Genomic DNA, 57,671 nt, shown 5'->3' on the forward strand with positions numbered 1-57,671 from the left:
CCTTGTACCTCATGTAGGCGGACCCGTAGCCGGTCCCGGAGCCCCCAACGTACTTATTAACGGAAAACCAGCCGCCCTTATGGGCGATGTTTGTGTATGTGCCGGACCCCCCGACACCATTGTGCAAGGTGAGCCCACCGTACTGATCAACGGCGTACCCGTGGCCACTATGGGCAGCATGACCGCACACGGCGGGAGTATTGTGGCAGGAGAACCCAACGTGCTTATAGGCTCCGGATCCACCTCCAAGCTACCACCATCATGCCCATAAAAAGGATACCCTTTCCAAAGATCCGAATTGTCGATCACGTTGGTGCAGCCCTTAAGGGCAAGAGCAGCGAGCTCAAACAAGCCAAACAAAATCAGCAGCAGCTTAAAGAAGAAGCCGCCCGCGAAGAGGCAGAGCAAAGCCCTTGCCTTTTTAATCTTAAGTGGGCCTACGAAGAAGCTGCCACCCGCGATTCGCAGCTGGAGGAAAAGTTGATGATGACCACCGAAGTAAAGGGCATTGACGACGGAGAGACCATTGTTTTTGCCGTGTATCAAAAGGCAGAGAAGGCCGATGAAGAGGACTTGTTCCTTGCCGAAGCAGAGGGTAAAGTCAGCGACCATAAGGCCAGTGCAGAGTGGGCCTTTAAGCAGGACGACATGTCCAAAAAGTCGGAAGAGGTCACCGGCTCCGAAGAAATGGATTTAGGAAACTATTATTTTACCGTACGTTATGAGTAGTACCGCCACCCTAAACGATACCGAACGGCCCGAGGTAACCGTCTATCGAAAAAGCATCGTAATACACCCACTGAGGTACACCCTGGTTCGAAAAAATCCTTTTCAGGGATTGGCCCATCGGTTTTTTCCCCTTCCAAAGGCTTATACAAATGTGGAGGGGCTCTCCTTTGACGGGCAACCCCGTATAACAGAAATCAACAGTACCAAAGAAGCTTTACAAAAGGAGGCACTGCCGGGTAGCTTTCACCAAGCCTCCACCACCCGGGTAGCAGCGTATTATCACAGGCCCTATACCAACTTAGTGAAAGAAACCGAAACCGATAAGCTGGAGGTGGAAGAATTGGAGGAACCCTCAACAGCAGGCAGGTACGAATACCAGTTTGCAGCTGCCCCCGTGCGCCCCGGATGGATTTATATGTTCAGCGAAGAGGACAAAGTGCTGCGCGAATACGAAGTAACCCAGGGCAATGGACAGGTGCAGTGCAAGCTGAAGCGCTACAACAAAGCAGGCGAAACCCAATTTCAGGAAACCGAAAGTCATCAAAAGGCTTATAAAGGCATTCCTGTGGATCCGGAAACCAAAAAACTCCGGATGGAGTTTTTTGAGATTCGATGGGATGAGACCTTACTGTCCGACCTACTCCAAGGGCGAAAGCAAGAATTGATAGAAGGCTTCCAGCTTTTTGATGTACAGAAGTGGGTGAAACAGGAAGGCACGCAAACCGGCGTATTCAGTCGCGACGACATCCCCAAACACTATCTGCCCAACACCACCGACACCCTGGGATTTAATGATCTTTATAAAGAAAGACTAGAACCCAAGGTTGACCCGCTCATCCATCCCTTTGTATGTATGCACGACCGCTTGGGAGCCGCCAACGATATTTGTCACGACCTGTACCAACTCGAAGCCCTGCACGAAGCCCTTATTCAAAACCCCAAAACCGGAGTGCCCGTTGGTGACCTGCTCAGCGCCTTGCTCAAAGATCCCTTAACAGGAGTTGAAACAGCCAAGACCCGGTACCAGGCTAAAAAGCAGGGAAAGCACAATTTTGAAACTTACGAGAAGCAGTATCTGTTGGCAGCAAGTACCTTCAGCGCCATTCAACTGGAACTGGAACGACTGCAATACACCCAGGCGGGCAGTGCCGAAGCCATCAATGAACTCAATAAACAAAAAGGAAAAGTAGATTGGGAGGCCATTCAACAGATTTTACAAATCAGGGCGCGTAAGCACATGCGGGTGAACATCAACAACACCCGCAGCAGTCTGTTAGAAATGCTTAAAAGTGATTACTATCAGCACCTGTTACTGGCAGAGTTTACCGACTATGCCGACAGGTTACATGCCTTTAAGGGTGAACTGATTACCCATGATACTTTGCTGGCACGCGAACCCCGGGCACGAGACGCCGATATCGTACTGTTTTATCAGAAGCGCCTCGACCTGACCCAGTATTTTGAACAAAAACTGGCTGCGGATTCTCCCTTTAGCAAGTTGATGGAGCGGCCCGTAAATGTGGGCGAAAAAATCCTGAGCACCGCCGAAGGCGCTCATCAAATACTGAGCATACTCGAGACCTACATCGGCTACTGCAAGGGCGAAAAGGAAATCAAAATCATCACCAAGTATCTGAACAGCATTCAGCTGAGCGATTTTGAGTTTAAAACCGCCCTGGCCACCCTCGACGATATTCTGGCCTATGCCGAGGAAATCAGCATGAAAGCCTTGGGTGAATCAAAAGTTTTGACCGACCGGAACATCATTTCCAGAACCATACTGGAGGTGCTCGATTCCGGAGAAAGCATCCCCTACATAAGAATTGCGCCACGAGCCACAGCCACCATCCGAAAAGTCGATGAATTGCTGCAAAAAGCCAAGCTCGAAGAAGTGGGTATGGGATTGGCCGTTTTCAACCTGGTGAGCAGCATCAGAGCCACCCAGGAAAATGATGGGCGCAGCGCAACCCATAAAGCCGTAGCCATTGGCGCAGCTCCTTCGCCGTCACCCACAGTCTGGCCAGCTACCTTTATGCCCGCAAAGAACTGTCGAAACGGCTTATTGGTCGTGCAGTAAGCAAAAAACTGGTGACACGGATCGGGTACGTAGGCGATTGCCTAACCATAGTAGAGTCCATTTTTAATATGCGCCAGGCTTTTTTAGAGAAAAACGAGATGCAAGCTTTTGCCTATATGGGCGCCGCAGCCGCCGCAGCCGCCAGTCTGGTCTTTACCGTAAAAGGCGTTTCAATTAGTCTGAGTGCCATCATGGCCAGCGGGGCTGGTGCAAGTGTCGCCGGAACCGTCCTCCTGGCTATATGGCCCATTTTGGTTTTAGCTGCGCTGACCATTTTCTTTGCCTGGCTGGCTGCATCAACAGCTTATTCGCCTCAGGTCCTTTTCTATGCCAATTACCTGTTTAACCTGGATGGCCTAAAAGACCTAAAGCTGAACTACGCCGAGCTGACTTGTGAGGCCCTTATGGCTGAAATTGAGTCCAGTAAAAACGAGATCATATCCAAGACCTTTGCTCATTTTCGCGATTTTGATGCGGCCATCCGGGAGTTCGAAAGTTTGTACCCCATGCTTGTCATCAATGCCAATTCTGAGGATCAGCAAAAGGGTGTTTTGGTTTATGATGGCAGGCGGGGAGCCGATAAGCAGTTTGAAAACAGGGTGAGGTACTTAGATTTTGAAGGACAGTTTCTGCAATTCTCGTCAAGCATAGCAGTGGAGTATGGCTTGCTTTCTGTACGGCCCGATAAGCAGCATGGTAATGGCGTGTGTGTCTTTTTTGTCGGCTACGAAGAGGTGAAGTTTTTTAAGGATAGTTTTCAATTTACTGTTGGTTATGATCTTAGGTCTGTTCCGGAGGAGCGATTTTATGACGAGGCCTGGTTTTTCATCCGCTTAATACTTAATGAAGGACAGGGCCAGTATTGGCCCAATAATGCGAGTAATCAGCAAGCAAGATACTACGTTGTAAAGGCCAGGTTAAAAGAAAGTGGGGAGGTGAAAGCCGACCTAAATGACTTGTATAAAACTTCTGTAGGCAAGGAATATATAGATTTATCTACTGATTTCTTAAATAGAGGGAATACCCTGGAGGCGTTTGAGGACTATCAAAAAAGGAAGACCTTAACCATTTGGAGTGTGGATGAGTTTATGGCTGAAACCGGCTTACAACCCGGGCGCATAAGCACCATCAAAAGGTCGAATGACGAAGTTAATCCGGAGACCGAACGGTTTCTTACCAATTTTTTAAAATCAAAATGAACATGATGGCAAAGAAACTTATTTGGACATGGATGATTATGGTTGTTTTAATGGCCTGTCAACAGCCAGGGAATAAAAAAGCTCAGGTCTATAGGGGAGAACGCCCAAAAGTGGAAGGCCACTTTACAGAAGTTGTACCCTTAAAGGGGGTGAATGGCTTGCCCGATACCAATGTGGTGGTGGTTGGCGATGGGCCTGAAAAGCAACAGCAGTACAAGGCCAGTTTGAAAAAGCTGGATGGCCTGATCTCTGAAATTGCCCAGGAAGTGGATGATTATGAAGACCAGCCCGTATATTGGGTGGAGATACTTGGTTCCGGTATAGTGAAAACGCTTTTAGAATTAAATGGGATTCCGTTTTCGTATGCATATACGAATCCTTTCACTGACTATCGTATTGATTTAATTAATCCATTAATAGAGAAAAGTGGTCCCCAGCAGTTAAAGATTAGAGTTTTTGATGAAAGAGGGTTAGAGTATAGTACAAACCTTTTTCTGCGCGTAGGCTATGCCCCGGATATTCGTCAGCGTGAAAGTCAGCCGCAGTATTTAACGGACTCTATTAAAGTGCCTGCCTATGCCCAGGATTGGCTCACGGTATATTGGGATACCACCATCACCTTTCAGGCCCAGGTGCCCTGGGATTACAGCGAGCGGCTGGCCAGGGCCACCGATTTGCGTACCTTGCCCAATTTGGAGGAGCAAGTATTGAAGAAGTACGAGCAGTTGCGCCAGAACTTTATTAATTGTGATGTTACCGAGATTGTGAAGCAGTCAGCAGGTAAGGTAATACGTGAGTACGAAACCAATTATATCGCTTCCGCAGAGCGCATGCTAAGCAATATCAAGCGAGATTTAACCATTTATGCGCCCAATCACCCTGATAAGGTCGTTTACCCGCTAGCGTATTATGAATTGGCGCTTTATAAGGATGGTAAATTGGTGCAATTGCGAGGGCGTGAAAACAAGAAAGGTGCCTTAAGGACTGTTGAATACAATACCAGCTTACAAGAAGATCCCTTTGATGTAAATCATAACTTTTTACTCTACCTCCCCGAAGGAGCCACTGAGCTGCAAGTGTATTAATCTTCATATTGAGCCTAATAAACCGAAATGTCCATCATCTCCGCCGACGACGATACAGTAACCATATCCCCCACTTAGATTCCGTAGCTTGCCAGGGGTATTATAAATCTTCAAATTTAGTTTGACCGAAGAAAATGGTTGTTTTGGTTGAAAATTTGAATCTTATTAATTCGTCAATTTTGCATTAGGTTAAGGTCATGATTGTTATACTGGAAGGTGAAGGAGATGGGTAACTTTTAGAAAAAAATGCTACATTTGAATCCAACTAATATTTAGCATGAGCAAACCAAGAAAAAACAAGACATTTCAAAAAAAAACTCGCACTAATCCAGAAGTTCTCAGGAGAAAATTAGAGAACTTAAATGATAAATTGGTTAAGATTGAGCGACAAAAGGATTTGATGTATTCAGCCTTTGAGAAACACGTGGAATATTTAACCAATTTCACCAGTCATGACGTGAAGAATGCTATTCAAAATATGGATAGTATCGTTTCTAGTTTAGATCATAATCACGTTTCTATTGAGGAAATTGACACAATTAAAACCTGCTTAAATAGTATTAGACAATCACTGAATAATTTTTCAAATTTAGTTCCCAATTCAGCCAAACGAGAGTTTCAATTAATGGAATTGTTTAAAGCAGCTGAGCTGATAAATAGGTCTGAATTACGAAAAAAGAAAATTGATTATCAAATAGAACTCGATAAAGAGGATAAAACAACCATCAATCAGCCTTTTCATAATATCCTACAGGTAATAAATAACTTAATGCTTAATTCTATAAAAGCACTTGAACAAGAATTCGATAATCCACAAATATTTATTCAATGCAATATCCATAAGGAGATTCTTGAAATTGTTGTTTGTGATAATGGATGTGGAATTGCAGAGATAAATAAAAACAAGATATTTGAAATGTATTTTACCACTACAAATGGTAGTGGAATTGGTTTATACCATGCAAAGTATTCTTTAGAAAAAATGAATGGAAGGATTTATTTGTTAGATTCTTTTCGTAATTTTAAAACTGCAATTAAAATAGAAATACCTATTAAAGATGATAAAGTCAGTATTAGTAATTGATGATGAACGCATACAAGCAGAGAGTCTTGCCAAGTCTATTAAGAAAGAAAAAGTCTATCTTGATTGTTATGTTGCAAGTGAGGAAAGCGAGATTTTATCTTCTATAGAGAATGTCTTCTTCAATGTTGCCATTGTTGATTTAAGAATGGATAATTATAAGATTGATGGATTCTTTATAATTAATAAAATACTTAAAGTCAATCCCTTTGCAAGAATAATCATTGTTTCCGCTTATACTCAGGAATATATAACTCAAATTAAGGATATTCTCTTGACTGGTAAGGTTATAGGTCTGATTGAGAAAAAAGAATATAACCAATTTTTGAACGAAATACTTCTTGCTATCTCCAAATATGAAGAAGTACAATCTGATAATCCATCAGAAACAGCAAAAGCTTTAACAAGTTTTTATGCCAATGCTAAAAACGAAAAGGACACTTATCAAAAGGGGATTGTTTTTGAACAATTCGCAGCTTTACTATTTAGCAATATGGGCTTTGTGAATATAAATAAAAGGATTCTTGATAAAAGCCAAAATGAGGTTGATTTAGTTTTAAGGAATGAATTAAATGATTTCTTTTTTTCAAAATTTTCTCCTTACATACTGGTAGAGTGCAAAAATAAGCAAAATGAATCCGTTGGAAAGAATGATTTTATACAGTTTTTCACGAAACTTAAAAATACCAATGGGCTTTCTAATCTCGGGTTTCTTATTACAACCGGTTATATTGCAAGAACAACGTATATTGAGGCAGTTAGAACCTCTTCTGACATTTGTAAAATAGTATTTCTTTCCAATCCTGAAATTGAAAGGTTGATAAACTCTCCTTTGCCTTTAAATGAGTTGAAGAAGATTATTGATGAGCAGGTAAAAGATAATTGACCGCTCCAGAAAACCTTAGCAAGTCACCAACCACCTTGGGCTGCCACTCCAAAGGTTTCCAAAGCGATACGGGCAAAAGGAGCAGTTTGCCTCATGCGAACCGGCAAACAAGTAATTTTTGCGTCCTACGTTATGCAAAGCTATACATAACGTCGGAAGAAAGGGGTATATGTTTTGTGGCAACCATGAGGTGGCCGAAAATGCGGCAGTTATGTATTCTCTATTGGGATGCTGTAAGACCAGCGATGTAAACAAATCTTAATAAAGTTGGTAATTATGTCTACAAAATCGAAAATTGAACAGATAAAAGAGGGATTTGGAAACCTTTCCAAAAGCCTTTCTCAAAAGGACAAGTTCGACAATGATGCTAGAGTATTGATGTTTCGTTTTTTAGAAATAGTCGATGAAGAGCGAAATCAGCGAAATTGGAGCAGGAAAGAATTAGCTGAAAGCATTGGTGTTAGTGCATCGTTTATGTCCCAATTGTATAATGGAGATAAGCTCATTAACTTCACCCAGCTGGCAAAATTGCAGGATGCTTTGGGATTGTCTTTTAATGTTGAAAAGGCTATCTATCCCATCCAACAGAGATATTTCTGAAGATGTTTTAAACAATCTTAAATTCTTTTCTTCAGTTAATATTGTTATTGGTTACTTAAGAAGTACGATTAACTCATTCACGGCTTCAGCCCCATTTGGACCATACTTGTTGCCACCTGTTGATATGCAGGATTTGTTTAAGAAGAAAGGTGAAATATGATAGCTCACTACAAAACCCCAAACTGCTCAACTTTTTGCGCCCACATCTCAGGCGTGTAAGAAACACCTAACTGATGGCTGGCAGCTGCCATTTTTTTGAGCTCCTCGTCCGGTAAGGTAATCATGCGCCTCAAAGACGATTTAAGCTCCGAAACAGCTTCGTTTTTGAAAGTGTAGCCATTTTTGCCGTCCGCCAGAAACTGCGTAGCCGCACCCACCGCATCCGATACCACCATGGGGAAACCAGCAGCAGCCATTTCGTGGACCACCACGCCCCAGGGCTCGAAGCGACTGGGGAGGACAAACACGCCCGTCTCGCGCAACACCTCCTTTAACCGTTCCGGCTGCAAAAAACCCAGGTGCTGAATGCTCGGGTGCTGCACCCGTTGCTCAAACAAATCGCCCGTGCCCACGCACCACAACTCCCAAGCGTGCTGCTCCTCCTGAACCAGTTCCAGCCAAGCCCGGAACAGCAAATCCAGACCCTTCGCCTTAATGTAGCGCCCCACATACACAAAACGCCGGGGATAGTCCCCGGCTTGCGTACGATAAACTGCCTCCGGAGCAAACAGCGGCACATCGGCCGAGTAGAAACCCGTTTGAATGCGCGCCGCTTTAAAGCCCAAATTTAAAGCATAAGTCCTTTGAGGACTGCCCGGTACCCAGGCGTGCGAAAAGCTGCGGTGCAAAACCCACGGCGCCAAAACGCGCATCAATTGCTGCTTGGGACCACCCAGCCAATGATTGTCCATACTCATTACTGTAGGCACCTTCCCTTTAAAGTGCCGGCATACCCTCAGATAAGCCTTATCCACCCAACCACTGGCCACCACCACATCAGGGTTCAAATCCCTGGCCAATTGCAACAACTCGGCAGACTTGTAATTGCTGCGCTCGTACACCCTGGCCGCATCCGGAAACGCAAATTCAAAAGGCGCCTCCTTATTCACCGGCCAGCGGACAATGTGCACCCGGTGACCCCTCTGGCAAAGTTCTCTGACCCCCGCCACAAAATAGCTGGCCAGCTCGGTGTATAAAAAGAGGATGGTCATTGCGTTACAGGGCTGGTATCCGCAGCCGGATACAGTTGAGGATAAAAATAAGGATTGGCCAGCATCGAGAGAATAATGACCAACACAATGGTAAAAGGATTTAAGGAAGCGGTTAACCACGATTCTACCGAAATAGAAAGCAACAAACCAAACATAACCGCCCATACCATTGGGGTGTATTTCGCTGCCTTAATAAAATTCACCAGCCACCCAAACGAAAATAGTATCAGTCCCACCAGTCCCGTATCCAGCCACATCGTCAACCAACTGTTGTGCACATTGCCCTGGTGCCCGTGCTTTTCAAAGTAATCCTGATATTGTGCCAACACCGTCTCGTTGTAGGTAAACCCTTTGCTGAACCAGTAATTTTCATGAATGTGTCGCCACGCCACCTCAGCCACCACCACGCGTCCCGACCCGGTTTCTAAAGTCTCCAGTCGAAAGTAGTCCTCCAAGTTAAGGTAGGTCACAATTTCCACAAAATTGGCCATTACCAGTTGGTAGGAAGCAAAGACCACCGCCATGGTAATAAAGCCCAATATGGCATCGCGCCTAAGCAGGAACCAGCCCAAAATGAACAGCAAGGAAGAAAAAATACCGCCCCGTGAACCCGCGAACACTGCAGATAAGCCAATCAGCACATAGACCAAAATCTTCTGCCAATTGGTAAACAGCTTTTTGTGAAAAGCAGATACAAAAGTAAAGAGCATTAAAAATACAAAGCTGTATATCCCCAAGCCATTGGGGTTGCCCAACATACCGGAAAATCGCTCGCCTTTAAAGATGACAAAGTCGGGCATTACAAAACGCAAGACCAGTCCCAAGGCCAAAATGGCGGCCCCCAACAAACACAAATGAAAAAGAAAGCGTTCCCGCTCATATTTCAGCAAGAGGAAAACTACCCCGGGGACTAATAACAGCAAAAGAACGTACGAAAGTGTCTTTTGAAAGCCATAAAACATGAGCGGGTTTTCCAATAAAGAATAGAAAGCCAGCACGAAAAAAGCAATGAAGGGCTTAATAAAAGAAAAACCTTCCTCTTTTTTTGGGAAGGTCATGTAGAAGAAAGTCAAAGCCAACATCAATATCGATTTCAGGCTTTGTGCAAAACCAAAAACAGCCTGTCGGCTGTCGCTTAAAGTCAAGATCAACCAAAAAGCCAGCAGCAGCCAAAGCCACTCTCCCTTACGTTGTAAAAGGTACATGTGCAAGGGTACTGCGAGATAAGCCAGAGGGCCTGTGAAAATGCCCAAAGCTACCCAGAAAAGAAGGATGAGATAGTTTTGCTTCTCGAGTAAGGCGGTACGCAGTAGTTGGATCATGAGCGGTTTTCGATGATCTTTTTGATTTCAGAAATGGTCAACTCTGCCACCTTATCCCATAAGAACTTTTCCTCCACTCTTTTTATCGATGCTTTTTTCATCTCGAGCAATTGTTCAGCCGGCAAAGCAATCATTCGTTCGATGGCTGCTTTAAGTTCTGGTTTATTTCCTGGTTGTATAAGAATGCCATTGCTAGCATCAACTTGTTCGCTTACAGCCCCCACATCCGTGGCAATAATGGCACATCCACTGGCCATTGCTTCCAATATTACGGTAGGCATCCCTTCGCTCCAGGAGGGGCAAATTAAAACATCGCAACCTCTAAGAATTTCCTTGATTCGATTTTCGTCGTTAATGGCTCCGTAATACTTGACTTTAGGCAAGCCCTTAATTTGCTTGTTTTCTGGTATCGGGCCGATAAAATGTAGTTGGAAATCTTCTTTTATGTTGCAAACAACTTGATTAAGCTCCTCTACTCCTTTGAGTCTTTCATATCTGCCTATAAAGACAAAATTTAAAATTGATAAATTTGGTTGTAATAATGCACTATCCTTTAGCCATATCTTCTCAATCCCAATCGGTATTTCTCTAATTTTCTTTGAAACGCCAATAGCTTGTAGAATTGAAGTTATTTTGCCCCCCAATGATATAACATATTCAGACTTTTTGATGTTTTGTAAAACAGCTTGTCTAAAAAAGTAATAAGAAAAGTGTGACTTAATGTTTGGGGCAAGCTGAAACATGTTATAGCCATGGAAGTTTATTATTGTCGGAATGCTTTTCCAATTAGGCTCTGTACCTCGGTTAAGGAGATGCCATCCAGAAAATCCTTGTATGTAAATTAAGTCAGGTTGAGTGTTGTTGTTTAAAATGTTATAAACATTTTTTGAATATAAATATGACTCAAAGAGGTAATGTCCCGGAAATTTTCTAACACTAGGGAGGGGGACTAGGTTTATTTTGATACAATCGTTCTCCAAATTTAGATTAGAAGTGTTTGCGACCTCTTGTATTGTAGTTACTTGAGGTATATATAGGTGTATTATTGCATTGTTTTGTGAAAGATACTTTGATAGAAAATAGCTGTGCTTCTGCATTCCTCCAAGTTGGAGAGGGTAAATTCCATCCGTTAGCAGAGCAATTATAAGCTTCTTATTCATTTAATAGCAGGCTTCTAATGTAATTTAAATTTTAACTGAAAAATCTTTTTGTATAAGTAGTTGAAGCCTTTAATGTTATAAAACCCCAGAGCATACATATTATTGTACCAATTCAGTAATTTCCTTGATGATTTGGTGAAGATAGGGCAAGACTCTGTAAATTCCGTGATAGATGCAATTATTTGATCGCACTCTTTCTTTTGAATTGATTTGTTTGATAATGAGTAGTTTACTTGTGTCAGGTAACTAAACAAAGTTCCTCTTAGATTTCGTTTAAGTGTTGGATTCCGTATTTGTTTGTCAAAACTACTTATGTATTGTTTTACCCCTTGATACATTGTTTGTAGTCCTTGAGCCTGACTTTGCTTCGTCCTTTCATGATCTATGCGATAGAAACACTTTGGACTGGTGTTGTTGACTATTTTATATGCCAGCCCTTTTTGTAGCATAGCCCGAGTATGGAACTCCACATCTTGTAAGCGCGGAAATGATTCATCGAAACCATGCAAGGTGTTTTTTACAAAGGAGGTGCGCCATAATGGTGACATTGTATGCCAAGGCAGGTCATGTCTTAAAAATTGTTTAAGATGGTCTCCTTTTTTTGTACGCCATACCATTGTGCTATCACCAATCGCTTTATAAAAAGTGCCAACGGGGAATACTGCAAAGTCCAAAGTGGGATTAGCCTGAATTAGGTTTATCCTTTCTCCAATGCAATCCTTTGTCATAAGGTCGTCGGAATCAAAGAAAAACAAATATGCCCCTCTTGCATTTTCAATCCCGATGTTGCGACAAGTTGATCCTCCTTTAGGGGAACGATTTCTTTGGAAAAGCTTCAATCTTGAATCATTACTGACCAATTTGTTAATAATTTCAACAGAATTATCTGTAGAACCATCGTCAACAATTATGGCTTCCCAATCTTTAAAATCTTGTTCTAAAACAGAACGAATTGATTCTGCTATGAACGTGGCTTTATTGAAATTGGGAATTATTATTGAAACGACTGGGGGGGGAATCATTTGACTTTTCTGTTTTTGTGCTTAGCGTAATTGTGCAGAAAATCGTTCAAGGGCTTGCTTAAATCTTTCAGTATAGTTAAATCCCAGTGCCTTAAATAGGAACAGGTAAGTTTGTGTTGAGTGTTCCTGTTTTGGTGATGGTTTATATCCATTAGGAAAGTATGCTTTATACAGGTATATGGCTGTGTCTAGTCCATTCGCCTCTTGATTCTGCTACAATTTGGGAAGTAATGGCCTTGGCAGGGGATTCGCGCAAATCGTCAATGTCTGGTTTAAAGGCCAGACCCATACAGGCAATGATGGGAGGTCGTTTATTGTCAATTTCAAATTGATGCGCAGCATCTAAAATTTTCTGTACGCTCCATTGGGCCTTAAAGTCGTTTATTTGTCTGGCCTGTCTAATAACATGAGCTTGTTCCGGGTAGTCGGCAACCAGAAACCATGGGTCGACAGCAATGCAGTGCCCGCCGACACCGCAGCCGGGTTGAAGAATATTAACTCTTGGATGTTTATTGGCCAAATCTATTAGCTCCCAAACATTGATGTGGGCCTTGTCGCAAATTATTGACAGCTCGTTGGCAAAAGCAATTTGCACATCTCTGGATGCATTTTCAACCAGCTTACACATTTCTGCAGTTCTGGCATTCGTTGGATGCAACTTGCCTTTCACAAAAAGGCTGTAGAATTCTATGGCTTTTGTCGTGCTCTGTTCGTCTATACCTCCAATAACCCGGTCGTTGTTAACCATCTCTTCCAAGGCATTACCCGGGAGAACCCGTTCCGGGCAGTAAGCAATGTTTATCCTATTCTTTAGATCAGGTCTTTCTGAAAAGATGATTTGAGCCATTTTTTCTGTAGTCAGAACCGGAGATGTGGATTCTATAATAACCAAATCATTTTTCTTAAGCATGGGGATGATGCTGCGTATGGCTGCTTCTACAAATGAGGTGTCGGGCTGCTTATCCTGTTTAAAAGGCGTAGGAACTACAACAAGGTAAACGTCTGCTGCTTGCAGTTCAGTTGATGCACTTAGATGACCTGAAGCAACTGCCGATTGCACGAGTTCTTTTAAGCCTGGTTCAACAATGTGCACTTCCCCTTTGGCAATGGTGTGGGTAACCTCTTGATTAACATCAAAGCCGTTTACTCTGATTTTTCGATTGGCAATAAGTGCTGCAGTTGGTAAGCCTATGTACCCAAGGCCTAAAATGGTGACCATAGAAGAAATTGATTTTTGAGTATAATTATCGAACTCCTTGCCAAGCATTTTTGCGACAAAATTATTGGCAGGATTTGTAGAGAAGTTCTTTTATTTTACTTATTCGTAGTTCAGGTTCACAAAGATTAAGAATGTGCTTTCTTCCCGCTTTTCCCATCTGTTCCGCAATTTCTGGATTTTCTATTAAATAGATAATTTTTTCAGCCATAGCTTCAAAATCAAATTCTTTAACAAGTAGGCCAGTTTCTCCATCAATTACGTTTTCTGGTATTCCATTATGAAAAGTCGAAACAACTGGTATTTCATGTAGCGCAGCCTCTGCTAAACTTATTGCAAACCCTTCTTGGTCACCCGATTTTGCTGTCACACTATGTTGAGCATAAATCCAATGTCGATTTAGAATTGGAAAAGATTTTTCACGGCTGAGCACTCCATGCAGGTGAACGTGATTTTGAAGATTCAATTTTTTTATTGTTTCTTTTACTTCCATTTCGAGCTCGCCACCTCCAATAATTGTTAGCCTCGCGTCAGGTATTCTTCCTTTGACAATACTAAAGGCATGGAGTAAAGCAATTGGGTGTTTCTTTTGAGTAAGTCTTCCAAGGAAAAGTATTGAAGGTGGGGTTTTTAATCTTTCTTTCCATGGGAGAGGCTTGATTTGATGAGTTCCGATTCCATATCTAATTACTGAGATTTTTTCTTTGGGACAACCCTCCATAATTAGAAGACGCTTAATATAATTACTTGCAGCAACCATAAATGATGCAGAAGCAAAAACCTTCTTTAACTCTAGTTTGTAGACTGGATCATTTAGAGCTGAAGTAATATCATAACCGTGAACATGGACAATAAATGGAATGTTTTTATGCTTTAGGAACCTATAAGTTAAAACTGCCGAGGTTCCATAATCGATATATGCAACATCAGGCTTTTTATCTGGAGGGATGGATAGATTGAGGGCTTGGTCAGCCATCCTTTGCTGATACCAATTTTTTAAAACATACCCCTTGCCTCCAATAATTTGTCCTAGCTTATATAGTTTGTAGGAAATTCTTAAACCCTTTTGTGCAAAGCCGGTTGAAACCACATTTAGGTTCTTAATTCCTTCAATACTGTGCTTCTTTTTGCCACCATATACAGTTAGGTCAATATCCTTTTCGTTATTAAGGCTCTTTATTAAGTCAAAAATAAAGGTTTCTGATGGACTAACATCTGTGTGGGTAAAGTATCCTAATTTCATAATTATAAGAGTATCCAGCTTTTACATTGAATGTAAGGTGGTTTATATTTGCTCGATCTAGCCCAAGATTTTGGTGCGATTGTTTTTGCCCCCTCCTGTTTGTTTGCTAACCAAGCTCCCCACCATGCGAATGTGGAATTTGAGATAATATGGTGTTTACAATTTGTCATTAGTCGAAGTTCATCATGTGGGTTTGGGACCTTTGGATCAATGAATATACATTCATTACTAATTTTCATATTTGCAAATATTGTTTTTGTGTACTCAATATCGTCTGAAAAAATAAAGAGAGTGGGATAATCAACTTGTTTATTTAATAATGAAATAGCGTTTAAATAATAGGATTCTGTAAGCGCGCCAATTTTTTGAGAATATTCTGGGTGGTTTACATAATCTGTTCTTCTGATATGAACAGAAGTAGAGTTTTCTGATTGTAATATCTTGGTCAAATATTCTTCATAGGATTCGGATAAGTCCTTTTTAAACTTAAAGTGTTCACGGATATCTGACTCAACATCTCTAAAGTAGATTTCACTTTGCCACCGACCAACAATGCAGGTGTTATTTCGAATTTTTAGTTGGTTGGGATCAAAATCATGATTGGGTTGAATGTATAGCTTTTTCTTTAAGACCTTTCTTAAAACCAAAAAGAATAGACGGCGTAAAACAAAACGGTTCTTAGCGCTACCATTATATAGTTCTATCTCAAAATTGGTTGCAAATTGCAAATCAATTTTAAAGGCATCAAGTTCAAAATTTCTACTTACTTGATTTGAGCCTTGATTATTGGCAGGTTTTAGAAGGGTAGTGTCAATTTTGAGTTTTGTGTTATTCCTTTTTGAGGTGGACAATCCAAATGCATATTGGAACATTTGATTTCCAAGTCCTCCCATAAGTCTTGTAATTATCATAATACAAGGGGGTTAAAATCTGAGTAGAATTCCAGTCGCTTGTGGTTCGATTTATCCTTGGTGATGAATATTTCCTCAATGTTTGAAATTGTGCCAATTAAATTGTTGCTTAGGCTCGCAATTTTTAGTGCATTTTGCGAAAGATCATCACTTATTTTCACAGAAAATGATTTTTTGTTAAAAAACAAAGCTTCAAACAAAACAGAGGAGTATGGACTAATTACATAGTCGCAGTTTTGTATAAGGGAGTAAATGTTGTTTTCGCTTATTTCAAAATATCCTATATTGGAATAAAGGATTGTTTTTGCTTCTTTTGAGTATTCCCAGCCTGGATGTGGCTTGTAGCAAATATGAATGTTGTGTGATTTAATAAGTGGGTGGTTCTTTTTTATCCAGCTTATTTGTGCCGCTTGTTTCTGTTTGTCAATCGCGATGGATACAAATAGGATAGTGGTTTTCAAGGTGTTTTGTGTAAGATTATTTTTAGGAAAATATTGAAAGAATCCGATTGTTTTTATCTGGTCTTCACGGAATTCCGCTCCGCTAGCAACAATTTCTCTCCAAAAATTGCTTACTGCATAGAATACGTCTGCAGTTAAAAGCTTTGTTCGCACCATATTTACAATTGGTGGGTATATTAAGCAGTAATGTGAATTAAAAATGAGTCCATTCTGAAATTCATAAATTGGAATCTGATTTTTCTTTAAAGTGAAAATTATTCCACTTTGATAAAAGGCTGATATTGTGTAATATTTTTTAATACTAATCCCTTTTATCATTTCTTTTGATGCTAAGTAATCACAATAGAACAAATACAATGAACTGTTTATCCAGTTTAATTCATTTTTGTTAAATTTGTTTTTTGCTTTTATGTTTCTATATGTGAATAACAGTTTAGTGAAGAGGAGGATGTCTTTAACGTTTAGTTTAGGCGTACTAAAGTAATCATCATATCTTAAACAATTTAAATTGGATTCCTTAAGGTTAAGAAAATCAGATTTGTTATTCGTTAGAAAAACAACATTTTCTTTTCCAATGTGATTAATGATATTTTCAAAATAAATTGAATAGTAAAAGTTGGTGTTTTGGTCTTTCATCACCCTTAAGTTGCCCCCAATTAATATTATGCTTTTGTCTATATTAAAATCGTTAGATTTCACTTTTTTAGCTGGCTTGACAATGCTTTTAACAATTAATTTTAATAAAGACGTAAAGTTAAGGTTGTTAAAAGTGTATTCATGATAGAACCCTTCTAGGGAGGTTGTTAATATGTTGTAGTTGCAAAAATTGAAACTTTCAGGTGAGATAACTTTATTAAAAAAGACTTGCTTTTTAGCTGACAAGGACATTTGAAAGGATATGTTAGTGAGATTTAAGTGAGCAGCTGTTGTATTGTAATGCTTTCACGGTCAATATAGTATTCTCGAGCGAGATTGATTGTCTAATGCTCTCCATAGGTTTCATTATTCGTCTCATATATTTTCTAAGGCGTGTAAGTATTTTTTATATAACTCAATAAAAATTGCATCAATTAAGGCTAGTATTGAAAAAAACACAAAATAATTTTCAAATTCATAACGCTTATCAACCAGGTTTTTTAATGTTGGTAGGTTTTGCTGATAAGAAATTGTGTTATGGGCTATACTGTTTCGCTGTCTATATAAATGATTTTCATATATGCCTTAAGGGAATAGCTGTTTTTGTCTGAAAACAAATTATTAGAGTCACAGGCAAAATGAACATTCGAGATGTTACTCCAAATTGCTTGGTAGTCGTTGAATTTTTTTTGTGCCAATGTTTTTAAGTTTGATTCAAAAAAAATAGCCACTATTGAGTTATTGAGTTCTTTTAGTAACTTGTTTCTCTCTTCTAAGCTGAGGACAGAGAAGGATGAATTGTGTTTCTTTATCTGGATTATTAGGTCCTTATAGATTTCTTTTTTTTCTGAATAATGTGAACATTCTCCTAGTTGCTTTTTTGTAAATCTATGGTATCTATATTCATAATCATTTGTTGCTAACTCCCAACAAATACATTTTAGTTTCTGCTCTTGGGCACCTGTCATTTTTAAAAATACCGACTGTAAAACATAGTCTAATACTGGAAAGGTTTCGATACCTGATCCTATACCAGAACTTACTGACGTTGCATCCAATAAAATGGATGTAATCGGATTTAAAATGAAGCTGTTATGGTTCAATTTATAAATGCCTGTTATATACTAATATAGATGACTCAATGCGAATTCTAAGATGGCCTAAATTATTTGGACTTTTTTTATGTGATTCATTAGCTTTCAGTTTAGCTATTTTACGTTCAAGTGTAGCTTTCAATTCTTTTGCTTTAGTTAGATCAATTGGCTTTTTTTTATATACTATGTTGTAAATAAGACCGAAGAGATAAATATCCAGATCTATGATTGAAGGATATTCCTTGTATAATCCTAATTGTGCTATTGTTTGTTCTAATTGTGAGTATTCTCTGTCAAAAGTTTTGTTGGGTATTAAATCTGAAAATTTCCCAAAGGTTTCGGAGTCAATGTCATTGATAGAATTGTAGATATATTCTTCATAGTATTTTTCCATTTTCGGTTTGTAACCTCTTGCGACCTTACTGAAATTTCCGCTTTTGTGATAATGAGCTAAAAGGGACAGGTATCTAACAAAATCCGCTTTTGCCTGAGTATTGATTGTTTTTATCACAATTCTCTCACAGAATTTGGGCGAAAAGAAGCCAACTAGATCTTGATCTAAGAAATATAATGATTCCCTGCTTTCTTGTGGTAATAACGGTTCACCTTGAATATTTATATTTCTAAAAACCGATGAATAGTATTTTTGTTGTTCTTTCTCTGATGTGACCTGCGGAACAAGATAGGAAAAACCTAGGTAAGTTGAATTCAGAAAACATTCATCAATCTGTAGGTCAATAACCTTGTAATTCCCTTCTATAATCCTATTAAGTATAGCTTCTTTGTTATTCCCCTTTTGTGTCAAATTAGAAAAATTCCATTCTAGAATATTATCCAGTAGTAAATTATCTTCCTCTTCTTCCATGTCATCCCTCTCATTAGCAAATAGATCTATTGTACTTTTGTATTTTTGCTTATCTGGATACAACCCTAGATGCGCTAGTAATATGCTCGTTAATCTTTGCTGCCCATCCAAAATGAGGTTTTGATTAGTCGACCCTAACTTAAAGGCTCCAATTGTTACTGGTGGCACAAATTGCTTGCCTTTTAAGGTTTCAATTAGGGTCTTAACCTTCTTTTCATTCCATACAAAAAAGCGTTGATAGTCAGGTAGCTTTAAATTCTTGTTGAGAATTAGAGTAATCCAGTGTTTTAGAGTGTATTCACCATAATATACCTTGTTATTCATGATTTCGGCTAGCTGTTAGTTGTTCGAGATCTATTTTTTTAAGTTCCTTCATACGTTTTCGTTTTGCATTTCTAACTATTGTGTGGATGTTAGATCTTTCGTGTAAAATACAATCCTGTTTATCAACTGGATGGGAGTTTGTTTGATTGATCAGACATTATGTATCTAGCGAAAATGGGGTTCCCTTTTGGATGGTCTTATTTACTTTTTTTCCAATGATGTCTGGTAAGTACTTAGGATGTAGGCCGAAGTTTGGTCGTATTGACTTAACAGCATCTTCTGTTATAACGTCTCCTTTTTTTAGGTTCTTAACTACAAAGATGGATCGAGCAAATTTCTTACTTTGCTTCGCTTTTTCGCTTAATCTATAAGTGACATTTCCTGTGGCCTGCTCTGCCACTCTAACAGCGGTTACCATTTCAGAAAACTCCTTTTCACTCAGTGAAAAGGATACATCTGGCCCTCCTATTGTTTTATCGAGGATGAAGTGTTTTTCAATAACTCTTGCACCCAGGGAGACCGCGACTATGGGTGCAATTGTGCCTAATGTGTGATCTGATATTCCGACTTCAACTCTAAACTTCTTTTTCATGTTTGGGATAGTCGTCAGATTAGCCTCTTCTATAGGAGCAGGATACGAAGATGTACATTTAAGCAAAACTATATTGTTATTGCCAGTCTCTCTACATGTTTTTACTGCAAGATCAATATCCTCAAACTCTGCAATGCCAGTGGAAATAATCATTGGCCGCCCTTTAGATGCAGTGTATTCTATTAGCGGGATATCCTGTATTTCAAAGGACGCAATTTTATATGCAGGTGGGTTAAATTGCTCCAAAAAATCGACTGAAGTTTTGTCAAAAGGTGTAGAAAAGCATATTAGGCCTTCTTCTCTTGCTACATCAAATAATCTTTGATGCCAATCCCAAGGCGTGTATGCCTCGTTGTATAAGTCATAAAGGGTGCGCCCTTCCCATATAGAGCCTTTCAATACTTCTTTGAAGTAAATGTTGTCGCACTCAATTGTCATTGTATCGGGCGTGTATGTCTGGAGTTTTATGGCGTCAGCTCCTGCTCTTTTTGCAGCACGTATTGTCTCGGTGGCAATAGCGATGTCTTGTCCGTGATTAGCGGATAGCTCGGCAATAATAAGTGTTTTTTCGTCGATGTCAAAAGAGCCTATTTTCATTTTTAATTGATTTATATACTACACAAGGTTCATTTTTTATTAGGGTTTCTGAAAACTTTTTTAAAACCCGCCCTTTCAAATGATTTTATGGAGCCGATATTGCATTTTTTTATGTAAGCAATTATATCGTTGTTGTTTGATTTCCAGAAGTTATGGCATCCAGCTTCGATTATTGAACTGCCCAAGCCTTTTTTTCTGAATGAAGGAGATATTGTTATGCTTATAATTACCACATCATTTTTTTCAATTCGCACGTGTCCTATTGGGGTCTGTTCTGATGAGAAATGATACCAATAACAGTTTTTGTCTGATAGCTTTTTGTAAAACCACTGTAAATGTTCTTCCCATGTTATTGGTTCTGAAATAAAGGAATAGTGCCTCGTTTCGGGGTCATTGCTCCATTCGAAAATGACTTCACAATCTGGTTCAATAATATTTCGAATTTCAATTTTCATAGCTCAAGAAAAGCATTTACTAATCTTATATTTGATTTTCTGTCTAGCATTTTCACTTGATTTTTAGTAACTCTACGAATGGTATCGGGTGTGGTAATTTTCTTGATAGCAGCACATAGGCTGAGGCTTCCAATTTTTGTCCAATCTCCTATGCAGATAGCAAGTTCTTGTTCTTTTATGCTGTCGTAATTTTTTTTTTGGTTTTCTACAAAATAACCGCAAATAAATGGCAGTCTTGCTGCACATGCTTCAATAGAAACTGTGCTAGCAGGTAATAGACCAAATTCAGAAGTTCGCATGAGTGATAAAATCTGAAAAGAAGATAGGTGTTCAAAATGACTCACATTTATGCTATTATTGCCATGAAAGGTTGAGTTTACTTTACCGACGACTACAATTGGTTTTGGAAATTTGATTTGATTTAGTATGTGTAAGGTTTTTGAAGAAAGGTCTAGTGGATCAGTGCCCCCCATAATAATTACTGCGCCATACTTTTTTTCGTCAAATGACGCATCATCTTGAAAATATGGCTGGCGTAGCAATGCGAAATCTAATCCTGTTAATACTTTAGTGTAAGTTTCCTTTGAATAAACACTTGGATCAGCACCAATGGAATGATTAATGATCATATCTGCGACGAAGTGAATTTCATTCAGGTCATCTATGCAAACCAACTTGCATCCTTTGGCACGGATTGCACGTTGATAGTCGGTTGAAAAGAAATAGTTATCTAAGACAACAATTTCATTTCCTGTTAGTATGTTTAGAAATTGCAAGTAGTGTTCGTCATCATTAGATAGATTAATGTACTTGTGACAAACCGAGCTTATTTCTTTAAGTTGATATTCTGAAGGATTACGTGTAGCAAATATACAATTGAAAGCCTGATTTAACATCTCTGCCAAAGCCAATGATCTTATGAAATGCCCCATCCCCAGGTTTGCACCACCGTCAGCTCGAAAGATTATGGTGCCTTTAGCCATGAGTAATGTGATATTTTAACTCTGCTATACGCCAATCATCCATTGTGTCTATATCTTGAACTTCTGATTCGTTCAAAATGATAGCAGTTCCTTGGTTACAAAAAAATGTACCCTCTTTTTTAAGCGCTTCAGTTTTTATCCAATAGAATGATCCCGAATCATGATAAGCAGTTTTGAGATCCTGGCTCCTAGTTTTAATATGTTCTGGCCATACCATTTTTAATTTACCATCCACGCTAATTTCTAAAGCACGTAATATCGGATACGTGAATTTGACGACTGGACAAACAGAATTGAATGATCCTTCTTGTAATTTAAAATATCCTTTAATAATACTATGTGGCTTGATTAGGGGGGCAGTTGGTAAAATGCAGCAGACGTTTTCAAAATAGACACCCTGGAGTTTGTAATTATTTATGACTTCATTCGCTACATCAGCGAGAGTGGCATAATCGTCTGAGTTCTTATTAGTTCTTAAGAAGGGCACTTTGGCGCCGTATTTTATGGATATATTTCTTATCTCTTCATCATCTGTTGAGACCATCACTTCGTCAAACAATCCGCTTTCTATTGCTGCTTTTATTGAGTAGGCAATGATTGGTTTCCCCAGGAATTCTTTGATGTTTTTTCTCGGAATTCGCTTGCTTCCGCCTCTTGCAGGGATAATAGCCAAATTACTCATAGTAGCTTTTTATGGTGCCTATCACATAATCTTGCTCTGCATTCGTTAAGGTCGGAAACATAGGTAAACTTAGGCATCGCTCGTAATACCTTTCAGCCATCGGGCAATCACCTTCTTTCCACCCAAATTGTTCATAATATGGCATTAAGTGGACTGGTATGTAATGTACTTGTGAAAAAATATTGTTTTCGCGTAAGTAATTATACAAACCCAACCTGTTGTCAACTTCTATTATGTAAAGATGATATGCATGACCATCTACAACTCCTGACTGGCCATGAATAAACTGGATATTTTCAAAGGCTCTATTGTATTTTTTAGCAATTTCCTTTCGCCTTTCTAATCCTTCATCGGCTCTTTTTAATTGACTATTTCCTAACGCAGCCTGTATATCTGATAATCTGTAATTGAACCCTAGTTCTTGCATTTCATAGTACCACCCCCCATGGTGTTGAATTAACAGGTTTGCATCCTTGGTTATACCATGTGTTCGCAAGAGCAGGAGCTTTTTATACAATTCTTCATTGTTTGTAGTAATCATTCCACCTTCACCGGATGCGATGTGCTTTACAGGATGGAATGAGAAAATGGCTAAATCCGCATATAGTCCATTTCCACATATTTGATTTTCTCCAGCACTATCTGAAAAGTAACCTCCAGGAGCATGACAGGCATCTTCAATAATCCAACAATCGTATTCTTTGGCAAGTTTATGAAAGGCTTCTAAATCGACGGCTCTGCCAGCAAAGTCAACAGGAATAATGCCTTTAAAGGTGCCTGTTGGGTGTGATTGGAGTAATTTTTCAACTCCTTTGATGTCCAATAGATATGTTTCAGGGTCAATATCTGCAAATACAACCTCTCCTCCGGCATAGCGCACACAATTAGCAGACGCAGCAAATGTAATTGGTGTAGTTATTACTTTATCGCCCGGCTTCACATTTAATGCAAGAGTACAAAGGTGAAGAGCTGCAGTTCCATTGGCTACCGCTATGGCGTATTTTACGCCTATGTATTTAGCAAAAGCAATTTCGAATTCAGAGACTGCTGGTCCTTGCGTTAAGTAATCTGACTTTAAAACATTAACTACCGCTCCAATATCCTCCTGGGTAATAGCTTGTCGTCCGTAAGGTATTGCCTTCATATGCATTTTAAATTGGTAATGTACTTGGCTTATTGTAATGGCTTAAAGTTGGGATCTACATGTTCACGAATTAATTTGCGCATTTCTTCTACATTAACCCAGTCTGCATTTTCACCAGAATTGTATCTGAATCCTTTTTCAACTTCAACGGCCTTATAATGGTGCAAGTATTTTTGTTTGTTGCAACCTGAAGGAAGAATGGCATAGTATTTACCAATATCAATGGTTTGGAAGGAGTCAGATGCTGTTATCATTTCTTCATGGATTTTCTCACCTGGTCTAATGCCAATGTCTATTAGTTTTGCATTTGGTGCAATGGCTTTGGCAACTGTCTCAATTTTATAGGATGGAATTTTTGGCACAAATAATTCTCCACCTATCGCATTATCGATTGCCCATAATACCATTTCAACGCCTTCTTCAAGCGAAATGTTAAACCTTGTCATGTCCTTATCTGTAATGGGCAAAGTGTTTCCTTCTCTGGCTTTTTGCATAAAGAATGGAATCACTGAGCCTCTTGACCCCATAACATTTCCATAGCGAACAACTGAGAATTTTATATCTTTCTTTCCTTTAATATTGTTGGCAGCAATAAAAAGTTTGTCAGAAACCAATTTCGTGGCACCATATAGATTAATTGGCGCAGCGGCTTTGTCCGTTGAAAGAGCAACGACCATCTTCACATTGGTCTCAAGGGCCGCATCTATTATGTTTTGTGCGCCTCCAATGTTAGTCTTTACGCATTCATCAGGATTGTATTCAGCTGTTGGCACCTGTTTGATAGCTGCTGCGTGGATAATTACATCAATTTCTTGACAGGCTCTTTTAAACCTTGGTAAATCTCTTACGTCACCTAATGAAAAAACGTACCTGAGGAAACTTTTCATGAGGATTACAACTGAGCCATTTCGAATTGTTTCAGCTCATCCCTTGAGTATATTACAAGTCGTTTAACGTCTGGATATCGTTTTAAAATCATTTCGGAGAACTTCTTGCCGAATGAACCAGTTCCCCCGGTTATCAGTATTGCTTTATTATTTAAGTCCATAGTTTAGAGTGTATGTTTATCAGCGTGGTAATTGATGTGAAATTTTGCTCCAACCAGTAAATCGGTTTTGTTGAGTCTAAGCGTATTGTTTTTGTCTGGCTTAGTGTATTTCATCTTAAAAAATTTCTTCGTATTTTATTTCCCCTGAGATTCTACCATTTGCCACTCTTATTATTCTTGAGCAATACTTCAAGGTGGTTTTACGATGAGCAATGATGATAAGGGTTAAGTTGCCATCTGCCAATGAGCGGATTGATTCCGTGATTTCTTCTTCAGTCTTTGTGTCAAGAGCAGAAGTGGCTTCGTCAAATAGTAATATATCAGCGCCGGCATATAGGGCTCTCGCAATACCAACGCGCTGCCTTTGGCCTCCGGATAGTTTAGTACCTCGCTCTCCAATGAGGGTATGCACCGAATCGGGGAGTGTTTGGACGAAGTCCCACAGACTAGCCTGTTTAAGGGCTTTTTCCAGTTTTTCTAAGTCTATTTCACCACCCTTTAGCCCAAAAGCCACGTTTTCGGCGACGGAGCTGTCGATGATGTAAACCTCCTGTTGTACATAACCAATACGGTCGCGCCACGATTTTAGTGTGTTTCTATTTAGTGGCTTGTCGTCAATGAGGATTTCTCCTTCTGTAGCTCCCAAAACCCGAGTAGGAGATTCATAAGGGTGGTTTTGCCGGAACCGGATACGCCAATCAACCCCAAGCTCTCTCCTTTGTTGATGCTTAGGTTCACATTGTTAAGCATTTTTTCTTTGGCATCGGGAAACTGAAAGGAAAGGTGCTTTATATGGATGCCGCTGTTGAACTGAATTTCTTCGTGTTGTTCGTTCTCTGGGATAAATCCATTGACTTCGTTTACTATGTCGAAGGTGTATTGGTAGCCTTTGACGCTGATCAGCGCCAACATAATGCGGTTGGTTGAGGGTAGGATACGGTAGGCAGCCAGGGCGTACATTCCGAGGAGGGCTGCAAGTCCGGCGCGATCGGGCAAGAACCAAAGTCCGTAAGCGGTTATTGCAAAAACGGTGATGACCATGCCTGTTTCCAGAACTTTTGTTGGTGCTGCGTTGTAAACGGTTCGGCGTATGTTTAGTTTAACCAGGCGGCCAATGAAATCAGAAATGCGTTTGCGAAACACTGGTTGGGTGTTGGTGATTTCTACATCGGGGAATCCGTGTACGCTCTGAAAAATACTTTTGGTTAGTTCGGGGGCTATTGAGTTGACTTCTTTTTCGAGTTTAAGTGCTCGCCCCTTTACCCAGTTGTAAAACAGGAAGAAAACCGGTAGAATGGTGATGGTGAGTAAGAGTATTGCTTTTGGGTCGTATAGAAAAAGGCCGGTGAGTATTAGAACCAGGATTAAAAGTTCGTTGAGCAAGTTGAATGTGGGGAGCACAATTTGGTTGGCAAATTGGTTGGGTACAATATGTATGTTTCGAAGTATAATATTAGAGTTGGTTTTCTTAAAGAAAGGAAAACCTTTGCTGTAATACAGTTGGTGTAATCTGTTGGAGAAATACTGATAAAGTGATAATGAAAAACGTGCCTGGGAACGAACGATGTAGATGCTGGCTATGTTTTTGAATACTATGGCTACGACGATTAGTCCTGCAAGCGATAGTATAAATTGGTTTTCGGAGTTGAATCCTACAAAGCTGTATATTTTGCTGATGGTGTGGTGCGATTGAATGACACCGGGTTGCAGAATGACTGAAAATAATGGGAGAAAGGCTGCCAGGCCAACCAACTCAAACATGGAGTTAAGAAAGAGCAGCGCAATCATTTTAAAGGATTTTTTGCGATAGGCGGGTGGCAACACGCGCCTAAGCTTGAGCAGGGTTCCTGTGATTATGTTGTTCTTGATAATATGCTTGATGGTTTGGTTCATGATTTGCATTGATGAAGCACAAGAATGTAATTGCTTATGCCTATTTAGTTACTCTCGAGAATCTTTTTGGGCGTGACTTGTATTAATGTTCCTTCGAGGCTCGTGTGGATTTGCATCGGAATCTTTTGAATGAGTCTGGTGACCATATTTTGTTGGGTTATTGGGGTGTAGGTAAAAGTATCGCCAAATACAAAATGCTGTTTGTAAGCTTCAATAATATCGGGCGTGGTTTGTGAAGAGATGAAAAGGTAATTGGGTTGAAATTCTTCTTTATGGTAGTGGGCGCGTGCTTCGTTTGATTGAACGCGTTGGATGTATTGGAAATCAGAATGATTATTGATTACTGCATAATAATACCTGTCGTCGCCTACCACCCGGCTTTGTGCGGGCAGATGCTTGCTCACCCAGGCTGTTAGCTGCTTGTTGTTGCGCTGGGGCACGGTGGTGGCAATGGTTGCTGACTTAAGCAGGAAAACACCTCCATTGACACCTAACAACAAGGCTATAGCCCCAAAGGCAGTTAGTCGATTGAGGCAGCTGGTGTTCGCTTTAGCTTGCTTTTCAAAGGCCATGCCGATGATCAGGTACCAAAAGGGGACTACCAAGGCGGAGTAGGCTCCGGTGTCTTTAACCAGTAGGTAAAAAAAGGGGATGGGAAGTAGAATCAGCCAAAATTTTTGTTGTTGGTAGTGTTGTTTAAAAAGCAGGGCGATACTCATGAGGCCTAAGGCTATCATAGGGTATTGATGGAAAGGAATGGAAAAGTTCCCTCCAAGAAAACTGGAAGTGAGTGTATGGCCTGTAAAGCTGCTGGAGTGACTTTGGGTATATGCTGCTAAAAAGTTGGAGAGTGAGCCAAAACCTATACCAATCCAAATAGCATAAAGCAGCATGGAGGTTAGAAGAAGGGTTGCTGCTTGCTGGTATTGTTTGTTTTTGATATTGGTGAAAAACACGAGTGCAAAGAAGGGCAATACCAAAATAGCAATACGTAGGGTGGTCAATACCGCTAAAGTGCCTAAGAGGGCAATGAATTGCTGTTTGATGGATGAATGCCCCGTGAGATGTAGGTTGATGGCCCCAAGAAAGAACGCTAAGGCCACCAGGTCCATGCGTCCGCTGTGCGCGTTTTGGACAAAGATAACATCAAAGGCCAGCAAGATGGTCATGAGGTACAAAGTTGTTGACCGCCACCCCAGCTTTTTTATAATCCGGGAAAAAAGAAATATGGAAACGATTGCACCCAATAAGTTGGCTAATCGAAAACTAAAAAGACCGAAACCCAAGGTCTTTGTGATGAGTCCGGTTAGTAAGAAATAAATAGGTCCGTAGAGTAGTACGGGTTCACCATTTGATTGAAGTGGGCATACAGCAAGATGAAAACCGCTACCATTAATAAATGAATGGGTTATAGATGCGAAAAACGTTTCGTCGAACCAGGGTAGTGGACTATATGGTAAGGCCCAGAAGTGCCAAAGTGCAGCCATTAGTATGACTAGAACAAAGCTTGGTTTGGCATATTTTTGTGTTTGGGAAAGCATTTCTTAGCCTTGATTAAAATTGTTTATTGTTTCGCAAATATCTTCAACCTCGGCGAGATCATAATATAAGGGGAGGCGCACCAAACAATCGGAGTAGTAGTCCGATTTAGGCAATTGGTTGCCGGTGTATTTCGGCTTGTAATAGGGACTGTTGTGTAAACTCAGGTAGTGAAATACTGCGTGTATGTTGTGTTTTTTAAGGTGTTCGATTAATTGGGTACGGAACTTGGGGCTGGGGCAGACGAGGTAAAACATGTGGGCATTTGGGGTGGCATAATCGGGTGTGTAGGGGAGGAGTACACCTGTTTTGGCTGCCCAGGTTTGCAATGAGGCCTGGTATTGGTTCCAGATGGCCTTCCGTTGGTTTTGTATCCGGTCCAGTTCTTCTAATTGTGCCCAAAGAAAGGCGGCGGTAATTTCTCCGGGTAGGAAGCTGCTGCCGGTATCTACCCATCCGTATTTGTTGACTTCTCCTCTGAAGAATTCGGCTCTGTTGGTGCCTTTTTCCCAAAGAATTTCGGCTCGTTTTATAAAGCGCGGATCGTTAATGGCCAAAAGGCCTCCTTCGCCGCATTGAATGTTTTTGGTTTCATGGAACGAAAAACATCCCAAGTGTCCAATGGATCCAAGTGCTCTGGGTTTTTGCGGGGGCTCTTTGGGTGATTTGAAATAGCTGTCTATGGCTTGTGCGGCATCTTCAATTACAAAGAGATTGTATTTGTCGGCAAGCTGCATGATTTTGTCCATATCGCAGGCCACGCCGGCATAATGGACGGGTACAATGGCTTTGGTTTTTGGCGTGATGAGTGCCTCAATCTGCTCTTCGTCCATGCCGGGGTGATCTTTTCGACTATCGACAAAGCGCAGAACTGCTCCCTGGCGCACAAAGGCGAGTGCTGTACTTACAAAGGTGTAAGAGGGCAGTATTACTTCATCGCCGGGTTGTATGTCGACCAAGAGGGCACACATTTCCAGTGCATCGGTACAGCTGGTGGTCAGGAGGGTCTTTTTGAAGCCCCATCGTTCTTCGAAATAGTTTTGACAAAGTTTCGTGTATTTGCCGTTGCCGCTGATGTGTCCGGTAGCTACTGCACCATAAATGTGGTGCACTTCTTTTCCGGTGATATGGGGCTTGTTGAAGGGGATCATGGGTAGAATAACTCGTATTACAAGTGGTAGATGAGTTCTGTCGTTTCAGGAATAAACCCTGTCTTGGAGTAAAACCGACAAGCTTGCAGATTGTCTTCTTGTGTTACTACTTTCAGCTGCTTATAGCTGTTGACTTGGGTCCACTTTTCTGCAAATGCTATGAGTTTAGCGCCGATATTTTCCCCCTGGGCTTTTGGGGCAACAGCAATCAGGCCTATTTGCGTATAATCGTTTTGCTTCTTTATGGTTATGAAGCCCTGTATTTCGTCGTTCTGCTTATAAACAGCGGTTATGTCGGCTAGGCTGCGATCTATTGATTTTTGAATCCAGTTTTGATAAAGTTCGTCGAACTTTTGATTTAATCGAGGGTCTTTCTTGAACCTACTGCTGTGTCCGCTCAACAATGCCAGCTGGAGCAATTCATCGGATAAGTGTCCGTTGTAGGGTTGGATGTTTTTGTCTGTCTCTTTTGGCTGGGCTACATTTAGGTTCTTTTGGTAGGTGACTTTGTGGTCGGCCAGTATCCCTTGATGCTCCTCAATTAGTTTATGGGCCTCATGAGTTATGCTTTTTGTGCTAATATAAATCAAGCTGTATCCTTCTTTTTGTTTCTTGGCTATTATAAAGTCTGCATCTCTTACGTTGATTTGGGTTTGGATAATTTTGCCTATTTTCTGATTGAAAAATCGGCTGTCCCAATCCAGATATTCAATTGCTGGCAATGAATTCATTCAAAATTAATTTTTTCTGCAACCAGGTAGGTGGGTCTGTCTTTAACCTGGTCGAAGATCTTTCCAATGTATAGCCCTAGCATTCCGATGAGTGTTATTATTACACCCGAAAGTAACCAGATGGATATTATCATGCTGCTGTAACCACTTACCACAATATGGCCTGTCAAAGCACGAATAAAAGTCACTGCAGCAAAAATGAAAGCTGCAAATGAGATGAAAATGCCTGCCTTTACGGTTAGTCGTAGTGGCTTGTCAGAGAAGGAAAGAATGGTGTTTAGTGCTAAATTTAGCAAGGCTTTAAGGTTGTAGCTGCTTTTTCCTTCTTTGCGGGCGGCATGGTTTACACCAATTTCGGTTCTTTTAAATCCAACCCAACGGACCATAGTGGGGAAGTAGCGTGTTTTATCCTTCATGGATAAAATGGCTGCGATTACATTTTTTCGATAGATGCCGAAGTTGGCGATTTCGGCATTTTGCTCGGTGTCTGTTAAGTAGGCGAGGGTTTTATAAAACCATTTTGACCCTGTCCTTTTCAGAAAAGAGTGTTGTCTTTCTACTCTTCTTGCCAATACAATGTCGAACCCTTCTTGTGCTTTATTGTAGAGTAAGGGTATGTCTTCGGGTTGGTCTTGTAGGTCGCCGTCCATTACTACCACCCAATCGCCGCTTGCGTAATTGAGCCCGGCTGTTATGGCATAATGTTGTCCGAAGTTTCTGGAAAGATTGAGTCCTTTTACACGCGTGTTTTCCTGGGCTATTTGGGTGACTGCCTCCCAGTCGGCCGATGGACTGGCATCATTTACATAAATGATTTCGAAACTGAGTTTTAGTGCTCCGAGGGTAGTGGAGATCCTGTCCGTTAACTCCTCTACTGCTTTGTCGCAGCGGTAAAGGGGTACTACGATGGAAATGCAGGTGTTGCTCATAGTTTTACCGTTACAAAGATGCCAGCTGTAATGAGCAATAAGCCTATTACTTTGCCCCAGGTGAAGGTTTCTCCAAAAAGAAACATACTGAGTAAAAAGACGAGGATGAAGGAAGCGCTCATGAAAGGATAGGCAAAGGATATTTCAAATTTGGTCATGGCTGCCATCCAGAATAAGCTGGCAACAAAGGCGGCGGCAAAGCCGCTGACAAGCCAGGGATCCAGAAAAAGCTTCACCATAAATAGTGCTTTTTCGTTGAGCGCTTCAGGCAGTTGCCCCTTTAGGTTCATGCGCCACTTTAAAACCAATTGCCCGTAAACGGTAAACAGGATGCAGCCTGCGATGTAGATATACCCCATTGGGTTTTTGAAGTTGTTTTTGTTTGCGTTACGACTGATGGAGGTTTAAGTGCCTGTTGGTCGTTGGGGATTCTTAATTGAATTTTGTTAGTTCTCTTGGATGGAAAAAACCTTTTATACAATTAAGGTTACGTATGCAGATTTGAATATGTGTTCTGGATTGGATAGCTGCGCCGTCGTAAACGGGGCCTCCCTCGGTAAACACTCCTCTGATTGTGTCAAAGGATTTTAGCTCACTACCGCCTCTCGAATTAAAATTGCTTTCGATCTGCTCTTTAATCTTCTGGTGCATATATTCAAAAACGGCACAATCCAATTCTCTAATTAATAGGTCCTGATGTTTATCCTTTTCGTGGTTTTTGTTCTTTGGTATTGCTTTGTTTGCAATGGCTAAGTCTTGTATCATTGATTCGTAGAACTTGGGTAGAAACTCAATATATGAGGCATCTGTTAAATCAAAACAAAGATCCAGTTGAAATATTACCCCTACAACTGCCGGTTTGTCAATGGCGCCCCTTTTCTGTTTATCCTTTGCCCATTGCATTGCCCTTTTCTGGTTGTTTTCCCAAACGTAGAAACCATGCCCTAACCAATCAAATTTTTCTTGGCTCCTCCTAATGTCATTTGGCACGGAAATCAATTTGTTTTTAATTGATTCGTCGCATCCGTGAAATCCAATTAGTAAATTAGGTCGGTTGCTGTACATTCGAATTTGATATCTTATTTTTTGTTGGTTTCGAAAACCTTTTCTAGCTCTTTAAAATGAGTGGAGAAGTTTTCATTTTTAGTGAGAATTTTGGCAGACTGCAAGGATATAATAACAGTCTTTCTTGTGCGTTTCTCAGTTTTTGTTTTTTGAGCTAAAACTGCGAGTAGCTTTTGTTGTGTGTTATACATGATTTGCTGTTTTTAGTTTTAACAGATAGGAATATCCTGTGTCCGTTTGTGGGTATAATTTCTCGAAATGAGTAGTTGGTAGTTGTGATCCACGAATTCCACGAATTACACGAATTGTGGAAGGGGTTGGTTGTGTTTGGGTTACGGTTTGGTGGTGCTTGGGGCTGGGTACGCCTCCGGCCCGTGAGTCACAGCTGTTACTCACCAAGGCTTTGCAAAAATAGTGCAATTAGTGGTAATAACGAAGAATTGGGGGGCGAAGTTACAGGGATGGGTCCACTAATCGTAGACCAGCGGTGTTAGTAGGCGCCTTTTACTTTCATGTCAACGAGGTACACTGATTTGGAGGCGGTGATGAACAGTTTGTTGCGTTCTTTTCCGCCGAATGTGACGTTTGCGGTCCAGTCTTCGGGGATGAGGATTTGATCGATTTGTTGTCCTTCTTTGTTAAATACGGTTACGCCATCGGCATTGGTGATGTAGATGTTGCCGCGCTGGTCCAGGGTCATGCCGTCTGATCCTTTTTCGAAGAGGAGTTTTCGGTTGCTGAGACTGCCGTCTGCCTGGATTTGATACGAATAGGTTTTGCCGTCTGCTATATCTGAGACGTAGAGGAGGGTGTTGTCGGGGGTGCCTATTATTCCGTTGGGGGCCTGGAGTTTGTCGGCAACGCGTGTGAGTTGTGTGCCTTGGGGGTTTAAATAGTAAACGCATTGGGCATCTTGTGGCATTTGTTGGTGGTTCCACCAGGGGCGTTGGTAATATGGGTCGGTGATGTAGATGCCGCCTTTGTTGTCGATCCATAAATCGTTGGGTCCGTTAAGGGGTAGGCCGTTGTACCCTTCGGCTAAAATGCTTAGCTCGCCGTTTTGATTGATGGAGATGAGCTGATTGTTTAAATCAGCGCAACTAATGAGCTTGCCTTCTCTGTCGAAGTACATGCCGTTGGAGCGATGTGAGCTGTCTGTAAACACGGAGAAGGAGTTGTCTTCCTGGGTCCATTTAATGATTTGGTTGTTGGGTTGATCGGTAAAATAGACGTTGCCTTGCTTGTCGGTTGCCGGGCCTTCGGTAAAGGTGAACTGATTGCTGAGGAGTATGGGCTGTGCGCCTTCGGCTACTACGCGCTGGTCTTTTGGGGACTGTACGCATGAGCTTGTGAGTAGGAGGCTGGTTAGGAGGGTGATGAAGATGTGTGTTTTCATGGTATGGTTGTTTGGTGTTGGTTGACAGTCGAATGTTAAAATGGACCAAAAGTATTGTTTTTGCATACAGTTTAGTGTATCTTTGTGATGCTCATCTTTCCTTATTTAGGGAGAAGGAGTTTCGGAGGACGATGCATCTGGATATGCACCGTCCTCTGCGTTTATAATATATCTTTGAGTTTGCTTTTCATCTTCTTTTTCATTTTCTTTTCGCCGTAGTGCTTGTTCAGATAATATGCTGAAAGCAAATAGTAGTCGGTCTTGCTGCGCTGTGGCTCAAGGACAACAACATACTTTTGAGTCAAATTGTAGATGTAGGTGCGGTATTTCTTTTTGCCGTTTATGCGCTCTTCGGTACTGAATATTTCTATCTTTTTATTTGTTTTTTCATCGATATGATATTTGACCCAATGCAGCCGTTGCGAACGATGTATTTCAAAAATTCTTTGGGTATAAGTTCTTCCATGTTTTTGTTTTGCCAATGGACCTGTTTTTTTAGCGAGATGTTTTGTGATGGAAGGCTGTGCTGCATCTTTGTTTGTCGGTTTCTGTTTTTCTTAGTACGTGGTTTTGTGGGGTTCAAAGGGGTGATATAGAATATTATGCATCTCTATGCTTGAATACCCCAGCAATTCGGGTTTGGGTTGATGCCGATTGTGTATCAGTATGTTCTGATATTGAAAATATTCTAAATACATGGCCTTGCGTTTTGTTGCACCAAGTTTATTTAAAATGGTTGCCATTTGCAATTGCCTGGTGGGGGCGGGAGCCGGTTGCTGTTGATAAATATTAATACAATTGGTTTAAAAATTTTGTTAAATTAGCCACCTGAGTAGTTACCTTTCTTTATTCTTTCTTTCACGCTTTCCATTTCCCTGTATTACAATGGGTTTCCATTTTGCGTTAATTGTTGAATCCTTCAATTCTGCTTCAATTTGTGATTGCGTGTAAAAGGGTTCTGTCATATAAAAAACTGCATAAAAAGTGTCCCAAAACTCAGAACCATTATAACCGCCAATATCTTCATAAATACCTCCGATAGCACTTTTTGCTTCCTCAAGGCTGGTAATGAACTTAAATTCTATAAGGCATTTTAAGCTTTTTATGCCAAAATCTGCTTTATAAGTTTTTGAGACTTGCGGAACGGGCTGTTCGCGAATGGTGTCTGGAAATACATGAATCAAGATGTCATAAACTGCTTTTTGGATTTCTTTTTCCTTAGTAGGAATGATTTTGCGATCCGATAATATTTTTGCTGTGTTACTAAGGATTTGTTCTAATACTTCAAATGCGTTTAGGCTGTCTTCATTGTTTGTGTCTGAAGGCTTTAAACAATAGGATAATGCCTTGTGATATTCTACCAATATAGGGAGCACGGGGCTAAATAATACGTCAATGACTTTTATGTAATTTAATTTTGAGAGGTCTTCATTATAGGGCGCTAAACTCTTGCTTAATTCGATACTCATTTGCGACAGCTCGAAAGCGTCAAATGCAAGGATTAACTTTAGTTTAATGTTGTTCAGATGTTTTGTAAATAGGTTTTTTTTGGCGTCTATATCCATTTGATAAACTCCACCCGCCATACTCTCATGAAGGATGGTAGTATATGCTTTCATCTGCTTGTTGGCATCTGTAAAGTCCTTCTTCAGGTCTTCATTAAAATCCGAGTGGTTAAAGTAATGCATTGTTGCTTAGTGTCCTGTGTGCTGGGTTCAAGTGCCGCATTTTTCACACTTGGGGTCTTCCTTGTCAATGGGTATGAGCTCACAACTTATATTCCCAATTACTTTTGTTACTGCTTTGTTTTCTATCAGGTGATATATTTGTTGCATCTCGTTGCAAGACAGCAGTACGGGGTATTTACCTCTTATCTTTTTATTTTTTTTGGCCACCAATTCTGTAGTTAGCTCGCCAAATGGTATGGTAACACGATCGCCGTTTTTGGCGATTGGAAGGAAGGAGAAGAGGCTTCGACTTCCGTATCTTGATTTGTGTAATGTCTTGCCTCGTAGGTGTGGGTTAGGGTTAGTGTGCTTGGTCCACGAATTTACACGAATGGGATGCTGTCCACAGATTCCACAGATTTACGCAGATTTTTTTTAATGATTTTTGTCCACAGATTTGTCAGCTAATTATCGCGGATCGAAGATCGACGGTGTCAATTTTACTGAATATTGACTTCTGCATCAAATTGAACCCTGGTTTTATATTCTTTCATAAAGTATTCGCGCTGTGCTGCGTTTGAACTTTGAAATGTGGGGCGTCTGGCGTTTCTATTAGCGACAATGGCGATTCGTTTTGTAAATTGTTCTGCAAATGCTTGTGCTTTGTTTTGCATTTGCTTGATGGTGCTTTCAATTTGATTAAGGCCTTCTTGCTGCCAGGCTTTTCGACCTGTTTTTAATTCGATGTAGTAGATTGTTGTGTTAAAGGTTAACATGCCGTCGCATCGTTGAGCCATTTCGCCATTTGTCCGGAGGATGTCGATGCAATTATCTATGGCTGTAAATTTTATTTGCTTTTGTTTTGTATTGATTACAGTGGCATGCCATAACGCTGCGTCCTCAAATCTTAAAACGGCTGGTTTTTTGTCTCCTGGATCGTAAATGCCGAATTTGTCTTTGTTTGTCTCTGTCTGGCAGGTTGCTTTCTCAAAATCAATGCTCATAGTCCCTCCTCAATGTCTAATAGTGCGTCGAAAAGGGTGTTGGTTTCACCCAATAGTCGGTTGAGATAATTGTTGTCGGAGGGAATGCCGTTGTAATCTGTTAGTTTGGAGATCGTTCCTGTTTTTTCGTTGAGCTCGTAGATGACTATGTCATCAGGATTAATTGCTGATTCTGAAGGAACTATTTCGCTTATTTTTTCTTTCTGTTGGTTAGATGCTTTGGTGGCTAATATGCCTGCTTTTATGGCCAGTGTTATATAATTTATCAGATACGGACTGTGTGTGGTTATTATTAGTTGGTTCGCAAGGTTTTTGTTGTTAAAGCTCAGAAGGCTGTGAATCATATCTCTTTGTGAGCTTGGAAACAGGTTTTGCTCGGGTTCTTCTACAATGTTGATGAAGGCGGTTTTTTTGAATCTTGATGAGAGAACAGATAAGGCTGCTCTTCTTTGTTCTTCTGTCAAACTGTCGTTGGCCCAAATCTCTTCGACGCCTTTCCTAAACCTGTTCATTTCTTCGCTACTCATGTTTTGAGTAGTTTCTGACTGCCATTTTACAGAATTGGAGAGGAACCATGAAACCAAATACATGGGTACGATGGATTGAATGCCTGAGGATGCTTCCTTAAGCTGTATCTTGTAATCATCGCCTTTAATGTAAACGATGTCGTTGAGTTTTTGATACTCTACATACAGATTGCCAACTAAAGGGAGCTTCATAGCTCCCTTTAGTTCGTTCTTGGCGTTATCGTACTCGGTGACAAATTCTACCAATGAATCGGAGGTTAATTTTAAAGCCTTAGGGGTTTTTACATTGGCAATAAAATTGCGCTCAGCTGGTACGTACATTATCTGAGGCAGATGATAGAGCACTTTAGTCTCAATCCGCTTTATTGTGAGACTGCCTTTTCTGTATTTGAAATGATAAGTTGTTCCTTTGAATTCAATTTCTGATTGATCTTTGTCGTCTAAATCAAAAAAATAATTTTCAATACGGTGATACGCACAATAGGTTCTCCTGAAGCGGTTGTATTTGGTGAAGTCGGTGGTTTTGTAATCTCCTCTGTTAAGCACTTTCTCTATCCATGTGAAGATGGATACCAGTTTGGCTATGGTGCTTTTTCCACTTCCCTGATTGCCAATAAAAACAGTTACTCTTTTGATGTCTATCCAACCATTGTTTTCAAGACGCCCATCTCTTATGGGGCCAAAATTTTTGATTTTAATTTTGCGCATGGTTGCTTCTGTTAGTTGGTCGCGGCCAGGGCGTATAAGCGAAGCGCTGTCCTTGAGTGTTTTCCACGCTACGCCGCGGTGAGTTACAAAAAGTACTCACCGTTGCAGTGCCAAAAATAGTCAAATTGCCTTTAATAACGAAGAGTGGGGTGGAAGTTTCAGTGTTTAGTCAACGAATTTCGTGAATCGAAGATTAGTGCTGCTAATTCCACTAATGGGGCTAGGAGAGGATGAGACGATCGTTGTTATTTATGATGTCGGCATTGGAAAGGGAATGATCGATACCGGTGCGCATCGACTGTTCGACATTTCCGCCCAAGCGGGTATAGCCAAAGGCTTTGGCAACTTCTCTGATGAGGTCTGCTTCGGGGAGACTTATTTGGTTGGTAAGGACGTCCTTTATGGCGCAGGCAATTTCTTCTTTGGCAATGTCTTCTGCATTTCGTTTGAAGTCGTCGGTGGGCGGGGTTCTTATATGTGCTGTGCTTTTGAGGATCTTGTTCGTTGGTCCAGTAGAATTTGGTGCCGTTTTGTTGTGTGTATTTTATTTCCATTTTGTTGTACTTGGCGGTCAGGTAATTATTGAGTCTTACTCCCAGTCGGGAAATGCCCCAGGCGTTTAAGATGCGTTTTGAAAGGAGGGCATGACTGATGGGGGCTTCTGTTTCGAGGACTTGGGTTATTTGCACGGTGATCTTTTCTTTGAGTCTGTAGTCGAAAAGCGCATCGGAGTTTTGGAGGTTTGTGGGTGTTAATTCACAGACTCGGTAGGGTTGGGCACTGCTGACGGGTTCCAGAATTTGCTGTGTGATTTGCTGTGTTGTTGGCTGCTGCATGTCTTGTAATTTTATACTGGCATATTGTTCCCGCTTTTGTTCTGTGGCAACAGGTGACTTAATGGAAGCAGTTAGCTGACTAGCCGGTGTTGTTTCAGTTCCGGGGTCAGGTAATTGCTTTATGACTTTTTCTATATCTTCCAGTACCTTTTGTGGATTGTCCCACCAATCAAGGGACCACAGTTTGTAGATGTTCCATCCGAGCATTTTTAAAACGCCTGCCTGATTTAGTTCGCGGTCCTTGGCTGTTTTTGCGGCGCGGTAGGTGAGGCCGTCGGTTAGTATGCCGAGCAGGTATTCTGATGGATTATCGGGGTTTACAATGGCGATGTCTATTTTGTAGCCTGAGCTGCCGATGTTGGTTTCCACCGTGTAGCCTAATTTTTGTATGGCTTCGGCTACCTTTTTTTCAAACGATTTTTGGGTGGTTGGACTAGACCTTTGTTTTTGTGGAAGGGTTGCCATTCCATTTTCGGAATATTGCAGAAAGGCTTTAATTCCGGCAACGCTTCGGAGGAGGTGCGGGAGATGTCAATTTGGTCGGATCGTAAGGTTGAAAATACCGTCATTTCGTATCTGGCCCTGGATATGGCTACGTTTAATCTTCGCCAACCGCCTTCGCGGTTGAGGGGTCCAAAGTTCAGGTAAAGCTTGCCTTCTTTATCGGGTCCGTAACCTACCGAAAACAGAATGACATCTCTTTCGTCGCCTTGCACATTCTCTAGGTTTTTTACAAAGACGGGCTCCTGGGCATCTGTAGCGGTTTTCTCTAATTCCGGATTTTTCTTGAATTCTTCATTTAATAAGTCTTCAATAATATTTTGTTGTACCGAACTAAAGGTGACGATACCAATGCTTTTTTGTGCGAGTTTGGGGTTGCTTAGTCGTTTAATGATTTCGGCAACGACTGCCTTGGCTTCGAAGTGGTTTTGCCGGGTTTTTCCGCGGTCGTAGTACCCGGGCACATACTGGTTGGTGACTTTTGTAGCGCGGTTGTCGGGTGAGGGGAAGGTAAGCAGCTTGTTCTCGTAATAGTTTGAATTACTGAATGCTATGAGGCTTTCGTGCTTACTTCGGTAATGCCACAAGAGGTGTTTGGAGGGGATGGAGAGGGCCAGACAATCGTCCAGAATGCTTTCCAGATCTTCTTTGTCGGCATTTTCTTCGTCGAAATGATTGCTGGAAAAGAAGTTGGTGGGAGGCATTTGTTTGGGGTCGCCGACAACAATTACGTTTTGCCCTCGGGCAATGGCGCCGACTGCTTCGCAGGTGGGCATTTGTGATGCTTCGTCGAAAATTATCAGATCGAATTTTGTTTTATCTACTTCGAAGTATTGAGCTACGGAGATGGGACTCATCAGCATGCAGGGGCACATGCGGGGTAAGAGGTTGGGGATAAGGTCGAATAGTTTTCTGATGGCCAATCCTCTACCGTTGTTTCTGATGGCACGCTGCAGGATGCCTATTTCGGAGCTGGTGGATGCTTCTTGCGAGAAGGAGGGCAGGTGGGAGGCGAGTTTGGCAAATAGCTCGGCTTTGGTGAGGGCTTCGAAGTACTTGCTTTGCTCTTTAAACTTTTTTATTTTGGCCTCAAATAGTTTCCCGTTGAAAATTGCAAGTCCCGGTTCTTTGGCTATAATGTGTTCTGCAAGACATTTGAAAATAGATTTTTTAAATGAAGAGAGTACCTCATTGGTCGGAAGCATGCCATTGGAATAAGTTTCGACTACGGGGAGCAGACCCATTTTGATGGTCTCTTCTTTTATGCGGTTCCAACTTGACCAATCACGCAACAAATCGAGGTTCTGCAGCCAGACTTCTGCATTTTGTTGCCAAAATGCAGTATGGTTTGTGGTTTGGGATAGTTCTTGGTTAAAGTTGATGGACAATAAGGAACTCAGTTCCTGTTCCAATTTTTCTTGTTCCTGAGTAAGGGCATAAAAATGGACAAAGACTTTTCCTTTAAAATTTTGAAAAGTGGAGCTGCCTTCTTTCAGCAGTTCTGCGATTGTATATCTTGTATTGTTTAATTGTCCGGGATCCTCGGTGATCTGGTGCAGAAGGTTGTTGATGATCAGACTTTTTTCGCAAATGTGGGCAATGGTTTTCCAGTCGCCATTACCGTTGTTCCATAAAAAGTCGAGTGTCTTCGCATATTTGCTTTCATTTTCGTTGATAAGGTCTTGCTCTTTTTGGTAGGCAATGAGGGTTTGGAGTTGGCTTTCTATTGTGCTTTTATTGATTTTCCCTGTCTTTGAAAAGGGCCGTAGGGTTTTAACTATTTTGTTTTGACCAAGGAATTTTGGTAGCAACCATCTTGTAGATGCTTGTTGCCATTGAAACAGCAGTGCTTCGGCGTTTACTTCGAATATGTTTTTAGTGAAATCATTCAAAAGAAGGGCACGATGAGCATCGCGCTTTTGCCCGTGATCTGCCAGCTCAATGATTTGGGCCAGGTTGCGTTCGGGGTGGTCAATATTTAGGAGGGTGGGGGGACTGTCGGGCAGGCTTATCAGTTGTAAACTGAGTCTTTCCAGACTTTTAGTTTTGTTTTGGTCAAGTCGGGTGGGTTCAATTAAAAGGAGTTGGCACAGCTGCGTGATTGTTTCGAGTTTGTTGCCCAGCAGTTGGTTATATTTAGCAATTACTTCTTGTGCTATGGCTTTGGTTGGCTGATTGTAGGTGCTAATTTTTATTAGGGCCAGGGGGTGGTTGTGTGGGTGTGTGCATAAGCGGTGAATTTTTCTTTGCTTAACTGTGCAATCAAATCTTTGTCGAGATGAATTTGGTCGCTGGCACTACTGAGTGCGGCGTAGCCGGTAAATGCATCGTATAAAGAAAAACCGTATTCGCCCTGATTATGAAGGGCGTTTACGTACTCATTCAACTCCGTCCTAAGCAGATGAAGCCGTTCGGCTTCTGATTCAAATTCGAGGGGGGATGTTTTGCGGATTATTTCTGTTGTTTGTCGGAGCTGCTCCAGCACGGTCGATTTTTTCGACTTGTTGGAGTGAAGCTCGAGGCAGAAGGGGCCCAGACCTATGTCGGCCAAACGCTTCTGCACAACGGTGAGTGCTGCCATTTTTTCGGCGACGAAAAGCACTTTTTTGCCTTGATAAAGAGCGTTGGCTATGATGTTGGTGATGGTTTGTGATTTGCCTGTACCGGGGGGACCATGCAGAATGAAACTTTTATTTTGGGCGGCAGCACAAATGGCATCGAGCTGGGTGGCATCTGCGCTTATGGGCAGGGCTATCTCGGATGGTCGATAACTGCCATCCAGGTCGCTATTGGTGGGCACGCCATCGGTTTCCCATTCCAGTTTGCCGGTAATCAGACTCTTTACAATTTTATTTTCGCTGAGCTTAGAGGCGTTGTGGTGGATGTCGTTCCACATGATGAATTTGCTGAAGGAAAAAATACCCAGAAAGGCGTGTTCTTCTACATCCCACCTGGCCTGGGACATAATGCCTCTGCGTACCAGGTTAAATATTTTTGTTACATCTACCCCGCTTTCGTCGCGGGGCAACTCGGTCAGGCCGCCGATGCTTATGTCGAAATCCTGCTTGAGCATCTCAAGCAGGGTGATGTTCATCAGGGTTTCTTCTTCTCTGCTTCGTATTACATAGCCTTTTTGTGCCGATCTTCGGATAATTTCAATGGGCAGCAGCAATAGTGGGGCGTAACGGGGAAGTTCGCTTTTGGGGCTTTCGTACCATTTTAAAAAGCCCAATGCCAGATAAAGGGTGTTGGCGCCATTTTCTTCGAGGGATAGTCGGGACGAGCGGTAAAGTTTAGTTAAGGCTGATTGTAATTCGGCCTCGGTCAAATAGGTACGTAGTTTTTGGTGAGAAAGGTCATATTTCAGAAGATCAACAACGGGGTCGGTCATGCTGATGGCCTGATATACTCCTGAAGTTTGGTTGGGGTTAATCCAGTTATCGGGTTTGGTTAGTATCTGAAATTCTTTGCCTTCGTCCAGAGCATCCTCAAAGTCGTTAAGTTTGATGGCGACCAACTGAATGGTGTTGCGGGTGGTTCGTAGATTTAAAAGGTTATTGCGTAGGCTTAAGTCGAGTAATTTCCTTTCCCAGAGCTTTTGTTTGGAGAACTCTGCGGGCACTGAGGCCTCCGATTCCGGATGGTGGTTAATGTCTTCGGGGTTAAGACTTGCTCTCAGTGTGGATTTTTCTTCTTTAATTATTTCCCAACCGGTGTCGGTAATAACCCGCTGGGGTAGGGGCCTGATTCCGCTTAACCGGGCGCGCTTTATATCAATAAAAAGGATGAAGTTGTCCTCATTCACCAGATGAAAATTGGCCGCAGCAATGGCTTCGTCAAAGGATTGTGCTTTGCCTGCATTCATAGCGGTAGCTTCAACCAGGGAAATTTCGTTTATTCCGGTGGCTGTTCGCTTTTTTAATAGGGAAACGTCGTCGTTTACCGTGTCGGCAAAGCTGTCGTCTATCAACCAGGCGCCCACAAAGGCAGTATCCGCCCCAGCAAAGGCGTGTTACTGAAGTAAGTTTTTGTCTATAAATTGCGGCAAAAGTTCTTTGAAATTACCGGCAGGTGTAATATGGATGTTTTCCATGACGTACTTCAACCACTTTTGGGCATCGATGTCCAGTTTCTTGCAAGTTCCGAAGAAGCTGTAGAACATGGCAATGTTTTGAGCCGCATCGTGTGATCCGGCAAACAAGAAATTTTTTCGACCTAGAGCTAATGGACGTATAGAATTTTCCACGAGGTTACTGTCGATCTCCAACATGCCATTGGTAAGATAGTTCTGCAGGCTGGTCCATCTGTTGTTGCAATACTCAAAAGCTCTACCTATAGGACTCTTGGGAGTTACAGATCCTTTGTGCTTGTAGATGTAAGTCCCAATTTCATTAATCACTGGCAAAGATTTCTCCAATCTCAGGTCATGCCTTTGTTCGTGAGATAGATTTTTATCCCGTGCCAGAGCCTCAATGGCATAAAGAACTTGGATCAATCTTAACAGATGGGAAGCTCGTTCCTTATCATTTTTCAAGGCAGCCTCTATGTAGCGCCTGGCATGGGCCCAGCACGATAAATGGGTCAGCCCCCCTTTCTTTGCCAAAAAGGTATAGCCATTGTAACCATCGGTTTGTATAAACCCATTAAAAGTATCCAAGTCGTCAATGGGACCATTGGCCGATCGACTCTTATAATATTCGAATAGCACGCTTTTTGACAATGGGGCATACCTAACCCACATGTACCCTTTGTGACACGTACCTTTTTTGTTATGATCCTGTACTTTTATTGGTGATTCATCAATCATTTGATAGGTTTCCCTGAAAACATGTAATCGGTGTACCGCATACAAAGGTCGTAACAAATTGGCTCCTAGTTTTATCCACGATTCCAGCGTGGAATCCGGGATGGTAACACCCATTTGGGTAAGCATTTGACGAGTGCGGTAAACTGGTAAGTGATATACGTACTTATTGATAAATATCATTCCTAGCAGATTAGCACTGGCGATGCATTTATGAAGAGGTCTGTTTAAAGGAGCAATTACTTGCTTTTGGTCTGCCTTCTCGTCTTCTTTGGTAATGTATTTATTACGGATATAAAGATTCTTATGCAACTTAGCAGGCGTATAATCTAACTCCTCTGTGATTTCCTGGCCAATGCAAATCATATTGGTAGTATCTTCTGTAGGCTCCAGAATAATCTCAATAACGGGAAGGTGTGAAGGTAGGGGCATGCGACCAGGATGCTCTTTCTTAACTTTTTTGCGTTCGTATTCCAGGCGGATCTTTTCCTGTTCTTCCTTAACCACTTCAGAAATAGCCTTTGAATCAAATAATTGCAGCTGACTGGGATGCTCTTGAGGAATGAAACGCTCCCGTTTGGAGCCAAACATCAAACGACGCAATTGGTCTAGCTGAAAGGCCATATATTCAACATCTTGTTCAAGTTTGTGTATAATGGAGACATTCTCTGTGATTACAGATTTCTGCTTAGTAAGAATTGACTCCTTGTCAGTAAGGAGAGTTTCCTTCTCCAAAAGAGCGGTATCCTTCTCCAAAAGAGCGGTATCCTTCTCCAAAAGAGCAGCTTCCTTCTCCAAAAGAGCAGCTTCCAGAGCCGAAATCCTGGCCACTAGTTGTGCGGTGTTTTGATCGTATGAAGGATGCTGATTTTCCATACGCAAATATAGTATTAATCATTTGATTAACAAACATATAGCACATATTTTTTTGCAAAAAAACAAAAATATTATTCAAATTTAAATCGCTTTTTGCGTTTCAAATCTTTAAAGGAAAGCCCTTCCATAATCATCATCAATTCCTCCCGGGTAATGAGTCGTGATGGAGTTGCTTTGCTATTTTGGTCACCTAAAGAATATCTGCCACGCTCCAAGCGTTTATAAAACAGCGCAAAACCATCTCCATCCCAATATAAAAGTTTGATATGTGTACCCGTACGGTTAATGAAGATAAAAACGGAGCCGCTGACAGGATCCTTTTGCAAGACATTGCGTGCGATTCCAGCCAGCCCGTCAAATCCATTACGCATATCAATAGGCTTGCAGCACAAATAGTACTTCAGATTTGCACTTAGTCCGATCATAGCCTAATAGATTTTTAAGCAAATGCCATTCGGAAAGGAAAGCGTAATTTGTGGTAGACGTTTATCCTGTATCGGCGAAATTGCTGCTGCATCATTAGATTCTGGTTGGCTGTCTGCGATCACAGATTGAGTTTGATTCTGGAATGAACTAAGATCGATGAATTTAATGCTCCTGGAGCTTTCAATATCTTGCGTGCTTTGCTGGGCTTTGTACTTCCGTACCCAGTATTGCATCTTAAAACGGGAGACTCCAATAAGTTTTGCGTAATTTAGAATTGTGTTTACACTGCTCTGTTGAATTGCAGCGTGCTCAAGCATGGTCTGATTTAAAGATTTTCTGTTTTGCATGATTTTTTCTGGCAAAGTTAGCCACCAAAATCATGCCGGAACAGATGCGTTTACTGGGGTGAATACCAAAGGCATGGCCTTTAAGCACAATCAGCAAGGGGGCGAGTCCAATGGCTTCGATGCAGCTTGCATATAAAAGGGCGGTGTCGATACAGGTAGAGAGTTTGTGTGCAAAAATGGTGTCGCAGGTGCGCAGGCGCTGTCCGGTATTCTCGAAACTTGCCGGTGGGGCGCAATACACCAGTTGAAGACTGGCAATGGCTTCGAAGATGGCACCCATTTGTTTTTTTACCCGGTCGGGACTCAGGCTCTGGTAGCCGTCGAAGGATGGATTGCCAGTCCACCTTTCAAGTATGGTGGCTGCTGTTTGTAGTACTTTGGCAATTTCGGGGTGGTTGGGTGTGACAAAGGCTGCTAAGATTTCGGGCAGGACACCTATACCGTTCCACTGATCGTAGGCCAAAACATCGACACTGTAGAATTGCTGTGCTAACAGTTCGTTGTTTGAAAATACTTTTAAATTCAGTTCGCCCGAAAGCCTTTCTGTCAGCTCGGACAAGAATTTGGCAGAAAGCTTTAGGTCTTTTACTTCAAGCTCTATTTTTTGGTTGGGAGGCAGTGTCTCGAGGCGGTGCTCCCAGCTGTAAACGAATTCAGGTTCGCTTGTCAGCGTTATTTTTAGTTCGTGCAGGTCCTTCTCTGTCGTGTTTTCGAGCACCAGATTGCGAACTATGGGAATCCGGTTCTGCTGAATGGCATAATTTACTACAGGTGTGTAAATGAACTCGGCAACAAGAGGGCTGATTGAGGTGATCATTTGTTAAAAATTTTTGGTCCACGAATAGGGATCACTAATTGGGTCCACGAATTTCACTAATTCAAGCGCAGCGCAGTTCCGCAAGGCGGGAACAGGAATTGGGGCTTGGTGTTTATTTGGGATTAGGACTCGTAATTTAGGATAAATTGTTGAGGTTTTGGTTTGTGGATCAGAAGATTAGGCAATAAATTACACGAATGGCATAAAATGGAGGATGGAAGCAAAAAGGGAAGTGATTAGGATGGACTGCACGGAAAGGTTCGTTTTTTTTTAAAAAACTGATCGAGAATAAGTTGCCCATGGTATTCAAATGTTAAAACTAGAGCAAAATGTTGTTTTTGTAAGTGAATGATGTATATTTGTGGCGCTCATCTTGCCTTAATTAGGAAGAAGGAGTTTCGGAGGACGATGCACCTGAATGTGCACCGTCCTCTGCGTTTATAATAAATCTTTGAGTTGGCTTTCTAGTAGAAGATGTCAATAAAAACCCTGTTGACCTTGCCGTTTTGATCGATGCTTTTTACACGGACGGTCAAAGGGAGCTTAGCCTTTTTATGAAAGACACGTGAGTGGACGAGTTTTACATAGCCGATTGCCTTTGGACCTTTGAATAGCTTCACGGCATATCGATCTTTTGTATTGTCTTTTTCCAATTTGTAAGTCAATATATCATTAACTGATAATTGACCTGGTGTTACTTCAAAATAAGAGTGCCCACATATTTCAGAAACAAACCGCAAATCTTTTACAGGGTGAAAGTCAGCCAAAAACTCAAAGTTGTCTGTTGATAACATTCCCTGAGTATATGCTAACAAATAGAACTTGTCGTTTTGATATTCCTTACTTATGTTCCAAAAATCAAGATACTTTTGAATGTCAGATCTTTCGGTTTTTATTAACCGCTGACCAAAAATATCAAGCACTTTTTCTGTGTAAACCTTTGTTGTATCGGGAAAATCAACGTAGGGGGTAAAACCCTCTTCTTTGGCCTTCGCTACACCCGTTTGTATATAATGGAATTGCACACCTTTGCTGGCGCTTCTTTGGATTTTTCCAACGATCACCCTGCGGCTGCCCTTTCCTTTACGCCAGGTTAAATATATGCTTCCTATTGCTTTCACTTGTGAATGTTTAATATACTATTAATGCGCAAAGATATCAAATTTGATATAAATTCTTTCCTGTCGCGAGGGAGTTCGTATTGAGAAAGTTCTGACGGCAATTTCTGGTCTATATTGAAAATGCAGTCGCGAATTGCTTGTATTCTGTAGTGCTCTTGAATTCTTTTAAAAATGCTGTTGAGTTCCTGGGAGTATTCATTTTGAAGCTGTTTTACTAACTCAAAGTGACTCAACTTCCTTCCATGCCAGTGAATTTCAGATGAGCCTTTGTTGATATAAGCCCGCAACATGGTTTCATCCGCAAGCATAATTTTAATTTTTTCTTCAGATAATTCCCGACCTAAACAACTCCCACTATCGTAGATTTGTGAAAAGCGACTAGCTTTTTTTTGTAGTTTTTTGCTTGAGGAGGCTCTTGAAATTGCAGATTGTACTTTATTAAAGATTTTACTTTTCCCACTTTTTGTATTCGCTTTATGGTCAGTTATTGCTTTATTGTATTCCGTAATTATTCCCCAGTTTTCCTGATGTCTGTCGCCATTGCCAATAATACTGTCCAGTACAATTATTTCAAGAATATCTTTAATGTATTGACCCAGATCAAAATGTTCGAGCGCTTTTTGTATAAAGTGGAAGGTATAGAGTTTTTTGGAGAGTTTATCTTCAGGATTATAGTTTGAATCATATCCGGTTAAATAACTCATGCCTTCAGTCAATTCATTTTGACCTTCATTGACCATAGACTTTGAAAGGCAACCAATTTCCCCATTTCTATAGGCTATGTCATATTTTAACATGTTAAAGCCTAACAGATCCCCCACTTCACTTGCTATAATTTCGGACCAGAATTCATGCTTGTAATCAATATTTTCTTTTTTAATGTGACGTTTTAAAAAAGTAATTACAAGTATCCAAGGGGTTCTCAACTATGACCTTGCTGCGAGTCCCCCCAGTCTGAAACCAGGTCTTTTCATTCCAGGAAGATATGTCAAAGAAATATGCCAATTGGTTAGGGAGGGGAATTTTTAAGGCTCCAAGGTGTAATACGCTAAGGTTCCTTTGTATTAGGCTGTTACGCTGTTGCTTTGTTCGTCGGTTCCGGTTAATGTGATTTGATAGTCCTCTCCAATTTTGGAGATGGTTTTTTCTGCCGAAGTAAGGGTGGTGTAGGGAGGTTGATCAAATGCGTCTCATTCTTCTCATTCTTCTCTCCAGTCGGTGTATTTCCCTACATTCTGTATGATGGGGCTGTTTAAGAAGAAGGGGTCTTCGACTTCCGTATCTTGATCTGTTTAATGTCTTGCCTCTTTGGAGTGGGTTACGGAGGAGTGGCAGTAGGAATATAACCAAGGGTCTGAAAAGACGAATGGATCTTCGTTGCCATTATTGATGCTGTCAACGCATATTTTTCCTTTCCATGCCGTATTCTCTTGCCCGTTTTCTATAGCGGTTGCCTTTGCATAGATGGCTTGGCGGGCCTTATCGGGGTGGAAGATGATGTAGTGTGCTTGGGTCACTAATTTACACGAATTGGATGTTGTCCACAGATTGCACAGATTAACGCAGATTTTTTTAATGTTTTTTTGTCCACAGTTTAGTCACCTAATAACGCGAATTGAGGATTGACGGAGGCAATTTATTCAAGGGTGTAATAGGGCAGGGGGCCTTGAAAATGGGTGATGATGGTGTTGCCTTGTGCATCGGTTCCTGTGAGCGCTATTTGGTACTGGTTGTTTTGTTTTGAAATGGTAAGTTCGGCAGCGACCAGAATGCTGTAAGGATTCTCGTTGCTTGCGTTAAGTGCTTCTTGCCAATCGGCGAAATACCCAACATGAATGAGGTTTTTGTTTTTTGTAGGTTAAAATATAATAGGGCTATTTGAGAGTAGTAATTTGCTTTATTTTTTCGGATACTGACTGAGCCATACGGTAATGGCCGAGGTCGGAGAAGTGGGTGCCATCTACTGTACCTTCGCGGTCAATGCCGATTAGTTCGTTACTGTTAAGATAATAAATATCTGTAAAGCCTAAGGCTACCGCTTCAGTAAAAACCTTTCTTAATTCCTTGTTTTGGTTTGTAATAAAGGCATGGGTGCCAAAAACAGAATCTGGTTCTTGCTTAAGATAGGAAGGAGTTCGATAGATACTTTCTATAAGGAGTATTGGTGTTTGTTTGTTTGTTTGTTTGTTGCACGGAGCTGTTTTATAAGGTTCAGTGCGTTTTCTTGAATGGTAATGGGGTGTGCGTTTGGCGTACAGTCGATAACATATATGCTTGCATCTATTTCAATTATGGCGTCTCCGACTGACTTTTCAAACAGTCCGTTACCACTGAAACCAAAGTTTATTACCTCTTTATTGAGGATTCTTGAAATTATTGAAGGGTAAACCATTCCTGGTCTAGAAGCACTTCCTCCTTGGGTAATACTTGTGCCATAAAAAACTATAGGTTGTTCAGAGGGATGCTCTTTTGGTGTATTGTGGAATGCTTTTGGGTCTATTCCGATTGAAAAATTCTCCACTTCATTGTACAATGGCAAGTAAATTCGAAAATCCTTGACGCTGCTGTCCATTCCGGAAATGAGCGTTTGCTCATTTTGTAGTTGATCTGGTATGCCCGAACAGACATATTTTAACTGGTCATTCTCTTTTACATAGAGGTCAAGCCCACTTGCTCCTATTGCTGTCATATTGCGTGGTTGCAGGCCTTTTTTTAATTGCCATTTTGCTTTCAGGTATGGAGAGTTGGTTGAAAAATCGATATAGATTCCAGATGAATTCTTGCTTAATTCCCAGACTTCCGGACGTAGCTTTTCTTTCAGGGAACTGGGGAATCGATACCAATTATTTTCGTTGTGATATTTCCCATAAACAGCAAGGGATTGACCATTGATATAGAGGGTGGTATCGTTTGCAGTTTGGAGGGTATGCTGCCTTTGGCTGGTATATTGCTGAAATTTATTGATTAACCTTGGATAGGTATAGCCTAACAAGGCTATGGTATTAAGTATAACGCTGATCGCAAATAAAGCCAATAGTCTGCTTTTGCTTATTTTCATTTTGTCGAAAAAATGTTTTGCAAATCTTGTATAGCTTCCGGTGTTGAAAGGGATAAATTGAACAACTCTTTGTGCGCTTTAATCTTTTCTACACTCCATTCCCACCAAGCAGACTTCAACAATGTGTTAATGGTATCTTGATTGAAACGATACTTGATGACTTTGGCTGGTGAGCCACCTACTATGGCATAGGGTGGTACAAAACCTGTTACTACTGAATTGGCTGCTACAATAGCGCCTGTTGAAATGTGTGCGCCGGATAAAACCACACAATGCGCTCCAATCCATACATCGTTCTCGATGACAATATCTCCTTTTGAGGTAATGTCTTTCTCAATGTTTTCTCCAAGTACATTTTTGTTGATGTAGTAGGTGGAAATTCTGTCTGTGTGATGTGAATGCTCTTGAATGGATACGTTACGAGCTATGGAACAGAACGAACCGATCTTAACTTTGTTAAGGCTACAAAAAATATCAAAATTGGGTCCGTTAAGGCTGGTAAACCTTCCTATTTCAACTTTTCCTGTAATTGTTATGTCGGGTCCGTAAAGTCTGAGTTGCTCCTGGCATTGGAAATTGCCGTGTATGGTTGCACTGGATATTGTGCTTTGCGGGCCAATTTCCACTTGTCCATTTAAGCTGCAATTGGCAATTGTAGTTTGTTTTCCAATTTTCACTGCTCCTGTAATGACGCTATTGTTAAAATTGCACTTTTCAGCAATAGACGCGGTTCCAAAAACAGATGTTTGTTTCAAGGTTGAAAAATTGCCAATTTGATTGTTCCTTGTGAGATGAGTCTTTTCTAATTTAACACCATTTCCTATGTTGATGTTATAAATGGAATAAAGGTTGATTCGAAAAGTGTAGAAAAGGATTGAAACAATATATCTGAGCAATTTTCGCATGGTGGGTGTTAATGGTTTGGTTTGTATATTAGTTGCTTATAAATGAATTTAATATTTTACTGTAGTCTATTATTTGGCTGACCTTATTGGGTGATTGAGAATTAATATGGTTTTCAATTTCGTTAACTAAAACTTTGGTGTCTTGATGCTCAATATAAATTGCCTTTTTTTGCATAATTTGTTCTTGATAGTACTCTTTGCCGAGCTCGTGTGTTAAAATAGTTGGCACATTAAATGCTGCAGCTTCTATTGTGGTGCCAGAAACTTTTGTTATATGTAACCTTGAATGGGACAGAATTAGCGGTAGGGGATATTCAGTAGCATCCTTATGGTTTATTAGATTAAGAATTCCATTTTGATTAAAGAAATCAAGTATTTCATCCTTTATCTCTTTTTGTCTTGGATGTATCCTAATCCACCAATTGTATTTTTGATGTGTTTGTTTTATTGCCTCAATTACAAAATCTTCCAGATAACTTTGAAATGGGGAAAGGCAAACTAGTACAATGTTGTCACTGAACTGATAGTCTCCATTATGGTTAATTTCGTTTCTTATCCAATACTGATGCCATGGATTTCCAAACTGTAAAATTTGCTCTTTTGCTTTAGAACAGATGCCTTTTGATAAATCCAAAGCTGAATTATTATCCCAAACCCAAAATAGCCCTGGTTGCATTTTATAACCTGCAGAAGGAGCATTAATTTGTTTTGCATAAGCCGGGTGAAAAGGAGATTGAGGACCGTGTTGTATCTCAATTGTTTTAACCTTATTTTGATTAAATGCTTCAAACATCGCCAACATGTTTATATCATAGTAGCATAAGCCGAAGCCGATCTGGGGTTTTACCGTTTTAGCTATAAAATTGAAGAATAAATAAATTGGAAAATAGCTATTATCTGAAAAGCCAACAGCAGATTTACCTAATATGTTATAAACAGATGATGGCAATTCGTAATTCCCTCTTAAATTATCAGCTAAATACTCCTGACCAGGGAAATCCGAATCTTTAATTAACCAGTTTTTATAATAGAATAAATGTATTTTATTAAATGCCCTGAAGTAATCATCTATAAATATAACATCTTTTCGATTAGGTAGATGAGTGTTGTTGTAACTTTCTTTAGGTGAATACTCTATTTGTAAAGCCCTTTGGTTAACAACTTCTAAATCCTCAATAATTGAATGGTAAAATTTGTTGAAATGAACGCCTTGAACATTCTCCCTATGGCTCAATGCACCTGCAAAAACATAGCTATATCCACGTGTCTTAAAAAACAGTTTTACAATCGACAGAATGTCTTTTGCATTGTTTGATAAAAACGAAAAGAATGTTCTTTTGGGTTGATTTGATGGAATGAAGGATGTCTTTTCCTGCTTGAGAGGTGGGGTATTTCTTAAATCTGCCAGTAAGGCAAAAGATATTTGAATCTTCACCATTGGCCATATATGGTGGGTTCTCAACCTCCATTTGTTCACAGGAGCTTCCGACTCAATAAAATTTAACAGGTCAATAACATCCTTATATGAGGCTATCTTTTTTCGTTTAATTGTATGTTCTTTAGTTTGATTTGTCATTATTCTGAAATATCACTCCAACTAACCGGCGTTCCCTTTAATACATCATTTTTTAGTCTCTTGCCTAATAAGAGTCCTAAGTATTTGGGATGTAACCCGCTTGCCGGCCTTATAGACCTGACATTTTCTGCTGTAACTATTTGTCCTTTCTTTAAGTTCTCTACAAAAAAGAGGGACCTTCCAAACTTTCTGTTTTGTTGAGATTTTTCTGTTAAATTGTAGTTTATTTTCCCTATCGATTTTTCAGCCATCCTGACAGCTGACACCATCTCGGCAAATTCCGTTTCATCTAACGAGAAACTGGCATCTGGTCCACCAATTGCCTTATCTAAGATGAAATGTTTTTCAATTACTGAGGCGCCCATTGCGACCGCAACAACTGGGGAAATAAACCCGGGTGTGTGGTCAGAGAGTCCAACTTCAACATTAAACTTTTTTTTCATGTCAGAAATAGTTGCCAGATTGGCTTCTTCAATTGGTGCAGGATAGGATGAGGTGCATTTTAGTAATATGATATTTTCATTTCCTGCTTTTTTGCATGTTTCTATAGCTAGCTCAATATCTTCTAACTCAGCTATCCCTGTAGAAATTATCATTAACCTACCTTTAGAGGCAGTGTATTCAATCAAGGGAATATCCTGTATTTCAAACGATGCAATTTTATAGGCTGGTGGATTTAATGTTTCCAAAAAATCAACAGCTGATTTGTCGAAAGGAGAGGAAAAACACTTTAACCCTTCCTCTTTAGCCATTTCAAATATTTTACTGTGCCATTCCCATGGAGTGTAAGCCTCTTTGTAAAGCTCGTAGAATTTTTTACCTTCCCAAATGGTCCCATTTAGCAATTCAGTAAAATGTATATTATCGCAGTCAATAGTGATTGTGTCAGGCGTGTAGGTTTGAAGTTTGATGGCATCTGCTCCGGCCCTTTTTGAAGCACGGATGGTTTCTTTTGCAATATTGAGGTCTTGACCATGGTTAGCAGAAAGCTCAGCTATAATGAAAGTATGCCCAGGTCTAATCATGATGTTATCTTTCATTACTTTTTTTCTAATTATTGATTGTAATGTTGTTAGCTTTGTATATGACGCAATCAGAATTGTTTATTTTGTCATCCATTAGATAGGAAAATCCAGCATTTTTAAAAGCTTTTATTGAGGCAAGGTTTTCTTTTTTGATATATGCGAAAAGTGGTTTGTTTTCAATTTTCCAAAATTCTGTACAAGCGTTGCGAAGCATTTCTACAGCTAACTTTTTTCCTCTAAAGTTTTTATCAATAGAGACCCCAATAATGGCAGTTTCCTTGTTTTCAATTCTAATTTGTCCCGCTGGGACCCCCTCAAATTCAAAAATTAAGATTTGGGTCTTTTCATCCTCTAATTTGTTTTCGAACCAATTGATATGATCTGTCCATGATATTAAATTGTTATAGAACGATGCTGCTCTTACAATAGGATCATTGACCCAGTTGAATAAGAGTTCAGCATCCTCTATATTTGCATGCCTGAATTTTAAACTCATACTATGTCAGTTGTAAAAATTCGTTTATCAGCCGTTCTTTAGCGCATCCATCTATTGCTTCACGTTGCGTTAGGAATATGCTATTAGCAATTTCAGGATTAGTGATGCTTGTAATTGCTGAATATAGCGCTTTATCATCCACTGTATTTATATCGCCTATGCCTAAAGCTAGGCTCTTCTCTTCTATTGAAATGTAATTGTCTTTTTGGTTATTGACGAACCATCCACAAATAAAAGGAAGTCGGCATGCAATTGCCTCTGTTGACAAAGTGCTGGCAGGCAAAAAACCAAAGTCAGTTTTTTTCATTAAATCAACCATTTCCTCAGCATTCAGTTGCCAATAAATAGCAGTTTTTTTGTTGGCCTTATTTGTCAAGGATTTAGGATCTATATTAGTGATTAGGTGCACTTCTGAAATTGCCGGATGAGCCAGAAGTTGATTGGTAATTTTAATGATAATGCTTTCAGGATTGGTAGCTCCTAGGCTGATTAATACTTTACTTAGTTTTTGCTTTGGTGTTGTTATTTGTGTTTGTCTTGCTGCTTCTAAAAACGGAAGTCTTAACAAAGAAAATTTATATCCTAACAATAGTTTGGTGTACGGTTCCTTTGAATAAGCATTGGCGTCAAGACCCTCTGCATTATTTATAACAATATCGGCTACATAGTGTCTGTCGTGCATGTCGTCTATACATACTAGCTTACAGCCCTTATTTTTTATAGCTTGCTGATAGTCTGTATTAAAATAATAGTTGTCAAGGACGACAATTTCATCACCAACTAATTTATTTAAAAATTGGCTATAGTGGTCATCGTTCGATAAAATGATGCATGTATTACAGATTTGTATAATCTCTCTTTCTTGGTAACTAGTAGGCTTTCTAGTAGCAAAGACACACTGGAAGTCTTTTTTCAGCATATTGGCTAATGCTAATGAACGCACATAATGTCCCATACCAATTTGACCATTGCCATCAGTACGGAATATTATTTTTCTTTTCGTCATTTCTAATTCTAAACTTTAATTCCGCAATTTCCCAATCTTCAATAGTGTCTATATCTTGAACCTCCATTTCCGGTATAATAATTGCTCCACATTTCATACAAAACAATGATTTTTGTTGCATTAATGCTTCATTCTTAATCCAATAAAAGGAGCCTGAATCGTGGTAGGCTGGTTTCAAATCCTGACTTCTGGTAATTAGATACTCCGGCCATATCATTTCCAGGTTGTTATTTTCGTTTATTTGTAATGCCCTATATATTGGGTAAGTGAAGGCCACTACGGGGCAAAGGGAATCTAAATCTTTATTGTTTAATTTGTTGTAAGCTTCAATTATTCTGGAAGAGTTAATTAAGGGTGCAGTCGGCAGGATGCAACAAATCGTTTCAAAAATCTGATTCGACTTTTTATATTCATTTAAAACTTCAATTATTACATCGGCCAAGGTTGCAAAATCATTGGATGCTTCTTTGGTTCTGAAAAACGGAACTTTGGCTCCATACTTTTGAGCTATTTTTGCAATTTCCTCATCATCGGTTGATACCATTATTTCATCAAACAGCTTTGACGCTTTAGCTGCTTCGATGGAATATGCAATAATGGGTTTTCCCAGAAAATCCTTAATGTTTTTACGAGGGATGCGCTTACTTCCTCCCCTTGCTGGTATTATGGCTATCGTACTCATGAATTAACAAAATCCAATACTTTATCGATAACATAATTTTGCTCATTTATTGTGAGTGTGGGGTACATTGGTAAACTGAGACAATGATCATAATAAGTTTCAGCTATTGGCAAATCATGTTTCGTATTTTCTTGATTCTTATAATATGGCATGGTGTGTACTGGTACATAGTGCACCTGGCTGAAGATATTATGCTTTCTAAGGTATTCGTATAATCCTTTTCTATCATCTATTTGAATAATGTATAAATGATAGGCATGATTCGCTTCATTAGCGACAAAAGGTGTTTGAATGTGATCGTTTTTTGTAAAGGCCTGATTATAACGTTGTGCAATCTCTTGTCTTGCATTTAATCCTATGTCTGCTCTGCTTAATTGGGATATTCCCAGCGCCGCCTGAATATCAGACAAACGATAATTATAACCTAATTCAATCATTTGGTAATACCAACCACCATGGTTTTCACTCATTTGATCCTCATTTCGTGTGATGCCATGCGTACGATATAGGCATAACTTCTCATAGAGTTCTTTATTATTGGTGGTTATCATGCCTCCCTCTCCGGTAGCAATATGTTTAACAGGATGAAAGGAGAAAATGGCCAGATCGGCAAATTGCCCATTTCCACATTTTTGATTTGTGCCTTGATTGTCGACAAAAAATCCACCTGGTGCATGACATGCGTCTTCTATTATCTTTAGATCGTAATCGTTAGCCAAGCTGCGAATTTCTTCCATGTTTACAGGATACCCTGCAAAATCTACTGGTATTATCCCTTTATATGTCCCTTTTGGGACCGATTTAAGTTTTTCCTCTAGTTTTACAATATCAATACAGTATGTTTTGGAGTCAATATCAATAAAATCAATCTCTCCTCCGCAATATCGGATACAATTGGCACTGGCCACAAATGTTATTGGAGTTGTTAACCATTTGTCTCCGGGTTGCACGTTAAGTGCCATTGCGCTCAGATGTAATGCTGCTGTTCCATTGGCGACGGCAACTGCATATTTGGCATCAACATATTTGGCAAACTCCTTTTCAAAATGCTGGATAGTCGGTCCTTGTGTCAGAAAATCTGATTTAAGGACTTGGATAACTGCATTTATATCTTCATCGGATATAAATTGTCTGCCGTAGGAGATAGGTTTCATTTATATCGTGAAATTAGGATCAACAAATTCCTTTATTTTTTCTCTTATGGTTTCAACGGTTTCCCATTGGGTATTAGTTCCGGAGTTGTATTTGAAGCCAAAATTTAGAAGTGTGGCATTATGATGTTTTATAAAATCTTCTTTTGTGTACATATAAGATACCGATGGGAGGATGGCATAATATTGATCAAATTCAATGGTATTTAAAGCGTCTGTTTCAGTTATCATTTCTTCGTGCAATTTCTCACCAGGTCTTATTCCAACTTCCTCTATCTTTGCATTTGGAGCTATAGCTTCTGCAACATCGAGAATTTTATATGATGGTATTTTTGGTACAAAAATTTCCCCGCCCAGCGCATTTTCAATGGCGAAGAATACCAAACGCACTCCTTCTTCCAATGAAATATTGAAACGAGTCATCTCTTTATGTGTAATGGGTAATATACCCTCTTTCCGTTTATTCAGGAAGAAGGGAATAACCGAGCCTCTTGATCCCATAACATTGCCATATCTTACAATGGAAAACTTGATGTCCTTACTGCCTTTGATATTATTTGCGGCGGCAAAAAGCTTGTCAGACGTCAATTTTGTTGCTCCATAAAGGTTGATTGGTGCACATGCCTTATCTGTACTTAATGCAACGACTCGTTTTACACCGCATTCTAAGGCTGCATGTATGACATTTTCAGCCCCATCAACATTGGTGCGTATACACTCTGTTGGATTATACTCAGCCGTATCAACTTGTTTTATGGCTGCCGCATGTATAATAACATCAATACCTTCGCAGGCCTGCTTTAGCCTTTCC

56 protein-coding genes and 1 pseudogene (1 of these 57 running past the window's edge) are annotated in these 57,671 nt (G+C 40.5%); 8 read left to right on the top strand and 49 right to left on the bottom strand.

What is annotated here, in order from left to right; genetic code table 11:
• From JCM15548_RS11235 to JCM15548_RS11270, 8 genes are all read left to right on the top strand, one after another.
• Positions 1 to 271, top strand: a 271-nt coding sequence (locus JCM15548_RS11235; protein ID WP_173427659.1) for a PAAR domain-containing protein, incomplete at its 5' end; no start/stop codon positions are given.
• Positions 262 to 729 carry a hypothetical protein gene (locus JCM15548_RS11240; RefSeq protein ID WP_062125386.1) on the top strand — a complete coding sequence of 156 codons (468 nt, stop codon included), beginning with the start codon at positions 262 to 264 and terminating at the stop codon, positions 727 to 729. The genes JCM15548_RS11235 and JCM15548_RS11240, both read left to right, overlap by 10 nt.
• Positions 722 to 2,806 (top strand): toxin VasX, encoded by a 2,085-nt coding sequence (locus tag JCM15548_RS11245; RefSeq protein WP_062125388.1) that lies wholly within the window; start codon positions 722 to 724, stop codon positions 2,804 to 2,806. Before JCM15548_RS11240 ends, JCM15548_RS11245 begins: the two co-directional genes overlap by 8 nt.
• An 11-nt stretch (positions 2,807 to 2,817) precedes the next feature.
• Positions 2,818 to 4,005, top strand: a complete 1,188-nt coding sequence (locus JCM15548_RS11250) for a hypothetical protein (RefSeq protein WP_157482680.1) — start codon at positions 2,818 to 2,820, stop codon at positions 4,003 to 4,005.
• Positions 4,006 to 4,007: 2 nt separating this feature from the next.
• The gene (locus JCM15548_RS11255; protein WP_062125392.1) at positions 4,008 to 5,090 is read left to right on the top strand and encodes a hypothetical protein; all 1,083 of its coding nucleotides are present in this window, start codon (positions 4,008 to 4,010) and stop codon (positions 5,088 to 5,090) included.
• Positions 5,091 to 5,367: 277 nt separating this feature from the next.
• Positions 5,368 to 6,174 (top strand): sensor histidine kinase, encoded by an 807-nt coding sequence (locus JCM15548_RS11260; protein ID WP_062125394.1) that lies wholly within the window; start codon positions 5,368 to 5,370, stop codon positions 6,172 to 6,174.
• The gene (locus JCM15548_RS11265) at positions 6,149 to 7,057 is read left to right on the top strand and encodes a response regulator (protein ID WP_062125396.1); all 909 of its coding nucleotides are present in this window, start codon (positions 6,149 to 6,151) and stop codon (positions 7,055 to 7,057) included. Before JCM15548_RS11260 ends, JCM15548_RS11265 begins: the two co-directional genes overlap by 26 nt.
• 276 nt (positions 7,058 to 7,333) lie before the next feature.
• Positions 7,334 to 7,657, top strand: coding sequence for a helix-turn-helix domain-containing protein (locus JCM15548_RS11270; RefSeq protein ID WP_062125398.1), 324 nt, complete (start codon positions 7,334 to 7,336; stop codon positions 7,655 to 7,657).
• Between the two features lie 167 nt (positions 7,658 to 7,824).
• Here JCM15548_RS11270 and JCM15548_RS11275 read toward each other — a convergent pair whose 3' ends face one another.
• The 49 genes and pseudogenes from JCM15548_RS11275 to pseB (JCM15548_RS11510) all read right to left on the bottom strand — a co-directional run.
• On the bottom strand, positions 7,825 to 8,868 hold the full coding sequence (locus JCM15548_RS11275) for a glycosyltransferase family 4 protein (RefSeq protein WP_062125400.1): 1,044 nt from the start codon (positions 8,866 to 8,868) through the stop codon (positions 7,825 to 7,827).
• Positions 8,865 to 10,190: an O-antigen ligase family protein gene (locus tag JCM15548_RS11280; protein ID WP_062125402.1), complete on the bottom strand. Its 1,326-nt coding sequence runs from the start codon at positions 10,188 to 10,190 to the stop codon at positions 8,865 to 8,867. The genes JCM15548_RS11275 and JCM15548_RS11280 overlap by 4 nt, the downstream gene beginning before the upstream one ends.
• Entirely contained in the window at positions 10,187 to 11,350 is a 1,164-nt protein-coding gene (locus tag JCM15548_RS11285) for a glycosyltransferase family 4 protein (RefSeq protein ID WP_062125404.1), read from the bottom strand. The genes JCM15548_RS11280 and JCM15548_RS11285 overlap by 4 nt, the downstream gene beginning before the upstream one ends.
• A 14-nt stretch (positions 11,351 to 11,364) precedes the next feature.
• Positions 11,365 to 12,372: a glycosyltransferase family 2 protein gene (locus tag JCM15548_RS11290; RefSeq protein WP_062125406.1), complete on the bottom strand. Its 1,008-nt coding sequence runs from the start codon at positions 12,370 to 12,372 to the stop codon at positions 11,365 to 11,367.
• Between the two features lie 166 nt (positions 12,373 to 12,538).
• Positions 12,539 to 13,591, bottom strand: coding sequence for a UDP-N-acetyl-D-mannosamine dehydrogenase (gene wecC / locus JCM15548_RS11295; RefSeq protein WP_083985098.1), 1,053 nt, complete (start codon positions 13,589 to 13,591; stop codon positions 12,539 to 12,541).
• 61 nt (positions 13,592 to 13,652) lie between these two features.
• Positions 13,653 to 14,831 (bottom strand): glycosyltransferase, encoded by a 1,179-nt coding sequence (locus JCM15548_RS11300; RefSeq protein WP_062125408.1) that lies wholly within the window; start codon positions 14,829 to 14,831, stop codon positions 13,653 to 13,655.
• Positions 14,832 to 14,833: 2 nt separating this feature from the next.
• Positions 14,834 to 15,742, bottom strand: a complete 909-nt coding sequence (locus tag JCM15548_RS11305) for an alpha-1,2-fucosyltransferase (RefSeq protein ID WP_062125410.1) — start codon at positions 15,740 to 15,742, stop codon at positions 14,834 to 14,836.
• Positions 15,739 to 17,091: a hypothetical protein gene (locus JCM15548_RS11310; RefSeq protein WP_062125412.1), complete on the bottom strand. Its 1,353-nt coding sequence runs from the start codon at positions 17,089 to 17,091 to the stop codon at positions 15,739 to 15,741. The genes JCM15548_RS11305 and JCM15548_RS11310 overlap by 4 nt, the downstream gene beginning before the upstream one ends.
• A gap of 290 nt (positions 17,092 to 17,381) precedes the next feature.
• Positions 17,382 to 17,897 (bottom strand): hypothetical protein, encoded by a 516-nt coding sequence (locus tag JCM15548_RS11315; RefSeq protein ID WP_227625724.1) that lies wholly within the window; start codon positions 17,895 to 17,897, stop codon positions 17,382 to 17,384.
• 46 nt (positions 17,898 to 17,943) lie between these two features.
• The gene (locus tag JCM15548_RS11320; protein ID WP_062125415.1) at positions 17,944 to 19,122 is read right to left on the bottom strand and encodes a GmrSD restriction endonuclease domain-containing protein; all 1,179 of its coding nucleotides are present in this window, start codon (positions 19,120 to 19,122) and stop codon (positions 17,944 to 17,946) included.
• Positions 19,123 to 19,279: 157 nt separating this feature from the next.
• Complete coding sequence (gene pseI, locus JCM15548_RS11325) at positions 19,280 to 20,311, bottom strand: pseudaminic acid synthase (RefSeq protein WP_062125417.1); 1,032 nt, start codon at positions 20,309 to 20,311, stop codon at positions 19,280 to 19,282.
• Positions 20,312 to 20,340: 29 nt separating this feature from the next.
• Entirely contained in the window at positions 20,341 to 20,766 is a 426-nt protein-coding gene (locus tag JCM15548_RS11330) for a GNAT family N-acetyltransferase (RefSeq protein WP_062125419.1), read from the bottom strand.
• Positions 20,763 to 21,749, bottom strand: coding sequence for a UDP-2,4-diacetamido-2,4,6-trideoxy-beta-L-altropyranose hydrolase (gene pseG, locus JCM15548_RS11335; protein ID WP_062125421.1), 987 nt, complete (start codon positions 21,747 to 21,749; stop codon positions 20,763 to 20,765). The genes JCM15548_RS11330 and pseG (JCM15548_RS11335) overlap by 4 nt, the downstream gene beginning before the upstream one ends.
• On the bottom strand, positions 21,742 to 22,431 hold the full coding sequence (gene pseF / locus JCM15548_RS11340) for a pseudaminic acid cytidylyltransferase (protein ID WP_062125423.1): 690 nt from the start codon (positions 22,429 to 22,431) through the stop codon (positions 21,742 to 21,744). Before pseF (JCM15548_RS11340) ends, pseG (JCM15548_RS11335) begins: the two co-directional genes overlap by 8 nt.
• Positions 22,424 to 23,575, bottom strand: coding sequence for a UDP-4-amino-4,6-dideoxy-N-acetyl-beta-L-altrosamine transaminase (pseC, locus tag JCM15548_RS11345; protein ID WP_227625725.1), 1,152 nt, complete (start codon positions 23,573 to 23,575; stop codon positions 22,424 to 22,426). The genes pseF (JCM15548_RS11340) and pseC (JCM15548_RS11345) overlap by 8 nt, the downstream gene beginning before the upstream one ends.
• Positions 23,576 to 23,604: 29 nt before the next feature.
• On the bottom strand, positions 23,605 to 24,462 hold the full coding sequence (pseB, locus tag JCM15548_RS11350) for a UDP-N-acetylglucosamine 4,6-dehydratase (inverting) (protein ID WP_262487009.1): 858 nt from the start codon (positions 24,460 to 24,462) through the stop codon (positions 23,605 to 23,607).
• 5 nt (positions 24,463 to 24,467) lie between these two features.
• A complete protein-coding gene (locus tag JCM15548_RS26330) occupies positions 24,468 to 24,623 on the bottom strand; it encodes a polysaccharide biosynthesis protein (RefSeq protein WP_369403695.1) in 156 nt (51 codons plus the stop codon).
• A gap of 115 nt (positions 24,624 to 24,738) precedes the next feature.
• Positions 24,739 to 26,525, bottom strand: a pseudogene (locus JCM15548_RS25480) (ABC transporter ATP-binding protein).
• Between the two features lie 35 nt (positions 26,526 to 26,560).
• Entirely contained in the window at positions 26,561 to 27,685 is a 1,125-nt protein-coding gene (locus tag JCM15548_RS11365) for a hypothetical protein (protein ID WP_062125432.1), read from the bottom strand.
• 375 nt (positions 27,686 to 28,060) lie between these two features.
• A complete protein-coding gene (gene rffA, locus JCM15548_RS11370) occupies positions 28,061 to 29,206 on the bottom strand; it encodes a dTDP-4-amino-4,6-dideoxygalactose transaminase (protein WP_062125433.1) in 1,146 nt (381 codons plus the stop codon).
• A 17-nt stretch (positions 29,207 to 29,223) separates the two neighbouring features.
• Positions 29,224 to 29,937, bottom strand: coding sequence for a GNAT family N-acetyltransferase (locus tag JCM15548_RS11375; protein ID WP_062125436.1), 714 nt, complete (start codon positions 29,935 to 29,937; stop codon positions 29,224 to 29,226).
• Positions 29,934 to 30,866, bottom strand: a complete 933-nt coding sequence (locus JCM15548_RS11380) for a glycosyltransferase family 2 protein (RefSeq protein ID WP_062125437.1) — start codon at positions 30,864 to 30,866, stop codon at positions 29,934 to 29,936. Before JCM15548_RS11380 ends, JCM15548_RS11375 begins: the two co-directional genes overlap by 4 nt.
• The gene (locus JCM15548_RS11385; protein ID WP_062125439.1) at positions 30,863 to 31,225 is read right to left on the bottom strand and encodes an EamA family transporter; all 363 of its coding nucleotides are present in this window, start codon (positions 31,223 to 31,225) and stop codon (positions 30,863 to 30,865) included. Before JCM15548_RS11385 ends, JCM15548_RS11380 begins: the two co-directional genes overlap by 4 nt.
• A gap of 73 nt (positions 31,226 to 31,298) precedes the next feature.
• Complete coding sequence (locus JCM15548_RS11390; RefSeq protein WP_227625726.1) at positions 31,299 to 31,856, bottom strand: hypothetical protein; 558 nt, start codon at positions 31,854 to 31,856, stop codon at positions 31,299 to 31,301.
• Positions 31,857 to 31,945: 89 nt separating this feature from the next.
• Positions 31,946 to 32,122 carry a hypothetical protein gene (locus JCM15548_RS21675; protein WP_157482689.1) on the bottom strand — a complete coding sequence of 59 codons (177 nt, stop codon included), beginning with the start codon at positions 32,120 to 32,122 and terminating at the stop codon, positions 31,946 to 31,948.
• Positions 32,123 to 32,421: 299 nt separating this feature from the next.
• Positions 32,422 to 33,327 carry an SMP-30/gluconolactonase/LRE family protein gene (locus JCM15548_RS11395; protein ID WP_062125441.1) on the bottom strand — a complete coding sequence of 302 codons (906 nt, stop codon included), beginning with the start codon at positions 33,325 to 33,327 and terminating at the stop codon, positions 32,422 to 32,424.
• A 161-nt stretch (positions 33,328 to 33,488) separates the two neighbouring features.
• On the bottom strand, positions 33,489 to 33,809 hold the full coding sequence (locus JCM15548_RS11400; RefSeq protein WP_062125442.1) for a hypothetical protein: 321 nt from the start codon (positions 33,807 to 33,809) through the stop codon (positions 33,489 to 33,491).
• 354 nt (positions 33,810 to 34,163) lie between these two features.
• Positions 34,164 to 35,015, bottom strand: coding sequence for a PD-(D/E)XK nuclease domain-containing protein (locus JCM15548_RS11405; protein WP_062125443.1), 852 nt, complete (start codon positions 35,013 to 35,015; stop codon positions 34,164 to 34,166).
• Between the two features lie 479 nt (positions 35,016 to 35,494).
• Complete coding sequence (locus JCM15548_RS11415) at positions 35,495 to 35,998, bottom strand: hypothetical protein (protein ID WP_062125446.1); 504 nt, start codon at positions 35,996 to 35,998, stop codon at positions 35,495 to 35,497.
• Complete coding sequence (locus JCM15548_RS11420) at positions 35,995 to 37,233, bottom strand: AAA family ATPase (RefSeq protein WP_062125449.1); 1,239 nt, start codon at positions 37,231 to 37,233, stop codon at positions 35,995 to 35,997. Before JCM15548_RS11420 ends, JCM15548_RS11415 begins: the two co-directional genes overlap by 4 nt.
• Before the next feature lie 245 nt (positions 37,234 to 37,478).
• Positions 37,479 to 38,438 carry a DUF3320 domain-containing protein gene (locus JCM15548_RS11425; RefSeq protein WP_262487010.1) on the bottom strand — a complete coding sequence of 320 codons (960 nt, stop codon included), beginning with the start codon at positions 38,436 to 38,438 and terminating at the stop codon, positions 37,479 to 37,481.
• A 29-nt stretch (positions 38,439 to 38,467) separates the two neighbouring features.
• Positions 38,468 to 40,462 carry a DEAD/DEAH box helicase gene (locus JCM15548_RS11430; RefSeq protein ID WP_062125453.1) on the bottom strand — a complete coding sequence of 665 codons (1,995 nt, stop codon included), beginning with the start codon at positions 40,460 to 40,462 and terminating at the stop codon, positions 38,468 to 38,470.
• A gap of 302 nt (positions 40,463 to 40,764) precedes the next feature.
• On the bottom strand, positions 40,765 to 42,552 hold the full coding sequence (locus JCM15548_RS11435; protein WP_062125455.1) for a DUF4011 domain-containing protein: 1,788 nt from the start codon (positions 42,550 to 42,552) through the stop codon (positions 40,765 to 40,767).
• Between the two features lie 30 nt (positions 42,553 to 42,582).
• The gene (gene tnpC, locus JCM15548_RS11440) at positions 42,583 to 44,250 is read right to left on the bottom strand and encodes an IS66 family transposase (RefSeq protein WP_227625727.1); all 1,668 of its coding nucleotides are present in this window, start codon (positions 44,248 to 44,250) and stop codon (positions 42,583 to 42,585) included.
• A 71-nt stretch (positions 44,251 to 44,321) separates the two neighbouring features.
• Positions 44,322 to 44,675, bottom strand: coding sequence for an IS66 family insertion sequence element accessory protein TnpB (gene tnpB / locus JCM15548_RS11445; protein WP_062125457.1), 354 nt, complete (start codon positions 44,673 to 44,675; stop codon positions 44,322 to 44,324).
• 3 nt (positions 44,676 to 44,678) lie between these two features.
• On the bottom strand, positions 44,679 to 45,023 hold the full coding sequence (locus tag JCM15548_RS11450) for a hypothetical protein (protein WP_157482691.1): 345 nt from the start codon (positions 45,021 to 45,023) through the stop codon (positions 44,679 to 44,681).
• A complete protein-coding gene (locus tag JCM15548_RS11455) occupies positions 44,986 to 45,840 on the bottom strand; it encodes a hypothetical protein (RefSeq protein ID WP_062125461.1) in 855 nt (284 codons plus the stop codon). The genes JCM15548_RS11450 and JCM15548_RS11455 overlap by 38 nt, the downstream gene beginning before the upstream one ends.
• 464 nt (positions 45,841 to 46,304) lie before the next feature.
• Positions 46,305 to 46,961, bottom strand: coding sequence for a hypothetical protein (locus tag JCM15548_RS11460; RefSeq protein ID WP_062125463.1), 657 nt, complete (start codon positions 46,959 to 46,961; stop codon positions 46,305 to 46,307).
• Positions 46,958 to 47,887: a HipA domain-containing protein gene (locus tag JCM15548_RS11465; RefSeq protein ID WP_062125464.1), complete on the bottom strand. Its 930-nt coding sequence runs from the start codon at positions 47,885 to 47,887 to the stop codon at positions 46,958 to 46,960. Before JCM15548_RS11465 ends, JCM15548_RS11460 begins: the two co-directional genes overlap by 4 nt.
• Positions 47,888 to 48,835: 948 nt before the next feature.
• The gene (locus JCM15548_RS26335) at positions 48,836 to 49,219 is read right to left on the bottom strand and encodes an SGNH/GDSL hydrolase family protein (RefSeq protein WP_369403696.1); all 384 of its coding nucleotides are present in this window, start codon (positions 49,217 to 49,219) and stop codon (positions 48,836 to 48,838) included.
• Positions 49,111 to 50,019: an SGNH/GDSL hydrolase family protein gene (locus tag JCM15548_RS11470; protein ID WP_062125471.1), complete on the bottom strand. Its 909-nt coding sequence runs from the start codon at positions 50,017 to 50,019 to the stop codon at positions 49,111 to 49,113. The genes JCM15548_RS26335 and JCM15548_RS11470 overlap by 109 nt, the downstream gene beginning before the upstream one ends.
• On the bottom strand, positions 50,016 to 50,924 hold the full coding sequence (locus tag JCM15548_RS11475) for a CatB-related O-acetyltransferase (RefSeq protein ID WP_062125473.1): 909 nt from the start codon (positions 50,922 to 50,924) through the stop codon (positions 50,016 to 50,018). The genes JCM15548_RS11470 and JCM15548_RS11475 overlap by 4 nt, the downstream gene beginning before the upstream one ends.
• 28 nt (positions 50,925 to 50,952) lie before the next feature.
• Positions 50,953 to 52,500 (bottom strand): hypothetical protein, encoded by a 1,548-nt coding sequence (locus JCM15548_RS11480; RefSeq protein ID WP_062125475.1) that lies wholly within the window; start codon positions 52,498 to 52,500, stop codon positions 50,953 to 50,955.
• Positions 52,500 to 53,540 carry a pseudaminic acid synthase gene (gene pseI / locus JCM15548_RS11485; protein ID WP_062125476.1) on the bottom strand — a complete coding sequence of 347 codons (1,041 nt, stop codon included), beginning with the start codon at positions 53,538 to 53,540 and terminating at the stop codon, positions 52,500 to 52,502. The genes JCM15548_RS11480 and pseI (JCM15548_RS11485) overlap by 1 nt, the downstream gene beginning before the upstream one ends.
• Before the next feature lie 10 nt (positions 53,541 to 53,550).
• Positions 53,551 to 54,021, bottom strand: coding sequence for a GNAT family N-acetyltransferase (locus JCM15548_RS11490; protein WP_062125477.1), 471 nt, complete (start codon positions 54,019 to 54,021; stop codon positions 53,551 to 53,553).
• A gap of 1 nt (position 54,022) precedes the next feature.
• Positions 54,023 to 55,027: a UDP-2,4-diacetamido-2,4,6-trideoxy-beta-L-altropyranose hydrolase gene (pseG, locus tag JCM15548_RS11495; RefSeq protein WP_062125478.1), complete on the bottom strand. Its 1,005-nt coding sequence runs from the start codon at positions 55,025 to 55,027 to the stop codon at positions 54,023 to 54,025.
• On the bottom strand, positions 54,996 to 55,709 hold the full coding sequence (gene pseF, locus JCM15548_RS11500; protein WP_062125479.1) for a pseudaminic acid cytidylyltransferase: 714 nt from the start codon (positions 55,707 to 55,709) through the stop codon (positions 54,996 to 54,998). The genes pseG (JCM15548_RS11495) and pseF (JCM15548_RS11500) overlap by 32 nt, the downstream gene beginning before the upstream one ends.
• Positions 55,706 to 56,863, bottom strand: a complete 1,158-nt coding sequence (gene pseC, locus JCM15548_RS11505) for a UDP-4-amino-4,6-dideoxy-N-acetyl-beta-L-altrosamine transaminase (protein WP_062125480.1) — start codon at positions 56,861 to 56,863, stop codon at positions 55,706 to 55,708. Before pseC (JCM15548_RS11505) ends, pseF (JCM15548_RS11500) begins: the two co-directional genes overlap by 4 nt.
• Positions 56,864 to 57,671 carry the 3' portion of a UDP-N-acetylglucosamine 4,6-dehydratase (inverting) gene (gene pseB, locus JCM15548_RS11510; protein ID WP_062125481.1) on the bottom strand. The gene runs 206 nt beyond the window's last position, so the window shows 808 of its 1,014 coding nt (coding positions 207-1,014); its start codon lies beyond the right edge, outside the window; the stop codon is at positions 56,864 to 56,866.

Source organism: Geofilum rubicundum JCM 15548 (genome assembly GCF_000974365.1).
Classification (GTDB): Bacteria; Bacteroidota; Bacteroidia; order Bacteroidales; family Marinilabiliaceae; genus Geofilum; species Geofilum rubicundum.

Bases quoted from the DNA above. Each gene is read 5' to 3' on its own strand.
- pseF (WP_062125479.1), bottom strand. From the start codon at position 55,709: ATGAGTACGATAGCCATAATACCAGCAAGGGGAGGAAGTAAGCGCATC.
- pseG (WP_062125478.1), bottom strand. From the start codon at position 55,027: ATGACGAAAAGAAAAATAATATTCCGTACTGATGGCAATGGTCAAATT.
- rffA (WP_062125433.1), bottom strand. From the start codon at position 29,206: ATGATCCCCTTCAACAAGCCCCATATCACCGGAAAAGAAGTGCACCAC.
- JCM15548_RS11405 (WP_062125443.1), bottom strand. From the start codon at position 35,015: ATGCATTACTTTAACCACTCGGATTTTAATGAAGACCTGAAGAAGGAC.
- JCM15548_RS11415 (WP_062125446.1), bottom strand. From the start codon at position 35,998: ATGAGCATTGATTTTGAGAAAGCAACCTGCCAGACAGAGACAAACAAA.
- pseG (WP_062125421.1), bottom strand. From the start codon at position 21,749: ATGGCTAAAGGCACCATAATCTTTCGAGCTGACGGTGGTGCAAACCTG.
- JCM15548_RS11270 (WP_062125398.1), top strand. From the start codon at position 7,334: ATGTCTACAAAATCGAAAATTGAACAGATAAAAGAGGGATTTGGAAAC.
- JCM15548_RS11300 (WP_062125408.1), bottom strand. From the start codon at position 14,831: ATGAAATTAGGATACTTTACCCACACAGATGTTAGTCCATCAGAAACC.
- pseC (WP_062125480.1), bottom strand. From the start codon at position 56,863: ATGAAACCTATCTCCTACGGCAGACAATTTATATCCGATGAAGATATA.
- JCM15548_RS11375 (WP_062125436.1), bottom strand. From the start codon at position 29,937: ATGAATTCATTGCCAGCAATTGAATATCTGGATTGGGACAGCCGATTT.
- JCM15548_RS11450 (WP_157482691.1), bottom strand. From the start codon at position 45,023: ATGCAAAACAGAAAATCTTTAAATCAGACCATGCTTGAGCACGCTGCA.
- pseC (WP_227625725.1), bottom strand. From the start codon at position 23,575: ATGAAGGCAATACCTTACGGACGACAAGCTATTACCCAGGAGGATATT.
- JCM15548_RS11245 (WP_062125388.1), top strand. From the start codon at position 722: ATGAGTAGTACCGCCACCCTAAACGATACCGAACGGCCCGAGGTAACC.
- JCM15548_RS11480 (WP_062125475.1), bottom strand. From the start codon at position 52,500: ATGACAAATCAAACTAAAGAACATACAATTAAACGAAAAAAGATAGCC.
- JCM15548_RS11240 (WP_062125386.1), top strand. From the start codon at position 262: ATGCCCATAAAAAGGATACCCTTTCCAAAGATCCGAATTGTCGATCAC.
- JCM15548_RS11365 (WP_062125432.1), bottom strand. From the start codon at position 27,685: ATGACCATCTTGCTGGCCTTTGATGTTATCTTTGTCCAAAACGCGCAC.
- JCM15548_RS11310 (WP_062125412.1), bottom strand. From the start codon at position 17,091: ATGTCCTTGTCAGCTAAAAAGCAAGTCTTTTTTAATAAAGTTATCTCA.
- JCM15548_RS11305 (WP_062125410.1), bottom strand. From the start codon at position 15,742: ATGATAATTACAAGACTTATGGGAGGACTTGGAAATCAAATGTTCCAA.
- JCM15548_RS11455 (WP_062125461.1), bottom strand. From the start codon at position 45,840: ATGATCACCTCAATCAGCCCTCTTGTTGCCGAGTTCATTTACACACCT.
- JCM15548_RS11420 (WP_062125449.1), bottom strand. From the start codon at position 37,233: ATGCGCAAAATTAAAATCAAAAATTTTGGCCCCATAAGAGATGGGCGT.
- pseF (WP_062125423.1), bottom strand. From the start codon at position 22,431: ATGAGTAATTTGGCTATTATCCCTGCAAGAGGCGGAAGCAAGCGAATT.
- JCM15548_RS11265 (WP_062125396.1), top strand. From the start codon at position 6,149: ATGATAAAGTCAGTATTAGTAATTGATGATGAACGCATACAAGCAGAG.
- JCM15548_RS11395 (WP_062125441.1), bottom strand. From the start codon at position 33,327: ATGAAAACACACATCTTCATCACCCTCCTAACCAGCCTCCTACTCACA.
- JCM15548_RS11380 (WP_062125437.1), bottom strand. From the start codon at position 30,866: ATGAGCAACACCTGCATTTCCATCGTAGTACCCCTTTACCGCTGCGAC.
- JCM15548_RS11330 (WP_062125419.1), bottom strand. From the start codon at position 20,766: ATGAAAATTGAAATTCGAAATATTATTGAACCAGATTGTGAAGTCATT.
- JCM15548_RS11260 (WP_062125394.1), top strand. From the start codon at position 5,368: ATGAGCAAACCAAGAAAAAACAAGACATTTCAAAAAAAAACTCGCACT.
- JCM15548_RS11280 (WP_062125402.1), bottom strand. From the start codon at position 10,190: ATGATCCAACTACTGCGTACCGCCTTACTCGAGAAGCAAAACTATCTC.
- pseI (WP_062125476.1), bottom strand. From the start codon at position 53,540: ATGAAAGATAACATCATGATTAGACCTGGGCATACTTTCATTATAGCT.
- JCM15548_RS11385 (WP_062125439.1), bottom strand. From the start codon at position 31,225: ATGGGGTATATCTACATCGCAGGCTGCATCCTGTTTACCGTTTACGGG.
- pseI (WP_062125417.1), bottom strand. From the start codon at position 20,311: ATGAAAATAGGCTCTTTTGACATCGACGAAAAAACACTTATTATTGCC.
- JCM15548_RS21675 (WP_157482689.1), bottom strand. From the start codon at position 32,122: ATGTATAACACACAACAAAAGCTACTCGCAGTTTTAGCTCAAAAAACA.
- wecC (WP_083985098.1), bottom strand. From the start codon at position 13,591: ATGGTCACCATTTTAGGCCTTGGGTACATAGGCTTACCAACTGCAGCA.
- JCM15548_RS11320 (WP_062125415.1), bottom strand. From the start codon at position 19,122: ATGAATAACAAGGTATATTATGGTGAATACACTCTAAAACACTGGATT.
- tnpC (WP_227625727.1), bottom strand. From the start codon at position 44,250: ATGGAAAATCAGCATCCTTCATACGATCAAAACACCGCACAACTAGTG.
- tnpB (WP_062125457.1), bottom strand. From the start codon at position 44,675: ATGATCGGACTAAGTGCAAATCTGAAGTACTATTTGTGCTGCAAGCCT.
- JCM15548_RS11475 (WP_062125473.1), bottom strand. From the start codon at position 50,924: ATGCGAAAATTGCTCAGATATATTGTTTCAATCCTTTTCTACACTTTT.
- JCM15548_RS11255 (WP_062125392.1), top strand. From the start codon at position 4,008: ATGATGGCAAAGAAACTTATTTGGACATGGATGATTATGGTTGTTTTA.
- JCM15548_RS11470 (WP_062125471.1), bottom strand. From the start codon at position 50,019: ATGAAAATAAGCAAAAGCAGACTATTGGCTTTATTTGCGATCAGCGTT.
- JCM15548_RS11275 (WP_062125400.1), bottom strand. From the start codon at position 8,868: ATGACCATCCTCTTTTTATACACCGAGCTGGCCAGCTATTTTGTGGCG.
- JCM15548_RS26330 (WP_369403695.1), bottom strand. From the start codon at position 24,623: ATGGACTTAAATAATAAAGCAATACTGATAACCGGGGGAACTGGTTCA.
- JCM15548_RS11290 (WP_062125406.1), bottom strand. From the start codon at position 12,372: ATGATTCCCCCCCCAGTCGTTTCAATAATAATTCCCAATTTCAATAAA.
- JCM15548_RS11490 (WP_062125477.1), bottom strand. From the start codon at position 54,021: ATGAGTTTAAAATTCAGGCATGCAAATATAGAGGATGCTGAACTCTTA.
- JCM15548_RS11285 (WP_062125404.1), bottom strand. From the start codon at position 11,350: ATGAATAAGAAGCTTATAATTGCTCTGCTAACGGATGGAATTTACCCT.
- pseB (WP_262487009.1), bottom strand. From the start codon at position 24,462: ATGAAAAGTTTCCTCAGGTACGTTTTTTCATTAGGTGACGTAAGAGAT.